Source organism: Marinobacter santoriniensis NKSG1 (assembly GCF_000347775.1).
GTDB classification, from domain to species: domain Bacteria; phylum Pseudomonadota; class Gammaproteobacteria; order Pseudomonadales; family Oleiphilaceae; genus Marinobacter; species Marinobacter santoriniensis.
Genome location: NZ_APAT01000017.1, coordinates 1 through 56,296 on the forward strand (window position 1 = coordinate 1; position 56,296 = coordinate 56,296).

At 60.2% G+C, this 56,296-nt stretch carries 55 protein-coding genes and 1 other RNA gene (1 of these 56 cut by a window edge); 34 read left to right on the plus strand and 22 right to left on the minus strand.

What is annotated here, in order from left to right:
- Nucleotides 1-91 precede the first annotated feature (91 nt).
- The 4 genes from exaC to pedF all read right to left on the minus strand — a co-directional run bounded on the left by exaC (nt 92) and on the right by pedF (nt 5,277).
- A complete protein-coding gene (gene exaC, locus MSNKSG1_RS11915; RefSeq protein ID WP_008939527.1) occupies nt 92-1,612 on the minus strand; it encodes an acetaldehyde dehydrogenase ExaC in 1,521 nt (506 codons plus the stop codon).
- 204 nt (nt 1,613-1,816) lie between these two features.
- A complete protein-coding gene (locus MSNKSG1_RS11920; protein WP_008939528.1) occupies nt 1,817-3,595 on the minus strand; it encodes a PQQ-dependent methanol/ethanol family dehydrogenase in 1,779 nt (592 codons plus the stop codon).
- A 201-nt stretch (nt 3,596-3,796) separates the two neighbouring features.
- Nucleotides 3,797-4,768 carry a substrate-binding periplasmic protein gene (locus MSNKSG1_RS11925; RefSeq protein ID WP_008939529.1) on the minus strand — a complete coding sequence of 324 codons (972 nt, stop codon included), beginning with the start codon at nt 4,766-4,768 and terminating at the stop codon, nt 3,797-3,799.
- 80 nt (nt 4,769-4,848) lie between these two features.
- A complete protein-coding gene (gene pedF / locus MSNKSG1_RS11930; protein WP_008939530.1) occupies nt 4,849-5,277 on the minus strand; it encodes a cytochrome c-550 PedF in 429 nt (142 codons plus the stop codon).
- A 266-nt stretch (nt 5,278-5,543) separates the two neighbouring features.
- On the opposite strand from pedF, the gene MSNKSG1_RS11935 reads away from it, so the two are divergent.
- From MSNKSG1_RS11935 to MSNKSG1_RS11950, 4 genes are read left to right on the plus strand one after another with little or no spacing between them, the layout of a single operon-like run.
- Entirely contained in the window at nt 5,544-6,719 is a 1,176-nt protein-coding gene (locus tag MSNKSG1_RS11935) for an ABC transporter substrate-binding protein (RefSeq protein ID WP_008939531.1), read from the plus strand.
- A 33-nt stretch (nt 6,720-6,752) separates the two neighbouring features.
- Nucleotides 6,753-7,727, plus strand: a complete 975-nt coding sequence (locus MSNKSG1_RS11940) for a YVTN family beta-propeller repeat protein (protein WP_008939532.1) — start codon at nt 6,753-6,755, stop codon at nt 7,725-7,727.
- Entirely contained in the window at nt 7,724-8,446 is a 723-nt protein-coding gene (locus tag MSNKSG1_RS11945; RefSeq protein WP_008939533.1) for an ATP-binding cassette domain-containing protein, read from the plus strand. The genes MSNKSG1_RS11940 and MSNKSG1_RS11945 overlap by 4 nt, the downstream gene beginning before the upstream one ends.
- 1 nt (nt 8,447) lies before the next feature.
- Nucleotides 8,448-9,251: an ABC transporter permease gene (locus MSNKSG1_RS11950; RefSeq protein WP_008939534.1), complete on the plus strand. Its 804-nt coding sequence runs from the start codon at nt 8,448-8,450 to the stop codon at nt 9,249-9,251.
- 3 nt (nt 9,252-9,254) lie between these two features.
- Here MSNKSG1_RS11950 and MSNKSG1_RS11955 read toward each other — a convergent pair whose 3' ends face one another.
- Genes MSNKSG1_RS11955 through MSNKSG1_RS11965 form a run of 3 tightly spaced genes read right to left on the minus strand, consistent with a single transcriptional unit; the run spans nt 9,255 to nt 11,675 of the window.
- Nucleotides 9,255-9,917: an ATP-binding cassette domain-containing protein gene (locus tag MSNKSG1_RS11955; protein WP_008939535.1), complete on the minus strand. Its 663-nt coding sequence runs from the start codon at nt 9,915-9,917 to the stop codon at nt 9,255-9,257.
- Complete coding sequence (locus MSNKSG1_RS11960; RefSeq protein ID WP_008939536.1) at nt 9,910-10,683, minus strand: ABC transporter permease; 774 nt, start codon at nt 10,681-10,683, stop codon at nt 9,910-9,912. Before MSNKSG1_RS11960 ends, MSNKSG1_RS11955 begins: the two co-directional genes overlap by 8 nt.
- Nucleotides 10,680-11,675: an ABC transporter substrate-binding protein gene (locus MSNKSG1_RS11965; RefSeq protein ID WP_008939537.1), complete on the minus strand. Its 996-nt coding sequence runs from the start codon at nt 11,673-11,675 to the stop codon at nt 10,680-10,682. The genes MSNKSG1_RS11960 and MSNKSG1_RS11965 overlap by 4 nt, the downstream gene beginning before the upstream one ends.
- Before the next feature lie 260 nt (nt 11,676-11,935).
- Here MSNKSG1_RS11965 and MSNKSG1_RS11970 point away from each other — a divergent pair, with 260 nt between their 5' ends.
- A complete protein-coding gene (locus MSNKSG1_RS11970) occupies nt 11,936-12,613 on the plus strand; it encodes a response regulator (RefSeq protein WP_040886898.1) in 678 nt (225 codons plus the stop codon).
- 2 nt (nt 12,614-12,615) lie between these two features.
- On the opposite strand, the gene MSNKSG1_RS11975 is transcribed toward MSNKSG1_RS11970, so the two are convergent.
- From MSNKSG1_RS11975 to MSNKSG1_RS11990, 4 genes are all read right to left on the minus strand, one after another.
- On the minus strand, nt 12,616-14,847 hold the full coding sequence (locus MSNKSG1_RS11975; RefSeq protein ID WP_051067787.1) for a hybrid sensor histidine kinase/response regulator: 2,232 nt from the start codon (nt 14,845-14,847) through the stop codon (nt 12,616-12,618).
- Nucleotides 14,825-15,994 (minus strand): nitric oxide-sensing protein NosP, encoded by a 1,170-nt coding sequence (gene nosP / locus MSNKSG1_RS11980; protein ID WP_008939540.1) that lies wholly within the window; start codon nt 15,992-15,994, stop codon nt 14,825-14,827. The genes MSNKSG1_RS11975 and nosP overlap by 23 nt, the downstream gene beginning before the upstream one ends.
- A gap of 241 nt (nt 15,995-16,235) precedes the next feature.
- Nucleotides 16,236-17,336, minus strand: a complete 1,101-nt coding sequence (locus MSNKSG1_RS11985) for a porin (RefSeq protein ID WP_008939541.1) — start codon at nt 17,334-17,336, stop codon at nt 16,236-16,238.
- A 168-nt stretch (nt 17,337-17,504) separates the two neighbouring features.
- Entirely contained in the window at nt 17,505-18,914 is a 1,410-nt protein-coding gene (locus MSNKSG1_RS11990) for a WS/DGAT domain-containing protein (RefSeq protein ID WP_008939542.1), read from the minus strand.
- 320 nt (nt 18,915-19,234) lie between these two features.
- Here MSNKSG1_RS11990 and MSNKSG1_RS11995 point away from each other — a divergent pair, with 320 nt between their 5' ends.
- Together MSNKSG1_RS11995 and MSNKSG1_RS12000 are read left to right on the plus strand one after the other, a co-directional pair.
- Nucleotides 19,235-20,158: a hypothetical protein gene (locus MSNKSG1_RS11995; RefSeq protein ID WP_008939543.1), complete on the plus strand. Its 924-nt coding sequence runs from the start codon at nt 19,235-19,237 to the stop codon at nt 20,156-20,158.
- Between the two features lie 68 nt (nt 20,159-20,226).
- Entirely contained in the window at nt 20,227-20,976 is a 750-nt protein-coding gene (locus MSNKSG1_RS12000) for an FFLEELY motif protein (protein WP_008939544.1), read from the plus strand.
- 9 nt (nt 20,977-20,985) lie between these two features.
- On the opposite strand, the gene MSNKSG1_RS12005 is transcribed toward MSNKSG1_RS12000, so the two are convergent.
- The gene (locus tag MSNKSG1_RS12005; RefSeq protein ID WP_008939545.1) at nt 20,986-21,270 is read right to left on the minus strand and encodes a polyhydroxyalkanoic acid system family protein; all 285 of its coding nucleotides are present in this window, start codon (nt 21,268-21,270) and stop codon (nt 20,986-20,988) included.
- Between the two features lie 115 nt (nt 21,271-21,385).
- Here MSNKSG1_RS12005 and ubiE point away from each other — a divergent pair, with 115 nt between their 5' ends.
- The 9 genes from ubiE (at nt 21,386) to MSNKSG1_RS12050 (ending at nt 27,483) form a co-directional block, all read left to right on the plus strand.
- Nucleotides 21,386-22,162: a bifunctional demethylmenaquinone methyltransferase/2-methoxy-6-polyprenyl-1,4-benzoquinol methylase UbiE gene (ubiE, locus tag MSNKSG1_RS12010; RefSeq protein ID WP_008939546.1), complete on the plus strand. Its 777-nt coding sequence runs from the start codon at nt 21,386-21,388 to the stop codon at nt 22,160-22,162.
- Entirely contained in the window at nt 22,162-22,800 is a 639-nt protein-coding gene (locus MSNKSG1_RS12015; RefSeq protein ID WP_008939547.1) for a ubiquinone biosynthesis accessory factor UbiJ, read from the plus strand. The genes ubiE and MSNKSG1_RS12015 overlap by 1 nt, the downstream gene beginning before the upstream one ends.
- Complete coding sequence (gene ubiB / locus MSNKSG1_RS12020) at nt 22,797-24,440, plus strand: ubiquinone biosynthesis regulatory protein kinase UbiB (RefSeq protein ID WP_008939548.1); 1,644 nt, start codon at nt 22,797-22,799, stop codon at nt 24,438-24,440. Before MSNKSG1_RS12015 ends, ubiB begins: the two co-directional genes overlap by 4 nt.
- A gap of 28 nt (nt 24,441-24,468) precedes the next feature.
- A complete protein-coding gene (gene hisI, locus MSNKSG1_RS12025; protein ID WP_008939549.1) occupies nt 24,469-24,876 on the plus strand; it encodes a phosphoribosyl-AMP cyclohydrolase in 408 nt (135 codons plus the stop codon).
- 10 nt (nt 24,877-24,886) lie between these two features.
- A complete protein-coding gene (locus tag MSNKSG1_RS12030; protein ID WP_008939550.1) occupies nt 24,887-25,216 on the plus strand; it encodes a phosphoribosyl-ATP diphosphatase in 330 nt (109 codons plus the stop codon).
- Between the two features lie 89 nt (nt 25,217-25,305).
- The gene (gene tatA / locus MSNKSG1_RS12035; protein WP_008939551.1) at nt 25,306-25,536 is read left to right on the plus strand and encodes a Sec-independent protein translocase subunit TatA; all 231 of its coding nucleotides are present in this window, start codon (nt 25,306-25,308) and stop codon (nt 25,534-25,536) included.
- 11 nt (nt 25,537-25,547) lie between these two features.
- Complete coding sequence (gene tatB / locus MSNKSG1_RS12040) at nt 25,548-25,985, plus strand: Sec-independent protein translocase protein TatB (protein WP_008939552.1); 438 nt, start codon at nt 25,548-25,550, stop codon at nt 25,983-25,985.
- Complete coding sequence (tatC, locus tag MSNKSG1_RS12045) at nt 25,982-26,767, plus strand: twin-arginine translocase subunit TatC (RefSeq protein ID WP_008939553.1); 786 nt, start codon at nt 25,982-25,984, stop codon at nt 26,765-26,767. The genes tatB and tatC overlap by 4 nt, the downstream gene beginning before the upstream one ends.
- On the plus strand, nt 26,764-27,483 hold the full coding sequence (locus MSNKSG1_RS12050) for a 16S rRNA (uracil(1498)-N(3))-methyltransferase (protein ID WP_008939554.1): 720 nt from the start codon (nt 26,764-26,766) through the stop codon (nt 27,481-27,483). The genes tatC and MSNKSG1_RS12050 overlap by 4 nt, the downstream gene beginning before the upstream one ends.
- A gap of 12 nt (nt 27,484-27,495) precedes the next feature.
- Here the strand turns inward: MSNKSG1_RS12050 and MSNKSG1_RS12055 are convergent, their stop codons facing one another.
- Genes MSNKSG1_RS12055 through MSNKSG1_RS12075 form a run of 5 tightly spaced genes read right to left on the minus strand, consistent with a single transcriptional unit; the run spans nt 27,496 to nt 32,910 of the window.
- Complete coding sequence (locus MSNKSG1_RS12055; RefSeq protein WP_008939555.1) at nt 27,496-28,428, minus strand: DUF808 domain-containing protein; 933 nt, start codon at nt 28,426-28,428, stop codon at nt 27,496-27,498.
- A gap of 33 nt (nt 28,429-28,461) precedes the next feature.
- Nucleotides 28,462-29,685 (minus strand): FAD-dependent monooxygenase, encoded by a 1,224-nt coding sequence (locus tag MSNKSG1_RS12060; RefSeq protein ID WP_008939556.1) that lies wholly within the window; start codon nt 29,683-29,685, stop codon nt 28,462-28,464.
- Complete coding sequence (gene ubiH / locus MSNKSG1_RS12065; protein WP_008939557.1) at nt 29,666-30,958, minus strand: 2-octaprenyl-6-methoxyphenyl hydroxylase; 1,293 nt, start codon at nt 30,956-30,958, stop codon at nt 29,666-29,668. The genes MSNKSG1_RS12060 and ubiH overlap by 20 nt, the downstream gene beginning before the upstream one ends.
- A gap of 4 nt (nt 30,959-30,962) precedes the next feature.
- Entirely contained in the window at nt 30,963-32,282 is a 1,320-nt protein-coding gene (pepP, locus tag MSNKSG1_RS12070; protein ID WP_008939558.1) for a Xaa-Pro aminopeptidase, read from the minus strand.
- A 25-nt stretch (nt 32,283-32,307) separates the two neighbouring features.
- Nucleotides 32,308-32,910, minus strand: coding sequence for a UPF0149 family protein (locus MSNKSG1_RS12075; RefSeq protein WP_008939559.1), 603 nt, complete (start codon nt 32,908-32,910; stop codon nt 32,308-32,310).
- A 214-nt stretch (nt 32,911-33,124) separates the two neighbouring features.
- Between MSNKSG1_RS12075 and MSNKSG1_RS12080 the strand changes: the two genes are divergently transcribed.
- From MSNKSG1_RS12080 to MSNKSG1_RS12090, 4 genes are all read left to right on the plus strand, one after another.
- Nucleotides 33,125-33,331, plus strand: coding sequence for a TIGR02449 family protein (locus MSNKSG1_RS12080; RefSeq protein ID WP_008939560.1), 207 nt, complete (start codon nt 33,125-33,127; stop codon nt 33,329-33,331).
- Nucleotides 33,331-33,627 carry a cell division protein ZapA gene (locus MSNKSG1_RS12085; protein ID WP_008939561.1) on the plus strand — a complete coding sequence of 99 codons (297 nt, stop codon included), beginning with the start codon at nt 33,331-33,333 and terminating at the stop codon, nt 33,625-33,627. Before MSNKSG1_RS12080 ends, MSNKSG1_RS12085 begins: the two co-directional genes overlap by 1 nt.
- Before the next feature lie 51 nt (nt 33,628-33,678).
- Nucleotides 33,679-33,860: non-coding RNA, 6S RNA (ssrS, locus tag MSNKSG1_RS18945), on the plus strand.
- Nucleotides 33,861-33,864: 4 nt separating this feature from the next.
- Nucleotides 33,865-34,500 carry a 5-formyltetrahydrofolate cyclo-ligase gene (locus tag MSNKSG1_RS12090; RefSeq protein WP_008939562.1) on the plus strand — a complete coding sequence of 212 codons (636 nt, stop codon included), beginning with the start codon at nt 33,865-33,867 and terminating at the stop codon, nt 34,498-34,500.
- On the opposite strand, the gene MSNKSG1_RS19290 is transcribed toward MSNKSG1_RS12090, so the two are convergent.
- Both MSNKSG1_RS19290 and ilvA read right to left on the minus strand, forming a co-directional pair.
- Nucleotides 34,482-34,646, minus strand: a complete 165-nt coding sequence (locus tag MSNKSG1_RS19290) for a hypothetical protein (RefSeq protein WP_008939563.1) — start codon at nt 34,644-34,646, stop codon at nt 34,482-34,484. The two genes, MSNKSG1_RS12090 and MSNKSG1_RS19290, sit on opposite strands and share 19 nt — an antisense overlap.
- Nucleotides 34,647-34,915: 269 nt before the next feature.
- Nucleotides 34,916-36,580 (minus strand): threonine ammonia-lyase, biosynthetic, encoded by a 1,665-nt coding sequence (ilvA, locus tag MSNKSG1_RS12095; protein WP_083871058.1) that lies wholly within the window; start codon nt 36,578-36,580, stop codon nt 34,916-34,918.
- Between ilvA and rpiA the strand changes: the two genes are divergently transcribed.
- From rpiA to ppa, 3 genes are all read left to right on the plus strand, one after another.
- Nucleotides 36,579-37,259, plus strand: coding sequence for a ribose-5-phosphate isomerase RpiA (rpiA, locus tag MSNKSG1_RS12100; protein ID WP_008939565.1), 681 nt, complete (start codon nt 36,579-36,581; stop codon nt 37,257-37,259). The genes ilvA and rpiA overlap by 2 nt on opposite strands.
- Before the next feature lie 142 nt (nt 37,260-37,401).
- A complete protein-coding gene (locus MSNKSG1_RS12105) occupies nt 37,402-38,541 on the plus strand; it encodes an acyl-CoA dehydrogenase family protein (protein WP_008939566.1) in 1,140 nt (379 codons plus the stop codon).
- Nucleotides 38,542-38,981: 440 nt separating this feature from the next.
- On the plus strand, nt 38,982-39,509 hold the full coding sequence (gene ppa / locus MSNKSG1_RS12110; RefSeq protein WP_008939567.1) for an inorganic diphosphatase: 528 nt from the start codon (nt 38,982-38,984) through the stop codon (nt 39,507-39,509).
- Between the two features lie 94 nt (nt 39,510-39,603).
- On the opposite strand, the gene MSNKSG1_RS12115 is transcribed toward ppa, so the two are convergent.
- Together MSNKSG1_RS12115 and MSNKSG1_RS12120 are read right to left on the minus strand one after the other, a co-directional pair.
- Nucleotides 39,604-40,656 (minus strand): DUF2333 family protein, encoded by a 1,053-nt coding sequence (locus tag MSNKSG1_RS12115; protein ID WP_008939568.1) that lies wholly within the window; start codon nt 40,654-40,656, stop codon nt 39,604-39,606.
- 22 nt (nt 40,657-40,678) lie between these two features.
- Nucleotides 40,679-42,667: an EAL domain-containing protein gene (locus MSNKSG1_RS12120; RefSeq protein WP_008939569.1), complete on the minus strand. Its 1,989-nt coding sequence runs from the start codon at nt 42,665-42,667 to the stop codon at nt 40,679-40,681.
- 196 nt (nt 42,668-42,863) lie between these two features.
- Between MSNKSG1_RS12120 and MSNKSG1_RS12125 the strand changes: the two genes are divergently transcribed.
- The 11 genes from MSNKSG1_RS12125 (at nt 42,864) to MSNKSG1_RS12175 (ending at nt 55,419) form a co-directional block, all read left to right on the plus strand.
- Complete coding sequence (locus tag MSNKSG1_RS12125) at nt 42,864-44,480, plus strand: diguanylate cyclase (protein WP_008939570.1); 1,617 nt, start codon at nt 42,864-42,866, stop codon at nt 44,478-44,480.
- Between the two features lie 264 nt (nt 44,481-44,744).
- Complete coding sequence (gene aroQ / locus MSNKSG1_RS12130; protein WP_008939571.1) at nt 44,745-45,185, plus strand: type II 3-dehydroquinate dehydratase; 441 nt, start codon at nt 44,745-44,747, stop codon at nt 45,183-45,185.
- A 27-nt stretch (nt 45,186-45,212) separates the two neighbouring features.
- Complete coding sequence (accB, locus tag MSNKSG1_RS12135; RefSeq protein WP_008939572.1) at nt 45,213-45,674, plus strand: acetyl-CoA carboxylase biotin carboxyl carrier protein; 462 nt, start codon at nt 45,213-45,215, stop codon at nt 45,672-45,674.
- 18 nt (nt 45,675-45,692) lie between these two features.
- On the plus strand, nt 45,693-47,039 hold the full coding sequence (accC, locus tag MSNKSG1_RS12140) for an acetyl-CoA carboxylase biotin carboxylase subunit (RefSeq protein WP_040886892.1): 1,347 nt from the start codon (nt 45,693-45,695) through the stop codon (nt 47,037-47,039).
- Between the two features lie 2 nt (nt 47,040-47,041).
- Complete coding sequence (gene prmA, locus MSNKSG1_RS12145; RefSeq protein ID WP_008939574.1) at nt 47,042-47,938, plus strand: 50S ribosomal protein L11 methyltransferase; 897 nt, start codon at nt 47,042-47,044, stop codon at nt 47,936-47,938.
- Nucleotides 47,939-48,001: 63 nt separating this feature from the next.
- Nucleotides 48,002-49,171, plus strand: a complete 1,170-nt coding sequence (locus tag MSNKSG1_RS12150; RefSeq protein WP_008939575.1) for a DUF3426 domain-containing protein — start codon at nt 48,002-48,004, stop codon at nt 49,169-49,171.
- A 224-nt stretch (nt 49,172-49,395) separates the two neighbouring features.
- Entirely contained in the window at nt 49,396-50,391 is a 996-nt protein-coding gene (gene dusB, locus MSNKSG1_RS12155; protein ID WP_227498017.1) for a tRNA dihydrouridine synthase DusB, read from the plus strand.
- Nucleotides 50,388-50,705, plus strand: coding sequence for a DNA-binding transcriptional regulator Fis (gene fis / locus MSNKSG1_RS12160; RefSeq protein ID WP_008939577.1), 318 nt, complete (start codon nt 50,388-50,390; stop codon nt 50,703-50,705). The genes dusB and fis overlap by 4 nt, the downstream gene beginning before the upstream one ends.
- A gap of 116 nt (nt 50,706-50,821) precedes the next feature.
- Entirely contained in the window at nt 50,822-52,402 is a 1,581-nt protein-coding gene (purH, locus tag MSNKSG1_RS12165) for a bifunctional phosphoribosylaminoimidazolecarboxamide formyltransferase/IMP cyclohydrolase (RefSeq protein ID WP_008939578.1), read from the plus strand.
- A 12-nt stretch (nt 52,403-52,414) separates the two neighbouring features.
- Nucleotides 52,415-53,701 carry a phosphoribosylamine--glycine ligase gene (gene purD / locus MSNKSG1_RS12170; RefSeq protein WP_008939579.1) on the plus strand — a complete coding sequence of 429 codons (1,287 nt, stop codon included), beginning with the start codon at nt 52,415-52,417 and terminating at the stop codon, nt 53,699-53,701.
- A gap of 143 nt (nt 53,702-53,844) precedes the next feature.
- On the plus strand, nt 53,845-55,419 hold the full coding sequence (locus tag MSNKSG1_RS12175) for a cation:proton antiporter family protein (protein ID WP_008939580.1): 1,575 nt from the start codon (nt 53,845-53,847) through the stop codon (nt 55,417-55,419).
- On the opposite strand, the gene senA is transcribed toward MSNKSG1_RS12175, so the two are convergent.
- Nucleotides 55,416-56,296: the 3' portion of a selenoneine synthase SenA gene (gene senA / locus MSNKSG1_RS12180; protein ID WP_008939581.1), read on the minus strand. The gene runs 469 nt beyond the window's last position; 881 of the gene's 1,350 nt are visible here — the last part of the coding sequence; the start codon falls outside the window, past its right edge; the stop codon is at nt 55,416-55,418. The two genes, MSNKSG1_RS12175 and senA, sit on opposite strands and share 4 nt — an antisense overlap.

Genomic DNA, 56,296 nt, shown 5'->3' on the forward strand with positions numbered 1-56,296 from the left:
GGCCCCGGGGAGGGGCCAAAGAGACATAAAACACGTCCATGTGGGGACACGAAAAAAAGGGCCCCGCGGGGCCCTTACCGCTTCTTGCAGATCAGAAGAATCCGAGTGGATTGGTGTCGTAGCTGACCAGCATATTCTTGGTCTGCTGATAGTGCTCAAGGGCCATTTTGTGGGTCTCGCGGCCAACGCCAGACTTCTTGTAACCCCCAAAGGCCGCGTGCGCCGGATACGCGTGGTAGCAGTTCATCCAGACCCGGCCGGCCTGAATGTTCCGACCCATCCGGTAAGCCAGGTTGGTATCACGGGTCCAGACGCCGGCACCCAGGCCGAACTCGGTGTCGTTGGCAATCGCCAGGGCTTCCTCTTCGGTCTTGAAGGTAGTTACCCCTACGACCGGACCGAAGATTTCCTCCTGGAATACCCGCATCTTGTTGTCGCCCTTGAACAGGGTCGGCTGGATGTAGAAGCCGTCGTTGAATTCCACGCCCAGGTCTTCCCGGTCACCACCGGTCAGCACCACAGCGCCTTCCTGCTTGCCGATTTCCAGATAGGACATGATCTTGTCGAACTGCTCTTTGGACGCCTGCGCACCGACCTGCACGTCGGTATCCAGCGGGTTGCCACGCTTGATGGCCTTGGTGCGCTGAATGACCTTCTGCATGAACTCCTCGAACATGTCTTCCTGCACCAGAGCCCGTGACGGACAGGTACAGACCTCGCCCTGGTTGAAGAACGCCAGCACCAGGCCTTCCACGCACTTGTCGATGAATTCCGGCTCGGCCTTCATGACGTCGGAGAAGTAGATGTTCGGCGACTTGCCGCCGAGTTCCACGGTGGAGGGAATGATGTTCTCTGCCGCGCACTTGAGGATATGGGAACCTACAGGGGTGGAACCGGTGAACGCGATCTTTGCAATGCGCTTGCTGGTGGCCAGAGCCTGGCCGGCCTCAATGCCGTAACCATTCACGATGTTAAGGACGCCCGGCGGCAGCAGGTCACCAATGATTTCCATCAGCACCAGGATACTGGCCGGCGTCTGCTCGGCCGGCTTGAGCACGGTACAGTTGCCGGCAGCCAGACAGGGGCCCAGTTTCCAGGCCGCCATCAGTATCGGGAAGTTCCAGGGAATGATCTGGCCGACAACGCCCAGCGGCTCGTGGAAATGATACGCCACGGTGTTGTGGTCAATCTCGCCCATGTGGCCTTCCTGGGCGCGGATACAGCCCGCGAAATAGCGGAAGTGATCCGCTGCCAGCGGAATATCCGCATTCAGGGTTTCACGAACCGCCTTACCGTTGTCCCAGGTTTCGGCGACCGCCAGCTTTTCCAGGTTGGCCTCGATGCGGTCTGCGATCTTGAGCAGGATGTTCGAACGCTCCGTTGGCGACGTCTTGCCCCAGGCAGGTGCGGCTTTGTGGGCTGCATCCAGGGCCAGATCGATGTCTTCGGCGGAAGAGCGTGGAATTTCGCAGATCACTTCGCCGGTCACCGGGGTGATGTTCTCGAAGTACTGGCCCTTTACAGGTTCCACCCACTCGCCGCCAATATAGTTCTGGTAGCGGGATTTGAACGAAACGACGGAGCCGTCTTTTCCGGGTTGTGCGTAGATCATGGTGTCGACCTCTTGTTGTGTTTATCGCAGGGCAACGCGGCCTTTCGCGTTTACTCATTCAATGTAGTCGGCCCTCAGGAATTCGTGAATGATTCGATGGGGCTGAAAAACTCATCCCTTGGTAGTAGAAACATCGCGCCATGCTCCCCGACCCACAAAAAAGGGCTGCCCGAAGGCAGCCCTGAAAGGACCCGAGAATTCGGATCAGTTTGCGGCAACACGATCGCCCGGCAGTTTGAACGTCCAGACCATACCGCCCTGGTTGAAGTCTTTGACGACTTTGGCCACTTCGCCGCCCCAGAGTGGTACGGCACCACCCCATCCGGACAGAACCGATACGTACTGCTCGCCATCCATCTCCCAGGTAATCGGCGTACCGACAACCCCGGAACCGGTGTTGAAGCGGTAAAGCTCTTTCCCGGTCTGGGCGTCGAAAGCCTTGAGGTAGCCCTCCGGAGTACCGGTAAACACCAGGTTGCCGGCGGTGGTCATGACACCACCCCACAGCGGCGCGGTGTTTTCATAACGCCAGACTTCCTTCCCGGTCTTGGGGTCCATCGCACGCAGCACACCGATGAAATCGTCATGGGCTGGCTTGATGGTGAATCCAGCCCCGAGGAACGCCGCGCCTTTCTTATAGGAGACGGGCTCATTCCAGATTTCCATGGCCCACTCGTTCGAGGGCACGTAAAACAGACCGGTCTTTTTGCTGTAGGACACGGGCATCCAGTTCTTGCCGCCCAGGAACGCCGGCTGCGCCATGACTTTCTTACCCTTGTTCCCCTCAGAGTTGGCAGGGTCTCCGGGACGGTGCGCATCACTGTAAATGGGACGGCCGGTCTTCGGATCCAGGCCCGTGGCCCAGGTGATCTTGTCGACGAACGGGAAACCGCGGATGAAGTCACCGTTCTCACGGTTCAGGACGTACATGAATCCGTTTCGGTCCGCGGTGGCAGCGGCCTTGATGGTTTTGCCGTTCTCCTTGTAGTCAAACGACACCAGCTCGTTCACCCCGTCGTAATCCCAGCCATCGTGCGGAGTCGTCTGGAAATGCCACTTGATGCTGCCGTCGTCCGGATCGATCGCCAGTCGGGAAGATGAAAACAGGTTGTCGCCCGGACGCAGGTGAGAGTTCCACGGTGCCGGGTTACCGGTACCGAAGAAAATGGAATCGGTGTCGGCATCGTAGGTGCCACCCAGCCAGGTCGCGGCGCCGCCGTTTTTCCACATATCACCCGGCCAGGTCTTACCGGCCTTGCCGCCGGAAATGCCATTCTCGATGGCCTTGCCATCCTTGTAGACGTAGCCCATGTGGCCTTCCACCGTCGGGCGCATCCACACCTTCTCACCGGTGTTGGCGTCATAGGCAATCACCTTGCCCACAATACCGAACTCACCACCGGAAACACCGGTAATCACCTTGCCCTTGACGATCATGGGCGCCGCAGTGATGGCGTAACCGGCCTGGTAGTCGGCGACCTTCTTGATCCACATCGGCTTGCCGGTGTCCTTGTTCAGGGCGACCAGCTTGGCGTCCAGGGTGCCGAAAATCACCTTATCGTCGTACAGTGCAACGCCCCGGTTGACCACGTCGCAACAGGGCATGATGCCGTCCGGAAGGCGGGCGTCATACTGCCAGATCTCCTCGCCGGTCTTGATATCGATGGCATAGACCCGCGAGTATGAGGCCGACACGTACATCACGCCGTCCTTGACCATGGGCTGGGCTTCCTGTCCGCGCATCTTTTCGTTGCCGAATGAAAATGCCCACACCGGCTGAAGGTACTTCACGTTGTCCGTGTTGAGCTTTTCCAGGCCACTGTATCTCTGTCCCTTGAGCCCCATGCCATAGGTAACCACGTCACCCGGGGTGTTCTCGTCGTTCATGATGTCCTGATCGGTAACCGCCGCCTGGGCGCCGTAGGATACCGCCAGGGCCAGTGCACTGGCCGCAATGCGAATCCCGAACTTGTTCGATCTCATGGTTGCGCTCTCCCATTCTCTTGTTTTCAGTTTCTAGGCGAACCGGGAACGTTTCCCGCCTCTGAGTTGATTCTTCGCGTTCGGGCAAGGTGCAACAATTAATCCGCCGAACAGGTTTTCTCATCACTTGGTAGTACGACCCCGCTCCCAAACCAAAAAGGCCCGCCGTTGCAGGCGGGCCTCCCGGGGCAGGTTTCCGGATCAGTCGGAGCCCGACGCCCGGGCCAGGGCTTCGGGCTTGAGGAACTCCCGATAGTAATCGGGTACACCGTAACGAAGACCAAGGCCGGCGAAGAGCCGATCCATGTCACCGCTCTTCACCAGCTTGTCGACAATGCCCTCAAGGGCATAGCCAAGCTGGCGATGATTGTTCCTGACCGCCATACCAACATCCCAGAACTGCTTTCCAATGCCGGGAAAGCCGGTCTCTGCCAGCCGAAAGGCCCTGTTTTCCGGCCGGCCAAGCTCAAAGTCGATCTCGGAACGCATCGCCATCACCGCGCTGACGTCGCCCTCGCGCATGGCTTTGAAGGCTTCCTCCACATCCCGATAATGCCGGACCTGATCACGCATTCGACCTCGAAGTCCGGATGTGAGGTAGAAATCCGGCAGGGTATCGATCTCGACGCCAATCGGGTGATACTGGAATACGGCCACAGTCTGCACGCTGTCCAGTTGTGAGGGATCGTAGGCAATCTGCCAGGTTTCCCGCTGGTACGGCCCGAACATATGAACCTGTTCGTTGACGTATTCACCGGTGGAGTCCTGCTTGTAGGCGTAGGCCTTGTCGTAGGGAACCCGCATCATCACGTCGGCCAGCCTCTGCTTGTCCAGGTAATGCCCCTTCCAGACGTTGTTCCGAAGATCGTCACTGAGCGCCTCATCCGGCACGATCCAGTGCACCCGAAAGTCCACCCCCAGCTCCCGGGCGATGCGTTTTCCCAGCTCAACATCAATACCCCGGGGCTCACCGTCCTGCTCAAAGGAATACGGCGGAAAGTCCTTGTAAACGCCCACTTTCAGATAGCCGGACTCGATGATCCGGTCGTAGGTCCGGTCGGTAGGCCGGTTCAGGAGATCGTCGCCGTCCCGAACCTCGCCGGCGGAAACACCAGCACTGCACAGGACAAGACCAAGGGCCAGCAGGCCGCCAATAAGAAACCTGGTATTCATGTCCGCTCCCTCCAACGACAAAGGGCCGACATCAGGTCGGCCCGGCGTTCTTCACCCGAAAAACAACGTCTTCGGTACCATCATTCAGGCTTGGGCAGTGACTCGACATAAGTCCGGATAGCCCACATGGCGTTCTGGTCCAAAGTCTTCTTCCAGGACGGCATGCCGCGATCGGTACCGTTGCGTACCCGATGAATGAAGTATTCGTCGTCCCACTGGGTCAACTCCCGAAGATCGGGGGTCAATCCGCCTGACATGGCCCGGATGCCGTGACATCCGGCGCAATTTCCGGCATAGGCGCTTTCGCCAATCTCAACCGCCTCGGCGTTGTATTTGCCGAATTCGTTGCCTTCCCGGAAAGGGTTTTCGGTCCGCACTTCGTCACCCAGCTTTGGAAGATCACCTGTGTCGACTGGCTGAGGGGTGACGTTGCCGTGGGCGATTGCGAAGCTGGCGACACCAGCCAGAGTGAAGGCCAGGACCGCCTTCATTGATGTGCGAGTTGCCATGATTGCTACCTCTTGTTGTTTCCCCGTGCGTTGGCGATTGGAATTGTGTTTGCCAACTTGCTGACAACCAGTCTAGGGAGGAGCCACACGCTTCCGAATGCCACTTTGGGGTTTTTGCCCTAGTTCCTTGGTAGTAAGTAGCCGGTAGTCAGGCTCAAAACTCGTTCTTAAGTAGTGCCCCTTTCCTACTTTGTGAATATTCCCGACGCTGCACGGTCTCTCTATCCTCGGATGTAGCGATACAACAAAAAACGGGAGTCTGTTTCATGCCCGGCCACCGCCTTATTCGCAAGCTGTTCTTCGGAGCCCTGGTTGTGGCCAGTACGGCTCTGCATGCCGAGCCCCTGGTCGTCCCGATGGGCTACATACAGTGGGTGCCAGACCAGGGCCCGGTGCTGTCCAACGTCATTCCGAAGCCTGCGGATTCCGGTCTGAGGGGGGCAGAGCTGGCGACCGCCGACAACAACACGACGGGCCGGTTTCTGGACCAGAATTACCGGATGGCTACCTCGGTGGCCGACTCAGAGGAAGGCGTCCTGGCGTCGTTCGACCGAATGATTGCCGATGGCGTGCATCTGTTTGTATTTCGAGTGCCGGCAGAAACCCTCATGGCCCTTTCAAAGCGTGCCGGCCCGGATGTCCTGATGTTCAATGCCGGCGCGCGAGAAGATGGCCTCCGGCAACGGGATTGCGTCCCCTCGTTACTGCACACCATTCCCAGCTACGCGATGCTCACCGACGCCCTGGGACAATGGCTGAATCAACGACGGTGGAATGAGGTGTTCCTGATCTCCGGCCCGACGGCGGAAGACAAGGAATGGGCCACGGCATTTCGTCGATCTGCCAGGCGCTTCGGTCTGGACATCGTGGAAGACAAACCCTGGACGTTTGATGCGGATCTCCGCCGGAGCGCCTCCCGGGAATTACCGCTGTTCACTCAGGCGGATGACTACGATGTCGTGGTCGTTGCCGACGTACGCGGTGACTTCGGGGAGTACGTGCCATTCCATACCTGGCTGCCGCGCCCGGTTGTGGGTACTCAGGGCATGACACCCGTAGCCTGGCATCGGGTTGTGGAAAGCTGGGGCGCCACCCAGCTACAGAACCGGTTCCGGGAACTCGCCCAACGCAACATGAACAGTGAAGACTACGCCGCCTGGGCCGCGATCCGGGCCATCGGAACGGCTGTAACCGAAACCGGCTCCGCCGAGGTGAAAACCCTGCGACCCTTCCTGTTCAGCGACCAGTTCCAGCTGGCCGGATTCAAGGGCCGCAAACTGACCTTCCGCGCCTGGAACGGACAACTCCGCCAGCCTATTCCGCTGGTTCATCCCCGAGGCCTGGTGGACCGGGCGCCATTCGAAGGATTCCTGCACCCCAGAAGCCGGATGGACACGCTCGGATTCGACAGGCCGGAAAGCGAATGCCGAATCAATGGATGAGCCCTCTGCAGGCCAAGCAATAAGGAACAGACGATGAAACACCTGATAAAACCCGCGGCATTGTTCTCCCTGATAAGCCTGTCCCTGCCGGCGACCGCCAGCCTGGCTTATGTCTCCAACGAGAAAGACAACACCATCTCTGTGATCGACACCGATGCCATGTCCGTGGTGGATACCATTCCGGTCGGTGCCCGGCCACGAGGCATCCTGCTATCCCATGACGGAACCCGGCTGTTCATCTGTGCCAGTGACGACGACACCGTCCAGGTAATGGACCTGGCCACGCGAAAAATCGTGGACACCCTGCCCTCCGGAGAAGATCCGGAACAGTTCGCGCTGGCGCCGGACGACCGTCACCTCTATATCTCCAACGAAAACGACGCCATCGTCACCGTCGTGGATGTGAAAACCAAGCAGGTGCTGTCACAGATCGACGTCGGACTGGAACCCGAGGGTATGGCCGTCAGCCCGGACGGTAAATGGGCGGTCAATACCTCGGAAACCAGCAGTATGTTGCACTGGATCGATACGGACACCTTCACAATCAAAAAGAATATTGTCGTCGGCCAGCGCCCCCGGCATGTGGAGTTCAGTCGGGACAGCAAGATTGCCTGGGCATCCACAGAGGTGGGAGGCACGGTTCATGTGATTGACGTGGAGAACCTCGAACAGATCCGGGAACTCACGTTCGATGTACCCGGCGTCAATCCGGACCGGGTACAGCCCGTTGGCATCGAACTGACCTCCGACGGTCGCTACGCTTTCATTGCCCTCGGCCCATCCAACCACGTGGCGGTGGTGGACGCAAAAACCTACGAAGTGCTGGATTATCTGTTGGTGGGCAGTCGGGTCTGGCAACTGGACCTGGGCAAAGACGAGAAATACCTGTACACCACAAACGGCGTATCGGGCGATGTGTCGGTGATCGACGTGGATCGCCTTAAAGTCATCAAATCGATCAAGGTCGGCCGCTATCCCTGGGGTGTGGTCGTCGACCCGGCATCATGAGCATCGACGTCCGGCACCTCAGCTTTGACTACGGGACAACACCGGTTCTCAAGGATCTGAATTTCTCCCTGAAGCCTGGTCGATTCCACGCCCTGCTCGGCCCCAATGGTGCCGGCAAGTCGACGCTGTTCGGGCTGTTGACCCGGCTTCTGGCCATTCAGCGCGGGGAGTTGCTGTTCGAAGGCGAGTCCATGGCACGGTTCCCGGCGCGAGCCATGCGCCGTATCGGAGTCGTGTTCCAGCAAAATGCCCTGGATCTCGACCTGACCGTTCGACAGAACCTCCTGTACCACGCCGCACTGCACGGCCTTTCGAGAAAGGAGGCACGGACACGTGGCGACCGGGAACTGGAGCGATTCGGCCTGCTGGAGCGGGCGAACGAGCCGGTCCGACTGCTCAACGGTGGACACCGACGGCGGGTGGAAATTGCCCGGGCCCTGCTACACCACCCTTCGTTACTGCTCCTTGATGAGGCCACGGTTGGCCTGGACGTCGCTAGCCGGAAAGCCCTGAACGAGCACGTACGGGCGCTGTGTCGGGAAGAGAGTCTTACCGTGCTCTGGGCGACCCACCTGATTGAGGAAGTCCGCCGCGACGATCAGGTACTGATCCTGCACCAGGGCCAGCTTCTTGCGAATGGCACCGGGCAGGCCATCTGTGAGGAGACGGGTTCACGGGACCTGTCGGAAACATTCCATGTCCTGACCGGAGCCGGATAATATGAAGCTGTCTCAATACTGGCATTGCTTTCTCGGCATACAGACCCGCGAGTGGCTGCGTTTCTGGCAGCAAAGGACACGGTTTGCCAGCGCGCTCGTGCGTCCGCTGCTGTGGCTGGTGGTGTTTGCCGCCGGCTTCCGGGCGGTACTGGGGATTTCGATCATTCCCCCCTACGATACCTACATCACCTATGAGACCTACATTGCCCCCGGCCTGTGCGGCATGATCATTCTGTTCAACAGTATGCAGGGCGCCCTGTCGATGGTGTATGACCGGGAGCTTGGCAGTATGCGGGTTCTGTTGATGAGCCCGCTGCCCCGCCCATTCCTGCTCGTCACCAAGTTACTGGCAATGGGGGTGGTCTCGGTAGGACAGGTTTATGTATTCCTGCTGTTGGCGTTGCTGGTCGATGTGGAACCACCACTCTGGGGCTATGTAGCGGTGCTGCCGGCGCTCGTTCTTACCAGCCTGATGCTGGGAGCCCTGGGCCTGCTGATTGCGACCTGGATCAAGCAACTCGAGAACTTCGCCGGGGTCATGAACTTCGTGATTTTCCCGATGTTTTTCATGTCGTCGGCGCTTTACCCGCTGTGGCGAATGCAGGAGGCCAGCCCCTGGCTTTACTGGGTGTGCCAGTTCAACCCGTTCACCCATGCCGTGGAAGCGATCCGGTTTGCCCTGTATCTGCAGTGGAATGGCCAGGCGTTCGGGATTACGGCGGGCGTGACGGTCGTACTGGCCCTGCTGGCTACCGCCGGGTTTCGGCCCCAGCGGACCCGGATCCCGGGAACGCGTACCGGCTAGCCCTCACAGCAAGGGCATACTGGTGCGCAGGCTCTGAACAATGGTCTCCACATCCGACGCCACCGGCGCATCCCATTGCAGGTGGGCAGGGTGACCATCAAGGTACCAGAGACGATTGGCCAACGCCGTCGCATCGGAAGCATCGTGGGTCACACAGAGCATGCCCATGTGGGGATGGGCGTCCAGCAGCCCGGAAATCAACGTTCGGAGCTCGCCGGCGCGTACCGGATCAAGAGAAGCAAACGGCTCGTCCAGGAGAAGAAGATCCGGTTTCACAGCAAGGCATCGGGCCAGCGCCGCCCGCCTTGCCATGCCCAGCGACAGCTGATCGGGAAAATGGTGCTTGTAACCGGTCAGACTCACACTCTCAAGCAATCGGTCGATGTCTTTGGGCGCTGCTCCGACAATGGCGAGATTCTGACCCAGCGTCCGCCAGGGTAGCAATCGATGCTCCTGGAACAGGTAACCGAGGCGAAGAGATTCCCGTCCGCGGAACGCGGTCGCCGGAGTATGACGATCCAGCCCCGCAATCGCATTCAGCAACGTGGTCTTGCCAATGCCGGAAGGGCCGAGAAGACAGATTCGATCCCCGCGCCTTATCTGCGTGAAGATATCTCCCAGTACCGGCCTCTCGAAGTCGCGGCCCTTGATTCTCAGCTCAAGCATGAGCCAACTCCGGTCGCCGCCAGCGACTGGCACGACGTTCGAGGGGTTGCAGGAGAACCAGTTCAATGACCTGCACGACAGCAACGAACGCCAGGCTGTAGGCCAGGATGGTGGCGACATCGAATACCTGGAACGCCAAATTCAGCTTGAACCCCACCCCGTTCGACCGCCCCAGAAGTTCCACGACCAGAACAATCTTCCAGATCAACGCCAGGCCCCCTCGCATGGCTGCCATCAGGTACGGGAACAGCTGTGGCAACCACACCTCGCGGGTTCGCTGCCAACGATTGAGCCGGTAGGCCGTCGCCATCGCTTCCAGCTTGGGATCCAGGCTGCGGGCCCCCTCCCTGAGGGTTACGGCCACGTTGGGAACCTTGTTGATGACCACGGCCAGCACCGCGGCGGATTCAATCAGGCCGAACCAGACGTACATCAGGATAATCGTCACCAGCGCCGGCAGGTTCAGCATCAGTAACAACAGGGGATCAAGCAGTGCGTTGGTCGTCTCTGACCGCCCCATGACAACCCCGATCGTGACGCCAAGACCCATGGCAATCACGAAGGCGACCGCCACCCTTGCCAGGGTGGCGCCGAGATTCAGCCAGAGCTCGCCATTGGCGGCCTCGGCGTACAGCGTCCGTCCGACAGCCAGCGGCGTAGGCAACAGGCTGCTGTCCAGTGCCATGGCGACCAGGAACCAGAGCACCACCAAGCCGGGTAACACCACCCAGTAACACCAGACGGGCGCATACCCCCGGCCGGTCATTCCCGTGGATCCCGGAAAAACAGGTGCGCCGGTAGCGGTTCCCCGATGCCGCCACCAGTGAGCCCGATCAGCGTTTGCAAATCGGCGATACGACGGTCCGTCAGCGGTCTTGGCGTTCCGGCGAGGAACCCGTCGTGCAGGGCCTGCAACACCGCCGGAGATGAGGCCCGCATCAGGGGGTGTAGCCGTTGCCACTGGTCGGGGTTGGCGGCCAGTCCGGTACGGGCCTGTCGGATGGAACGGGCAAAGCTCGCCACCAACTGCGTGTGCGTTTCGGCCCAGCGTTCAGGAAACACATACCCCAGTACCGGCAGGTCCGGATCCAGGTGGAAGCTTTCGAGCAGGTCAGACATCCTGAACGCCGTGCGCCAACCACCCTGGCCCTGCAGCCTGGCGGCAAAATGCCAGTAGGTCACAATAGCGTCCACCTGGCCGCGCTTGAGTGCCTGATTCAGAAGCGGTGGTGAACCGTACTGCACCTGATCGCGGCCTCCCAGCTTGACCCCCTGACGCTCGGCGACGGCTTTCAGCAAAACCCAGCCTTTGCTGTCCGGACCGCCGGCCACGCCGATCCGCCGGCCGGAGAGATCGGCCACGCCGTGGATATCCGAGTTCTCCGGCACCACCACCTGTCCGATTTGAGAGGAAAAAGGCACGTAGAGGTAGGATTGCCCATCCCGGTACCTGTGTTGAACCCAGAGCAGGTCGGCCACCGCGCCGTCGACCGAACCACTGGCGACAGCAAGCCGGGATGCTGACAGGTTGGCAACGGCATGAACCACCAACCGGTAGCCATTGGCCGTGTCCAGCCCGCGATGCTGAACCTGATCCAGTTCCCAGTGTGCAGTACCGAATTGCAGAACACTGAGTGACAGCTCGGGTAGCGGCCCATCATTCGCCAGGGCCGGACTGGTGTTCGCAAACAGGAGCAGCGCCAGAGCCAGCGGCAACCGGACAACTGCCAGGAATGTGTTCCATATCATGGTCGTCATGAGCCCACGATACGAACCCTGAGGGACGTCCAGAATAGTACTTTGGTGCCTGTTTTTTGGTGCGATGGTCGCATTCAACCGACGACGGATCTGGCGTGTAATGGTGCAATGACAACAATAAACCAGCGGGTCGGACCCGACCGCCCCTGCGAAAGGAGGACGCCATGCTGAACGAGCTTGATGCCGCACTTTCACCGGAAAACCGCTATCATGATTCCGGATCCACTCCCGATACCGATAATAAACAGGCTGAACTATCCATGGAGCCCGCTTACAAAATCCTGATCGCTGACGACCACCCACTGTTTCGTGAGGCGATCAGCAGCGTGATTTCATCGGGGTTCGAAGGCAGTGAAATCCTGGAAACGGACGATCTCGACAGCGCACTGGACATTACCCGCGCCAACGATGACCTGGACCTGATCCTTCTCGACCTGAACATGCCCGGCATGCATGGTCTCAACGGCCTGATCACCCTTCGCAACGAGGCGCCCACCATTCCGGTGGTCATCGTCTCCGCGGAGGAAGACAAACAGGTGGTGCTCCAGGCGATCACCTACGGAGCAGTCGGCTTTATCACCAAATCGTCGCCCAGGGCGCAGATGACCGAGGCCATCCAGCAGATCCTCAACGGCAATGTCTACCTGCCGTCGGACATCATCCGGACCGGAAAGGAAGGCAACACCCGACGCAGTCGACAGGATGACAATCCGATTTCCCCGGAACTTCTGAATTCGCTGACCCGCCGACAGCTGCTGGTGCTTGAACGGATGTCGAAGGGAGAGTCCAACAAGCAGATTGCCTACAACCTGAATATTGCCGAAACCACCGTCAAGGCCCACGTTTCGGCCATTCTTCGGAAGCTCGGGGTACACAACCGGGTCCAGGCCATTCTCTCCGCCAGCGATGTGGACTTCAGCCAGTACCTCAAGCGCTGATCTCAGGATCGCTGCTTGAGAACCAGGTGGGAGAGCACACTCCGCAGCTTGAGGGGTTTCACCGGCTTATTCATCAGAAGGTAACCCAGCTTCCGGATGTGCTGTTTCAGTTCGTTGGTGTAGTTGGCCGTGATCATCAGCACAGGCGCCGCTGTCGCGCGTCTGCGGTTTATCTCGGCAACCACATCCACGCCGTTGACGTCATTGTCCAGGTGGTAGTCCGCCAGGATCAGATCAACGGGCTGACCGGCGGTGTCCAACTGCCGCTCAAGATCTGCGAGGGAGACGGCCACCGTCACCTGACATCCCCACCCTTCCAGAAGCGTTTTCATACCCTCACAAATGGCCCGGTCGTTATCGATCACCCAGACCCGAGCGCCACCAAACCCTTCATCCAGCAACGGTGTACTGGAGCCGCCGGCAGGAACCACCTTGGGCCGGAGTTTGCCCATGGGCACCCGCACGCTGAACACCGACCCCTTGCCTTCCTCGGATGACACGGTCACCTCGTGACCAAGCATGCCGGATATCTTGTCGACAATGGCCAGACCAAGGCCCAGCCCCTTGTCCATCCGGCATCCCTCCGAATGGATACGTTTGAATTCCTGGAAGATCTCGGAGAGCTTGTCCGCCGGGATGCCTGGCCCCGTATCCCAGACCTGCAGGAGGATATGCCCAGCCTGCCGGCGGCAACCCAACAGGATCCTCCCGGACGGTGTGTAGCGGATGGCGTTGGTCAGGAAGTTGCGCAGGATGCGGGCAAGCAACTGGGAATCCGACTCTACCACTGCAGAGCACGGGACGAACGCGAGGGTCAGGCCCTCGGCCAGCGCAACCTGTCGGAACTCCCGGGCGATGTTGTTCAGGAGATCCCGGAGGTCAAACGCCGTGACATCCGGCTTGATCACACCGGCATCCAGTTTCGAGATATCCACCAGTGTGCCCAGCAGATTCTCGACGTCGTCCAGGGAAGTGCTGACGGAACGGACCAGTCCTTCGGCCTTTGGACCAAAACTCTGCTCGAGCAGTGCGCTGGTAAAAAGCCTCGCAGCATTCAACGGCTGCAGAAGATCGTGACTGACGGCCGCCAGGAACTTGGTTTTGGACAGATTGGCTCGTTCGGCATCAAGCTTGGCATCCCGCAAGCGCGCTTCAACGGCCGCCCGTTCGGTGATTTCCTGGCGAAGCTGATTGTTCAGCCCGGTCAATGCCGCGGTACGCTCCTTCACTCTGCGTTCCAGGTTATCGTAGGCCTGCTCCAGCGCCAGGGCGGTTTTGCGGCGGTCCGTAATGTCCCGGATCAGCACGAAAAAACCAATGATGTTGCCGAATTCGTCGAAATTCGGCACGTAGGAACGGAGCATGTAACGCTGGTCACCCTGCTCGCCGGTCTCCTCCAGTTCGAAGGTGACGTTGTGGCCTTCCATCACTTCCAGAATCTGCGGCAGCAGCCGGTGGTAGAAATCCGGGGCATGAATCTGATCCAGACGCTTGCCGAGCGGGGGTTCGCCGCCACGGGCATACCAGGCCTCGTAGACCTTGTTGCAGAACTGAACCGTCATGTCGGCCCCGACATACGCGATCAGTGCCGGCACATGATCGGTGACCACCCGAATCCAGCGTTCACTTTCCTCCAGCGCCTTGATGCGCCTGGCCATTTCGCTGTTTTTGACGTCGGTGATATCCGTGTAAAGGACGACCAGCCCCCCTTCCCGGGTGGGTCGTTCGGTCATCTGGACCCAACGATCGTTGGAGAGCAGAAACACGGCTCCCTCGGCATCCTCACGCCCGTATTCTTCCCGGACGAGGCCGGAGAGGGTTGCAAGCCGTTTGACCTCATCAATCGTCGTGCCGGAGTCGGGTGCCTCCACTCCGGCGTGCCGCCAATAGCTTCGGAACCGGCTATTGCTCAGAATCAGCCGACGCTCATCATCAAACAGGACAAAGCCGTCCGCGATACTCTCAATGGCATCAATAAGCCGTTGCCGGGTGGTTTCGGCCTCCTCCCGGGCACGGTTGAGGGCATCCGTACGCTCACGCACCTGTTCGGCAAGAATCACGGAATGCTCGAAAGCGGCGTAGGGTTCCGGTTTGTGAGACGTGCCCGACTCCACACGAACGATCAGCGCATCCCGGATACGACGCAGCCGGAGATTCTCCGCTTCCAGTTCGGCAATGCGGCGATCCTTCTCGGCATGATCGGCGACGGCGTCAGACGAAGTCCGTGCAGGCATCAGGTTGGCCAATCACCACCCCCGTAAACGTCTGGTTGATGTGCATGCCGTCAAACTGCTCGCCGTAGGTATTGAACCCGATCACCCGGTGATGACGGAGAAACTCGGAAACCCCTTCGACCTCGCCGGTGAGTTCGGCTTCAAGACGGCGCAGAAAGCAGTCGCAGCCAATGGTAATCAGAGGAGGCCCGACCGACTGTTCGGCCCTTTCAATCTGCTCACGGACACTGTCGAGCAGACCCTCGGGTTCCATGGACGTCATGACAATGCCCGTCTCAATGGCGCAATAGAACGTCAGACTGCCGTCCGGATTGACCCGCTGGATCGACCGGACAAAGTAGTGTCCTCCAATCTTCACGCCCAGAGGCCGAAGGGCAAAGGTCTTGCGATCCAGCGTGTCCACCGGCACGCCCACAGCTCGCGCGTATGCCTCCGCCGCAGGCTCCGCGTTGAGTTCATACACTGTTCGGCTCGAGGGACAGGCGTCGGTCACAACCAGTTTTTCCTGTCGCTCCACCATGTGATGGGTCGAGAAGACCCGGAAATCCAGAGGCGTATTCACCAGCATGACCGTCGCCGCACCGGTATGGAACTCGCCGTCGAAAAACACGTGGGTGTTCGCCAGACGCTCATCGTCACCGGCGGAGCCACCGAACTGCGGGATGGTTCCCAGGGCGGAATTCAGGGTAGCCAGAACCAGCTCCTCCCGGCTGGACAGCCCATCGAGGAGGGTAATCGCAAAGGTATTGCCTTTGACCGGCGCCAGGCCAGCGTCCCGGCAGGTATTAAGGAGCCCGTCGATGACCGCCTGGGCATCCTGAAGCGTGAAACTGTCCAGCGCCTGGATCAGCGCACAATCGATGGCAAAGTATCGGCGATCGAATCCGATGGCTGTAATGCATCCGCGACCATAGCCTTCAGGGGTAATTTCACCCGCCGACGTACAGCCACAGACACGAACGCCGTCGAAGGCCTGTTGAAGGGCCGGGCCCAGTCGTTGAAGGTCGAACTCCGCCGAACAGAAAAACAGGACGCACCCGAGATGTTCATGCGAGAGCTCGTTGGCAAGGTGCGTCGCAGCAAGATCTGCCTCTCTGGCACCGGAACTCGCCACGCGAATGGCTGGAAGGGTCGTAACTGGCCTCATGCTTCCAGGCTCCAAAACCCTGGGAATTTCCGTTAATTCTACGGACTCCCCTGCGCCAGCCAATGCGACTTCCGTGCTTTTTATGGGCGCGCCGAAATGGTCATAAGCCATTGATCTTAAAGCCTCCTGAATCAATGCCCGATGGCGCCACCAGTTTCCTTCCCGGGAAACCGGCACTTTAGTGCTAGATTCGTGTCTGGGGAAAGCTCCCGGTGTCGCACACCGAGAGCGATCGCCATGCTCAGAAGGTTACGATGGCACCGAGCGCCAGGGTATCGGCGTCCACCGTTTTGGCATCGGTGGATTTGGTGGTCTGTTCAAACATGTTGTACTCGGCAACCACTTTGAAGTACTCATTGATGTCGTGGAAGAGCGCGACCGAGCTGTTCTCTGTCTGGAAATCACCCTGATCCGAATCGGTCTCGCCGTAGGAAATCACGAAACGATTCGCGCCCAACGTATAGCCTCCCTGAACCAGATAGCCGTCGGCATCCTCCTCCGAGGCCAGTGCCTGATCCGTAATCAGCACTGGAACATCCCCCTTCGAGGTGAACCCGGAGGCCGTCAGGGACAGTCCGGCCATGGCCGCACGAACGCCGTACCCAAGCCCCGTGGAATCGATCGAGGTGGTGGCATTTTCAGAGCTCTGGTAGCGACCGTTCAGCCAGCCGGTCAATGAAACACCGCCAAGATCGGCGCCGTAGGTAATCTCCGCCTCAAACCGGGGCGCCGACTGCTCGGATTGTGCACCTGGAGTGGTGTTCGCCGGCTCCAGGATACCCGCCGCCACCTTGAGCCCTCCCAGGTCCGGTGACCGATAGGTAATCTGTGCCGAGGGATTGGGATAGGGGTAGCCGGCCCGGATATTGCCGAACGATACCCCGGTTGGGGCACCGGGCGAGCCAAAGCCCATCAGGATTTCATCCAGAAAGATGTTGGAGCGGGCGTAAAGCCCGAAATCCTTACCGATGAGGATCTGGCCAAAGCTGCCATCGACCGTCGCATACAACTGACGGACATCGATAGCTGTATCGGTGGGTGACTGCAGACTGTCGTTGATGGTAGACCAGAAGGAAGAACGCCCGCCGAGAGTCAGGTCACCGACCTCGCGACTGAAATTGAAACCAATGGTGTTGGGCAGAAAGCCCATTTTGACATCGGAATTGCGAACGTCGTTGATCTTGTCATCCCGATTCACGTAAAAGGCATTGAAATAACCGTCTACCGAGAAAGACGTCCCGTCCTGATTGTAGACCTCCACCGCCGCGCTGGCACCGGTGCTAAGCCCCATGGCCGTGCCGACGGCCAAAGCCAGTCCCGCTTTTTTCAGATGGTTGCGCATAACTCCCCCTGTTCTTGTTTGATGATCGGGTTCGGAGCATGGGTCGTCCCAGGCTCCAGGCGCGTTGATCGCCCGGAATCATCTTCGACGAGGGAAGAAAGGTGTGAAATGCAACAAGGGAGCCGGTTTTCTGCTTATTTGGGAGGCAGTGAAAACGCCACTTTGGAATTACGACCCCGCGGGAAACCGGTCCAGTTCGAGCAGGCAATCGTCAAGGAACGCCGACGGATCCGCCATCACCGACTCGTCGGCCACCACCCCGAACTGGACCTGGCCGGCGTAACTGACGATGCTGACTCCCAGTCCGATGCTTCCGGCCTGGGGCACCCAGAACATCTGTTCGGTAATCGGACAGCCGGCGAGATAGCGGGCCTCCCGGGTACCGGGGACATTCGAGACCACTGCCGAGGCTTTCCGGTAAAAGGTGTCTGCGACCGGATGGCGCAGGGGTTCCGGGATCACCGACGCACTGGCCGTCAGCCCCCATGACAGGCCCGGCTGCCAGCTCTTCTTGAGCCGCCGGGTTTCCTGCTTGATCCGGTACAGTCGCTCCAGTGGGCTTTCACCGTCCACGGGAAGCGGCACGAACACCGTGCCAAAATAGTTGCCCAGCTCGCCCGGCTCAGGCACCAGTTCCTCGGGCAGGCGATGACGAATGTCCACCGGCACGGCGGCATGCAGGACCGCATCCTCCAGGTCCTCGGAGCCCAGGCCGAGTCTCGGACGCACGGCGGCGGCGACACAACCGAGCAGGACATCGTTAATCGTGACGTTGGTGGCTTCGGCAATGTTCCGGAACCGCTCGAGTGGCACCGGCCCCGACCAACGGCAGTGCCGGCGGCCAAGCAGGGGGCGCCTCAGGTCCGACGGGGAATCCTCGGGTTCAACCAGGAAATCGGTGACTTCATTGACCAGTTTCAGGCCCCGCTGCGCAAACTGCTCCAGCCACTGTCCCGCCTGTTCAACGGATGAGGCAGCCTGAGAAGCCGGGGCTTTGTCGTCAACCGGTTCGGACTGGCCGCTGGACGTCGGTACCAGACGCTCCAGCCAGGCCTGGGCTGCGCCGGTCCAACGGGCGAAGTCACCGTTTTCGGGTGCGCCATAAAGGGCCGGGGGCTGACGGGGGGATGGCGGGCACAGCCGATCGAAGATCGACATCAGTGAAAGACCGTCGGCGTAGCAATGGTGCATCCTGAGCAGTACGGCGGCACCGCCCTCTGCATTGGGTGCCAGCCAGAATTTCCACATCGGCCGGAACAGTGGCAGCGGCTGGTTCAGGCGGGCCGAAACCCAGTCCTGGAGCTCATCCCGGGTAAAACGATCAATCGCCACATCCAGATGGTGACGAACATCAAACCCGGGATCCCGCTCCCACCACCAACCCGGCATCCGCTCCACGGGTCGATGGAGGAACCGCTCCCACGCCACCCAGTAATCCTTGAGGAACGCCCGTAGGCGAGGGGCGGTGAGCCCCTCGACCCGCAGCATGACGGTAATGGTCATCGGGTTGTCCGGGCGCTCCAGGGCCAGCCAGGCCGAATCCGCAGGCAGCAGGAGATGCGATTGCTCTTGACTCAAACCTGTTAGTCCCCGGATCGATGACGTGACGAAGGTACGTAAAAACCGAACTCCGCATTGTGCCAGACAACCCGAAACGGCTCCACATGACGACCAGCGCACCCTGTTACAAAAAATTACATGTGAGTAACTGTTCAGTCCTATACTGGTTATAAGCCTTGATGCGATGGTTATTAAAGACCATTTCGGTAGCCATTGGCTCCAGATTCGCGAAAACCTCGCACGGAGCGCCAATACACCGCTACCGCCATCGCGGTACAACAGGGTGACCAGCACGAACTTCAATAACAGACCAACGCGGTGCTGGGAGGAGAAGAGTCATGAAAGCGAGTCACGTTCGCAAATTGATCAAACCCATCGAAAACGCCTACTCGGAAATGTTTTCCGGGCGGGTATATCGCGTTGGTAAAGGCGCTGTCTCGGTTCGCAACCACAGTGGCGTTGCGGAACAGACCGTCGTCGGGGTCCACGGGTTCCTGGAGAATCACTGTTACTTCACCCAGGCGTATGAAGGCCCGACAACCGAGCTGATCCTGCTCACCTGCAGCAACTATCACATCCCGGTCAACGGCGTTACGCCCGAGACTCCCGACTGGGAAGTGCCGATCAAACATCTGGAAGGCACCATCGAATATGATGCGTGCATCCTCAACCAGGCACTGGCAAACCTGCCGACCACGCGTAATATCCGGATCCATGGCCACTCTCGCGGTGGCGCGGTAATCCTGGAAGCGGCGAAGCAGTGGCCGGAACTCTACGAGGATGTGGAAATCGTCTTTGAAGCGCCCGTGCTGCCACAGGGGCGCCTGCACGCTCTGGTCACCATGCTACTGGAACCGGTCAGCCATGGTATGTGGCCCTGGTTGATCCGCCTGATCAACAGCGCCCCCCAGTCGGCCTATGGCCAGACCTTCTTCGGCAAGATGAATCCGCGGAAAAAGCAGCTGCTCAGCAAGCTGTTCTCGGCCACCAAGGATCACCTCACCATCGTCCGGAACATCGAGAACATCATGGACTGGATGGCCCGGACGGACACGTCGATCTACCAGAATGTCCGCCAGGGCACCTTCCTGATTCCGGCCGTGGACCGCATTCTCGACCGTTCCGCCATGCTCGCCAGTGCCCGACAGAGCCCGACGACCATGCGCATCATCGAAACCGAGGCGCCAAGCCACTTCATCACCCTGGACAGCAAGGAATGGGTTCCGGGTTTTGAGACTTTGCCGGCCGCTGCACAGGGATAACCCTGCTGCATCCCTGCCCATGCTCCGCTAAACTTGCGTCCCCAACCCAAGGTTAAGCGGAGTGCCTCATGTACCGTGACCGTCTGGTCGCCACCCCCGTTGAAACCGAGCAAGCGCGCCGGCTTCAGCGCCTGCTGCTGGCCTATCACGATTTCCGGCAATACAAGGCGTCGCATCGGCTTTCCGAATCCACCCGGATTATCGCTGACTGGCAGGCGCAACGCCTCAAGCAGACCCATCGGGATCTGTACGACCACCCCGGTTACCATTCCGGTCTCGAGTTTCTGCTGACCGATCTCTATGCCCCTGCAGGGATGACCCGGCGGGACGACAACATCGATCGTGTCTTTCCCAAAATGGTGAAATGGCTACCCGACCACCTGCTGGGAACGCTGTCCGGGCTGGTAGAACTGAATCTGCTGACCCAGGAACTGGACCTGGAGCTGGCCGAGCGCGTTCAACAGGAAGGACTGAACATCAGGGAACTGGATGCAGACGGCTACTGCCGGGCCTATCGCAACAGTATCCGGCTGCCAGACCGGACAAGGCAGATTCGGCTGGTGGCAGATGTGGGACAGCAACTGGACCGGTATGTGCGAAACCGGACACTGGGATGGTTGCTGACCATGGCAAAGACGCCCGCAGAGATGGCGAACCTGACCGACCTGCACAGCTTCCTGCATCGGGGCTACAGCGCCTTCCGTAGGATGGAGGATGTGGATGGCCTGATTGACCGGCTGGTCGTCCGGGAATCCCGGGTTATGGACAACATTCTGGCCGGCCACCCGGCGCCATTCGACCTGCCGAGCGACCTGTAGACCGACCGGTCACCCCTTCGGATTGATAATCTGATCCAGCTGGTTGTGAATTTCCTGCTCGATCCGGTGCTTGAAGGGGCGCAACATCAGCCCCAGCTCGAGTCGGATGTGCAGGTCATCCGGGGTGATGTTCAGCTGCCCCTTCACACCACTGCGCTTGAACCTCATGACATCGCCTTCCCACTGGTAGTGAACGTCGAACTGACGGGACAGATCACGGGCCAGCGTTTCCGCGGCCTGGCGGGCGTGTTCCTTGTCCAGCGAGTGGGCGCGATGAACATCAATGACAGACATGGATCAGTTTTCTCTTCCAAATTGAATCGGTTTTACAGTGTATGTCGGTATTAAACTTGTAGCCACCCCGGCAACCGTTAGAATACGGGGTTCAGATACTGACAGGACACCTTCCATGAGCGAGCAGCAAACGCCAGCCGACAACGGCCAGGACGACGTCACCCACTTTGGCTTCCGCAATGTGCCAAGAAGCCAGAAAGCCGGCCAGGTGGCCCAGGTTTTTCATAACGTGGCAGGCAAGTACGACCTGATGAACGACCTGATGTCGATGGGGATTCACCGGCTCTGGAAGCGCTTCACCATCGAACTGTCCGGAGTACGTCCCGGGCACCGGGTACTGGACATCGCCGGGGGCACCGGTGACCTCACGATGAAGTTTTCCGATCTGGTGGGGCCATCGGGCAGCGTGGTGCTTGCCGACATCAACGCCTCCATGCTCAAGGTGGGCCGTGGCCGACTGGAGGATCGGGGTTATGCCGGCAACATCGAATACGTCCAGGCAGATGCCGAACACCTGCCGTTCCCGGACAACAGCTTCAACGCGGTGTCGATTGCCTTCGGCCTGCGCAACGTCACCGACAAGGATCAGGCCCTGCGGGACATGGCCCGGGTGCTCAAGCCGGGCGGCAAACTGATGGTGCTGGAATTCTCCAAGCCGACCAATCCTCTGCTGAGCAAGGCCTATGACGCCTATTCCTTCAATGCATTACCCCTGATGGGTCAGCTGGTGGCAGGCGACAGCGAGAGTTACAAATACCTGGCCGAGTCCATTCGCATGCATCCGGACCAGGAGACGCTCAAAGGCATGATGGAGCAGGCCGGCCTGGCGAATTGCCGTTACTACAACATGACCGGCGGCATCGTCGCCCTGCACGTGGGTATCAAGCCCTGATGGGTCCGGGTCCTACCCTGCTCGCCGCAGGCAGCGCGATCGTGGAAAGCGCCCTGAACCGGGCGCTCGAGCTCGACCCGGCTGGTCGCCGGGCCCTGCTGGAGGCATTGCCGGGGCCGGTCCAGTTTACCTTGACCGCTCCCACAACCGCGCAATATACCCTCGATCGGACCGGCGACCGCATCCGGGTGAGCAGCCAGCCTCCCGAACAGCCCCGGGTGTCACTCGTGGGACGCCCCGTCGCGTTTGCGGCCCTGGCGCTGGGCGACGATCAGGTGCTCACCGATGGCCGCCTGAAGGTGGGGGGGGATACGGATCTTGCACACCAACTCCAGCATGCCCTGAGTACACTCGATCCGGACTGGGAAGCGGCCATGGCCAGGCACATCGGTGATGTGCCCGCCCACTTCCTTGGCAAACGCATTCGCGATGCGGTGAAGTGGAGCCGACAGGCAATTGGCTCGATGAACGCCAACCTGGAGGAATACCTCCACGAGGAAACCCGAAGCCTCCCCGGTCGCCACGAAGTGAACGCAGCGCTCGACGACATCGAGGCCCTGGATCAACGGGCAGGTGAGCTGGAGGCCCGGATCGACGCACTGGAAAGCCGCGACACTGACAAACCGGAGAACCCGTGACCCGCTTGAGACGCCTGATCCGTATCGCCTGGGTATTCTGCCGTTACCGGCTGGACACGTTTCTGCCCCTCGCCGAATTGCCCGCGCCCTTGAAGATCTTTTTCCTGCTCGCGCCCTGGCACCTGTTTCCAAAGCCCAGGTTGAACCGGGGGGACCGACTCCGGCTGGCGCTGGAAGAGCTCGGACCGGTATTCGTGAAATTCGGCCAGATACTGTCCACCCGCCGGGATCTGCTGCCGGATGACATGGCCGAATCCCTGAAACATTTGCAGGATCGGGTACCACCATTCCCGAGCGATACCGCACGCCAAATCATCGAGACCTCGCTGGGCCGTCCGGTCTCTGAGCTGTTCTCCGAATTCACCGCAGACCCGATGGCTTCAGCCTCTGTCGCCCAGGTTCACGCGGCAACGCTGCCGGACGGGCAGAAGGTCGTGGTCAAGGTGCTGCGCCCGGGTATCGAACGAGTGATTCACCAGGATCTGGCCCTGATGTATTTCATGGCCCGACTGCTGGAGCGTTACTGGTCCGAGGGCAAACGGCTGCACCCGGTCGAGGTAGTGGCTGACTACGACTCCACCATTCACGACGAGCTCGATCTGCAGCGCGAAGCAGCCAACGCCAGTCAGCTGCGCCGCAACTTCGAGAATTCCTCGCTCATCTATATCCCGTTCATCGACTGGACCTACACCCGCAAAACCGTGCTGGTCATGGAGCGCATCCAGGGCATTCCCATTGCCGACGTACCGGCACTGAAGGCGGCGGGCGTGAACATGAAAGTCCTGGCAGAAAAAGGGGTGGAGATCTTTTTCACCCAGGTTTTCCGGGACAGTTTCTTCCACGCCGACATGCATCCGGGCAACATTTTCGTGGACGTTTCCAATCCGGCCGACCCCCGTTACATTGCCATCGATTTCGGGATCGTCGGGACGCTCGCACCCGACGACCAGAGCTACCTGGCCCGCAACCTCCTCGCGTTTTTCCGCCGGGACTACCGGCAGGTTGCGCAGCTCCATATCCAGTCCGGCTGGGTGCCGCCCGATACCCGGGTGAATGAATTCGAAGCCGCCATCCGGACAGTCTGCGAGCCGATCTTCGAGCGTCCGCTCAAGGACATCTCTTTCGGCCACTTCCTGTTGCGCCTGTTCCAGACCGCACGCCGCTTCAACATGGAAGTCCAGCCCCAGCTCGTGCTGCTCCAGAAGACCCTCCTTAACGTGGAGGGGCTTGGCCGCCAGCTCTACCCGGAGCTGGATCTCTGGAGCACCGCCCAGCCATTCCTGGAGGACTGGATGCGCAAGCGTATTGGCCCCTCGGGACTGATCAAGTCGCTCCAGTCCCATCTGCCCTCCTGGCTGGAGCAATCACCGGAAATGCCACAACTGGTTCATGATGCGCTGTTGCAGCTGCGCCATGCCGGACCCACGGAACAGCAGAACCGCGCTACACTGGAGCTGCTGAAACAGCAGCAGGAACGCACGGAACGTCGTTGGCGCCGCGGCATTGCTGCCCTGGTGCTGGTTGCGGTGGCAGTCGCGGGCACCCGTCCCGAAGCCCGGGCCTGGCTTGAGACCACCCCATCCTGGAGCTGGGCGCTGTTGGCCGTGGCCGGTGCCCTCGTACTCCGTGGCGGCCGATAACCCACACCTTCACTCAGGACTGAACACCATGCAAGACTCCGCCTCCCCCGACAACTGGCTTGATATCGTTCGCTGGAACAGCGACGGCCTCGTGCCCGCCATCGCCCAGGATGCGGAGACCGGGGAAATTCTGATGATGGCCTGGATGAACCGGGAATCCCTGAAACTGACGGCAGAAGAAGGCCAGGCGGTTTATTGGTCGCGGTCCAGAGGCAAACTCTGGCGCAAGGGTGAGACCTCCGGACATCAGCAGGTGGTTCGCGACCTCCGTCTGGACTGCGATGAGGATGTGATCCTTCTGAAAGTCGAGCAGAAAGGCGGCATTGCCTGTCATACCGGTCGTCGCAGTTGCTTCTACCGCGCGTTGGAGGACGGCCAGTGGGTGCCGGTGGAGCCGGTACTCAAGAACCCCGATTCGATTTACGGCAACCAATGAGGAGACACCCGTGAGTGACGTACTGGAACGCCTGGCCCAGGTTCTGGAAGCCAGGAAGGAAGCAGATCCGGAGACATCCTATGTTGCCAGCCTGCATGCCAAGGGTCTGAACAAGATACTTGAGAAGGTGGGCGAGGAATGCACCGAAACACTCCTGGCAGCCAAGGACGCGGAACTCAGCGGCGAGACCCGGGATGTCATTTATGAAACCGCCGATCTGTGGTTTCACAGCATGGTAATGCTGTCCCGCCTGGGCCTGGGGCCGAACGATGTCATTGAGGAACTGGGTCGGCGTTTCGATCTTTCCGGACTCGAAGAGAAGGCCTCCCGCGAGCAGTAAACAGGGGTTACCTCTTTCGGGGGTTTCCGCGAAGCCGCTTAGTTAACGTACAATAGCGCTACAAGACACAATTGAACGAGGATCCCCGAATGGGTATCAGTATCTGGCAACTTCTCATCGTACTCGGCATTGTCATTCTGTTGTTCGGGACCAAAAAACTGCGCAACATCGGCAGCGACCTTGGCGGTGCCATCCGAGGCTTCAAGAAGTCCATGAACGAGGAAGAAAAACCCTCTTCAGAACCGGAGTCTCTGGAGGACAAATCCAACGCTCAGCCCGAAGGCTCAGACGAAAAGTCCCGGGACAAGACCCAGAGCTGAGAGCTGACTGAATGTTCGACATCGGCTTTCTTGAACTGCTGATCTGTGCCGTCATTGCCCTGCTGGTACTCGGTCCGGAACGACTCCCGACGGCGGCGCGGGCCGCCGGCCGCTGGGTGGGCGCGGCCCGGCGCATGGTCAGCCAGTTCAGCTCTGAACTCGACCGGCAGCTGAAAGCCGAGGAACTCCGCGAAGAACTCCGTAAAGCAGGCGATGTCGGCCTGGACGACGTTCAGAAAACCGTGCGCGGTGCACTGGATGAGGCCAAGAAATACGAGCACATGATCCTGCCGGATGGCAAAGGCCATCAGCAGACTCCCATGTCCAAAGGTACGGCCGCCGACGCCGCCCCGTCGGAGACCTCCGGCGATCAGGACGACAGCCCGACACCGGATAATTCGTCCGCGCCCAAACAGGTTCCACCAGGCTCCCCGGATAAGCGTTCATGACCCAACAACCAGACGGGCAGCAGTCTCCCCCTGAACAACAGGAAATGCCGCTGGTCGAGCACCTGCTCGAGCTGCGCAATCGCCTGCTGAAAATGGTACTGGCCGTCATCGTCTGCTTTGCCGCGATCTACCCTTTCGCCAACGACCTGTATCTGTGGTTGAGCGAGCCGCTCAGGGCGCTGCTGCCCGAGGGCCAGACCATGATCGCCACCGACGTGACCTCGCCCTTCTTCGCGCCCCTGAAACTCGCCCTGGTGGTGTCCCTGTTTGCCGCCATCCCGGTCGTTCTCTACCAGCTGTGGAGCTTTATCGCCCCGGGGCTGTACGCCCATGAGAAGCGACTGGCGTTTCCGCTCCTGTTCACCTCGGTGATCCTCTTCTATGCCGGCGCTGCGTTTGCCTATTTCGTGGTGTTCCCGCTGGTGTTCGGCTTCTTCACCGCCATCGGCCCCGAGGGCATCCTGGAGCTGCCGGACATCAGCAGCTACCTGGATTTTGTGCTGAAGATGTTCTTCGCCTTTGGCGTTGCCTTTGAAATCCCCATCGCGACCGTGCTTCTGATCCTCACCGGCATCACCACGCCCCAGGATCTCGCCGCCAAACGCCCCTATGTGGTGGTGGCCTGCTTCGTGATCGGCATGTTGCTGACCCCGCCCGACATCATTTCCCAGACCATGCTGGCCGTGCCCATGTGGATTCTGTTTGAATTCGGCATCATTTTCGGCCGGCTTGCGCGCCGGGAGGTTGCCGACGCCGGTCCCGACGAGCCCACAGACGAATGAACCTGGCCCTCCTGCACGACGAAGACCTGGTTGCGGCGGATCGGGCGCTGATCCGGGGCAGGCGCCTGCAGCACCTGCAATCCGTCCTCAAGTCGGCGATCGGTGACCGGGTGCCCGTCGGCCGCATCAATGGGCCCATGGGCACCGGAGAAATCGTCCGACTGGACGACGACGAAGCCGAACTGCAACTGACTCTGGACCAACCCGCGCCCCCGCCGCTTCCGCTGACGCTGGTGCTTGCCATGCCCAGACCGAAGATGTTCCGGCGGATCATCCAGACCTGCGCCGCACTGGGCGTCAAAGACATCTGGTTGATCAACAGCTACAAGGTGGAGAAAAGTTTCTGGCAGACGCCCTGGCTTTCCGAACCCCACTTGCGGGAAAACCTGACACTGGGGCTGGAGCAAGCCAGAGACACCGCCATGCCGCAGGTTCATGTTCGAAAGCTGTTCAAGCCGTTCGTCGAGGACGAGTTACCGGGACTGCTGGAAGGAAAACAGGGCCTGGTCGCGCACCCCGGTACCGCGACACCCTGCCCGACTCACCTGCCCGGGCCTGCGCTGCTGTGCGTGGGACCGGAGGGGGGCTTCACCCCCTATGAAGTCGGAAAACTGGAAGAAGCCGGCTGCCAGGGCGTTCACCTGGGGCCCAGGATCCTGCGGGTAGAGACGGCGGTACCGGTGCTGATCAGCCGGCTGTTCGATCTCTGCACCTAGCCGGCCCGCGGCTCACTCACCCTCGGCGGGCGAACCCTTGCGATTCTGCCAGGCATTGATCACCGGCGTCAGCACCGCCACCAGCAGCGCACCCGCCAGAACACCAAACACCCCATCGGCGAGGAACGGCGTAACGGTCGCCAAGGGCTCGGCCAGTCCCTCCGCGAAATGATGCAGGGCGTCGTATGCCGGCGGCACGCCATGGATGAGAATGCCTCCGCCCACCAGAAACATGGCGATGGTACCCAGGACCGACAGCGTCTTCATCATCCAGGGCGCGAGCCAGAGAATGCCGCGGCCTGCCCGCTGGGCCAGCTCACTGTCCTGGCGGGTGAGGTACAAACCGCCATCATCCAGCCTGACGATACCCGCCACCAGACCATAAACCCCCAGCGTAATCATCACCGCCACCAGGCTCAGAACAAGGAACTGAATGCCGATACTGTGACCGGTCACGGTTCCGAGGGTGATGGTAATGATCTCTGCCGACAGAACGAAGTCTGTCCGTATCGCGCCCCGGATCTTGTCCTTCTCGATCGCCCTCAGGTCCGTGTCGGGCTTTTCCAGGGCCTTCTGGAGTTCCTCCCGGCGCCCCTGGTCTTCCTTGCCGTGAAGGAACCGGTGCGCCACCTTTTCAAAGCCTTCGAAACACAGGAAAGCGCCCCCGATCATCAATAGCGGCGTCACCAGCCAGGGCACGAAATAACTGATCGCTACGGCCGCGGGCACCAGAATCGCCTTGTTGACCAGTGACCCTTTGCAGACTGCCCAGACTACCGGCAGTTCCCGGGCCGCCCGGACACCGGTCACCTGCTCGGCGTTCAGCGCCAGGTCGTCGCCCAGAACGCCCGCGGTCTTCTTGGTCGCGGCTTTGGTCATGAGGGAGACATCGTCCAGGATGGTGGCGATGTCATCGATCAGCGCGAGCAGACTGCTTGCGGCCATAGTAATATCCCTTGTAATCCGGTGGCAGATGAATCAGTCGGCCAGACCCATGGCCTCGACAGCAATGCGGTTCTTGATAAACGGCATCCGGTCGAACCAGCGCATCCCGGTGTTCCTCAACCAGCGCAGGGGAAGTTCATCACGGGCAAACAACTGCTTGAAGCCTTCCATCGCGGCCATCATGGTCAGGTTCTCGCCTTTGCGCCGGCGTTGATAACGTGCCAGGACATCAGGGTCGGCCGGAGACAATCCGGCTGCACGGGCGCGTCGCAGTTCGTCCAGCAGGACCCGCACATCCCCATATCCCAGATTCGCCCCCTGGCCAGCCAGCGGATGGATGGTGTGGGCCGCATCGCCCACCAGCGCCACCCCCTCGGCAACGTAATCCTTGGCGTGACGCTGGCGCAATGGAAATGCGTAGCGCCGGGAAACCGACTGCACATCGCCCAGCGTCTGTTCGATAGCCCTCTCCAGCGCCTGCCGGAACGCCTCGTCACCAAGACCCATCAACCGCTGGGCTTCCAGGGTATCCTGGGACCAGACGATGGAACAGAAATGGTCGTCTCCCGCTTCGTTCAGTAACGGCAGGAACGCCAAAGGCCCGGTGATCGCGAATTTCTGCCAGGCCGTGAACCGGTGCGGTTTCGCCGTTCGGACCGTACAGACAATGGCCTGCTGGTCGTAGTCCCACTCCCGGGTAGGCAACCCGGCCCACTGGCGCATTCTTGAATGGGCGCCATCGGCGCCGATCACCAGGGCGGCATCCAGGCGACGACCGTCCGCCAGCTCCACACCATGGCCGGCCCGCCAGTGCCGTACCTGCTGCCCTTCTTCAAGGACCACGTCGCTGTCCTGCAGGGCACGGTAAAGCGCGCGCACGACGTTCCGATTTTCTACAATGGTGCCAAGGGACCCGACGTGCAGATCCGCGGCATCGAAATGGATGCGTCCGGTTCCGTCACCATCCCAGACGGTCATTTCCCGGTACCGGCAGTGCCTGAGGGACGTCACGCCCTGCCACACGCCGAGCTCCTCCAGCAAACGCTGACTTGCCGTGGAAATGGCGCTGACCCGCGGTTCGAAATCCTCCACGTCCCGCGCCGGTTCTGGCTCCGCCAGCACCGATGCCTGTGTCGCACCGTCCACGAGGGCGACCCGCCAGCCCTGACGACCCAGTCCCAGCGCAACGGCCGAGCCGATCAGGCCACCACCCACAACAACGACGTCGAACTGCGAACTATCCACTGTGCTGTCCATTCGGTACTGTCTTCCTTCCGGATCGATTCGGGGACGAGAGGACCGGCTTTCGCCCGCCGGTTCCCATGGCCTGCCGGGCAAACCAGCGCTTGGCACCCGGGATCATGTCCAGCCCGACCAGCCCCGCGTCCCTCGCCGCCGCAACCACAGGCAGCGACTGGCCGAATACCCGTATCAGGGAATCCGAAAAACGTACGGTCTGTTGCCAGTCCTGGCGATGATGCTGCTCATATCCACCGAGCACCGACAGTTCCCCAAGCGAGCGCCCCTGCTCATGGGCGTTCCGGAACTGCTCCACCAGCGTCATCAATCCACGCAGAGCGAGGTTGAAGCCCTGTCCGGCCACCGGATGCAGGGCATGGGCGGCGTTGCCCACCAGCGCCACACCGGAACGAACAGGAGCATCCACCGTGGTCAACGCCAGTGGATAGTGATGACACTCGCCAATCCGGATGAAACGCCCGAGGCGCCAGCCAAACCGCTCCTGCAAACGCTGACAACGGCCTTCATCCGATAACGCCAGAACCTCCTCCAGCGCCTCGTCGCTCAGTGTCCATACCAGCGCGGACTGATGCCCCGGCTCGCCCGGGGAATCATGGGGCAACAGGGCCATGGGCCCGGAATCGGTAAAGCGCTCATACGCCGTAAAACGGTGAGACTCGCTGGTGGTCACGTTGGCGATCAGGGCGTTCTGACCGTAGTGTTCGGTATGGGTGACAAAGCCGAGCTTTTCCCGCAAGCCGGAGCGTCCGCCGTCGGCCACGACCAGACACTGACCGGTCAGTGTCTGCTGCTCGCCCTGCTCCCGGATGGTGACCTCCACACCGGACTCCGTGGGCATCATGTCCAGTACTTCCGCCGGCGCACGCCACCGGACCGATGTATCCTGAAGCGCCCGCATCAGGCAAAGCCCCATCCAGCGATTGTCCGCGACGTAGCCGAGGGCATCCTGGTGATGATCCCGGGCGTGCAGCCGGGTTGCGCCGAACCGGCCACGATCCGATACGTGAATATGACGAATGGGTGTGGCATGGCGGGACAGCTCCGGCCAGAGCCCGAGCGCATCAAAAATCAGCCGGGAGCCCCAGGCAAGTGCGGTGGAACGCGCGTCGTAACTGGGCTGGTAATCGGCCGGCAAGGCCTCCGGCGACAGGGGAAAGGTTTCCACCACCGTTACCCGCAATGTCGGGACCTCACGAGCCAGTGCCAGCGCCAGCGTGGCACCGGCCAGTCCGCCGCCGGCAATGATGAGATCGGTATCGGTTCGGTCCACGGTGTCAGCCCGCCATCAGCGCTTCGATATCGGCAATGGCCTTGGGAGCGTCGTCGGTCAGCACACGACAGCCCTCCTTCGTGACCACCACGTCGTCTTCGATCCGGATACCGATGCCACGCCACTTCTCATCCACGCTGGTGTTGTCCGGTGCCACGTACAGCCCCGGCTCCACGGTCAGAGCCATACCCGGCTCCAGCTGGCGCCAGGCATCTCCGATGCGGTAATCGCCCACATCGTGCACATCCAGCCCGAGCCAGTGCCCGGTTCGGTGCATGAAAAACGGTTTGTAGGCTTCGTCGGCAATGGCGTCGTCAACGGTGCCGGACAGCAGGCCCAGATCGATCAGCCCCTGGGTCAGCACCCGGAGCGCGGCCTCGTGTGGATGGTTCCAGTGGTTACCGGGACGAACCGCTTCGATCGCCTCGTACTGGGCCGCCAGTACCACTTCATAGAGTGCTCGCTGCTCCGGACTGAAGCGGCCACTGACCGGAAACGTGCGGGTAATATCCGATGCATAGCACTCGAATTCACAGCCGGCATCGATCAGAACCAGGTCGCCCTCTTTTAGAGGCGCGCTGTTCTCGATGTAATGCAGGATGCAGCCGTTGGCACCACCACCGACAATCGATGGATAGGCAGTGGAACGAGCCCCATGCTCCATGAACGTGTGGATCAGCGTGGCTTCCAGGTTGTATTCGTAACCGCCCTGACGGGCCCGCCGCATGGCGTTGCAGTGGGCCTCGGCGCTGATCTTGCCAGCCTTGGCCATGACCCGTATCTCGCCGGCACTCTTGTACAGCCGCAGGTCATGCAACAGGTGCTCGAGCGCGACAAATTCACCCGGCGGGTGGGCTCCGGTGCGTACTTTACTGCGAATGGTCTTCACCCATTCCATGACCCGGTGATCCAGTCCCTGGTCCTTGCCCAGCGGGTAGTAGACGCGGCTTCGTCCTTCGATCATACCCGGCAGGATGTCATCGATATCCGAGATCGGGAACGCGTCGTCCAGGCCGTATTGCTCGATGGCGCCTTCCGGTCCGCACAGGAGGCCGTCCCAGAGCTCTTTCTCGGGATGACGTTCCTTGCAGAACAGTACGGCTTCACCGTGCTCCCGGCCCGGAATCAGGGCCAGTACCGCCTCCGGCTCTCCAAAACCGGTCAGGTACTGAAAATCGCTGTCCTGGCGGAACGGGTGCAGGACATCGCGGTTTCGGACCCGTTCGGGCGCGGAGGGAAGAATGGCAATGCTGTCCGGCGCCATCCGCTCCATCAGCTTCCGGCGACGCTCGGCAAACTCCTTAACGGCTATCATGGACGACATGGGCTCTCCCGTGGTCAGACCCGGCTCAATGCAGGGTCGGTGAATCAGTGGCGGGCTTCTGCGGGGCGTTGAATTCGGTAAACACCGCCAGGGCCCCCAACCGGATGTATTCGGTAATTTCAAGCAACTGCTGCTCGCTCTCTTCGTCCGCTTCCTCGTCGTCGGACAACTGGCTGATGGCGACCATGTCCTCGATCAGCTCACGGATTTCATCGGGCGCCTGGCCAAGGGATTCCCCTGCCGCCAGAGCCATGCCTTCAAGAAACCCGCGGACCCACGCCACCAGTGCCTCCAGCCGCTGCTCGATGGCGTAGTCATCATCCGGCAACAGGGGATGGAAACTCATGTCCGCAGACTGAAGAAGCGCCAGTGTCTGTTCATAGGCCCGATTCATGAACGGAGCCAGATCCTCCGAGTCCTCGGCGGTCTGCTCGGGCAATCCCATGTGTTCGCAGACCATGGCCAGCCAGTCGTTCTCCTCAATACGGGCGCCGGCCGCCAGGCGACCACAAAGAACGCCATGAAGCTCGGACGGATGACTGAATGCCTGATGGGCCGTAAAGACATTGGCCCACCGTTCGAATTCCGCGGCCCGTGCGGCCCCGGATGAGACGTCGGATTCTGACATTGAGCACAAAAATCCTGTATCGCTGAGTGAAGGCCCTATCCTAGCATTCGGGGCGCCACAAGGCACTCGGGGCGTGGCCCGGCCTCCTCATTCGCAACCCTGCCAACGGTGATCCCTGTCACGCCCGCGAGGCCATGACAAGCCTGTAAATTGACCGACTTACCATCCACACTTATAGTTGTTTGGATTCATAACAAACGATGCTGGGCACGCCATGGAACAGTCCGAAGTACAGGCCTTAGCGGACAAGTTGGACAAGCTGATTGAACGCTGCCAGAAGCTGGAGCGTGATAATGCCATGCTGCGGGATCTGCAGGACGACTGGAACCGAGAACGCGCCCAGTTAATGCACAAGAACGATCTTGCCAAAAACAAGATTGAAGCCATGATCGGCCGCCTTCGAGCGCTGGAGCACCACTGATGTCACAGCAACCCGCCACCGTTGAGGTGAAGATTCTCGACAAGGAATACCTGGTTGCCTGCCCGGATGAAGAGCGGGACGCACTCTTGCGCGCCGCCCGGCACCTCGATCAGAAAATGCGTGAGATCCGGTCCAGTGGCAAGGTGTTCGGCGTTGAACGCATCGCCGTGATGGCGGCGCTGAACATCACCCATGAACTCCTCGAACAGGATTCCATGTCCGACGCCACGAGCTCCATCCTGAAAGCGATGGACGGCAAGCTTGACCAGGCCCTTGGGGACAATTCCGGACACTGATCCGGAATCAGGTGTTGCAATCCGCCCCGGAGCTACCCGTATAATGGGATCAACTTCCTGGGCTGTTCGCGATGGTCGGATACGTCCTCGAGCCGATGCGCACTACCCAGGTGGCTACTTCAGGGCATTGTGAGCACGTCCCCTTACGGGGAAAGCCTAATATGTCACAGCGGCCACCGACCTTGAACTTTGGGTTCAAGGGCCACATCCGATAACGGCAGCCCGGGAAGCTTTATTTTGACCAGGTTTATCGCCCCACAACCGTTCGAATCCCATCCCGACACACTGAACCGAAGCCAGCTTCGCAAGCACCTGCGGGCCCAACGACAGGCGCTGACGTTTGAGCAGCAGATGCAGGCATCGGAATATCTCGCACTGAATCTTCTGAAGAATCCGGATCTCCACCGGGCAAAGCATATTGCAATCTATCTGCCCAATGACGGGGAGATCGATCCTCATCTGTTCATGGATATTGCCAGGCGTAAAGGGGCACATTTCTACCTGCCGGTGCTGCATCCGATTCATAACGGAAAACTGGTATTCAGCCCGTATCGGGACGGCGTCATGCTCCACGCGAATCGCTTTGGCATCCCGGAACCGGACTTCAGCAAAGGGTTGAAGCGGCCGCCATGGGCGCTGGACGCAGTGCTGTTCCCGCTGGTGGGATTCGACGAAAATGGTGGACGTCTGGGAATGGGAGGCGGATTCTACGATCGGACATTCGCCTTCAGCCGTTCAAGGCCGAGACTGGCCCCGAAACTGATCGGGCTGGCGCATGATTTTCAGAGGGTAAAGAAGCTTCCGACGGAACCCTGGGATGTCCCGCTGCACAGTGTGGTCACCGACCGGCGTTGTTACCGGTTCAGACCGTGAGCCTCGCCTTGCACGGAGCCAATGGTCACAGTGTTCTCAACCTGGGGCTTGTCTTCTGAGGCGTGGATGGAAGTAAATCCGGTAATCACAAGGCCGACAGCAAAAATCAGCACAATGGCTTTCAGGATGTCAGGCTTGCCGCCCATGGTTGGTGTTCCTTCAGACTCAGGTGGTAATTAATTGGAAAATCAGTCAGCTATTCTTGATTTCAAGAATTAGACGAAAGACTAACACGCAATCACCATTTTACAATTTTTGACGGATTAAACTTAGTTAAGAATTGAGGTCGCGCCCGGAGCATGGCGGGGCAAGGCTTCCGACACACGCTCAAGCACGTCCCTGTGGCGCTTGAGCTCCGCCATCCATGGCTCCGCACAGTATCGGAAGCCTTGCCCCGCCATGCGCCTGCCTCGGGTTATTTCGCGCTTCCGTTGCCGGCTCCGAGAAACAGACGATAGGCTTCATTTTCCGTCATGTCTTCGTACCGGAAGCCAACCTTATCGAGCATCTTCTCGAAATCCTGCTCTTCGCCGTCGCTGACCTGAGCCCCCAACAGCACCCGACTGTAGGCAGCGCCGTGGTTCCGATAATGGAACATGGAAATGTTCCACCGGGTGCCCAGTGACATCAGGAACTTGAGCAACGCACCTGGACGCTCCGGAAACTCGAACTGGTAGACCTTTTCATTGCTGATGCTCGGTGCGTGACCGCCCACCATGTGTCGAATGTGCTGTTTCGCCAGATCGCTGTCGGTCAGGTCGACCACGGAATAACCGGTCTCACGGAGTTCCTGGACCAGCTCGTCCCGACCATAGCCACCGGCCTGGATCTGGATTCCAACAAAGATGACTGCATTTTGCGCGTCCGAGTATCGGTAGTTGAACTCGGTGATACTGCGCTTGTGCAGGGCATTGATGAAGGTTTTGAACGCGCCCGGCTTCTCCGGAATCGTCACCGCGAGGATGGCCTCACGCTGTTCACCAATCTCGGTACGCTCGGAGATGTAGCGCAGGCGGTCAAAATTCATATTGGCGCCACTGAGAACCGCTGCGAGATTCTCCCCTTCCAGCTGTTCCCGCTGGACGTATTTCTTCAGGCCGGCCACCGAGAGGGCACCGGCCGGCTCGGCGATCGAGCGGGTATCCTCGAAGACATCCTTGATCGCGGCACAGATCTCATCGGTAGAGACGGTGATCACCTCATCCACATTGTCCTTGCAAATTTTCCAGGGTTCCTCACCAATCTGGCGGACGGCCACGCCGTCGGCAAAGATGCCGACTTCATCCAGAATGACCCGCTCGCCCGCCTTCATCGCGGCCTGCAGGCAGTTCGAATCCTCCGGCTCCACACCAATGACCTTGATCTCTGGCCGAAGGTATTTGATGTAGGCCGCCATACCGGCAACCAGACCACCGCCGCCTACCGGAATGAACACCGCATGCAGCGGGTGGGAAAACTGCCACATCATCTCCATGGCCACCGTACCCTGCCCGGCAATCACATCCGGATCATCAAAGGGCGGAATGTAGGTGTACCCGTGTTTGCGGATCAGCTCCTGGGCATGGGCTGCGGCTTCGTCAAACGCATCACCCTTGAGCACCACTTTTGCGCCACGGTCACGGACCGATTTTACCTTGATGTCCGGAGTGGTCTGGGGCATCACGATCACGGCCTTGATGCCCAGCTCTTTGGCCGACATGGCCACGCCCTGTGCGTGGTTGCCGGCGGAGGCACAAATGACACCCTTGGCTTTCTGTTCCTCGGAAAGCTGGGCAATCCGGTTATACGCACCACGAATCTTGAAGGAGAACACCGGCTGAAGGTCTTCGCGCTTGAGCAGAATGTTGTTTTCAAAACGCTTGGACAGGCTACGGGCTTCAGTCAGGGGTGTTTCGATCGCCACGTCATAGACGCGCGCATCGAGTATCTTCTTGATATAGCGTTGCGGCATTGTGGTTCCGGTCAGTTGATGAGTGTGCGAAGAAAACCCACAGTGTAGAAAGTTTGCACGGCAGCCGTCTATAAGCACACCGCCCAGACGGCTATAATGTCTGAAATTTCCCAATCCGGAGCCAGACATGAATCAGGACGAACTCAAACAGGCCGTGGCCAAAGCCGCCGTGGAGTACATTGCCCCGCGCCTGAACCGCGACAGCATTGTCGGCGTCGGCACCGGCAGCACCGCCAACTTCTTTATCGACCTGCTGGCCGAGCACAAGGCGGAATTCGATGGCGCGGTTGCCAGCTCCGAAGCGACGGCTGAGCGGCTCAAGGGCCACGGCATTCCGGTGTACGATCTCAACAGCGCCAACACCCTGGAGTTTTACGTAGACGGCGCCGATGAAACCAACGAACGCCTGGAGTTGATCAAGGGTGGCGGTGGCGCACTGACTCGGGAAAAAATTGTCGCGGCCGTGGCCAAGACCTTTATCTGTATTGCCGACGAGTCCAAACAGGTCGGCGTACTGGGCGACTTCCCCCTGCCGGTTGAGGTGATTCCCATGGCGCGCAGTTACGTTGCACGGCAAATCGTGAAACTCGGCGGCGATCCGGTGTACCGTGAAGGCTTCACCACCGACAACGGCAACGTGATCCTGGACATCCACAATCTGGATATCACCCGCCCGATCCACGTGGAGGAGCAACTCAACAACATTGTTGGCGTGGTCACCAACGGCCTGTTCGCTCGTCGGCCGGCCGACCTTCTGCTGCTGGGCACCGCCGAGGGCGTCAAGAGCATTCCCCGAAAAGGCATCTGATCCGCGCCCAGGCCGGAATAAGGGTTGGCATTTGAGGCCAGCCCTTTTTTTGTGCCTGCACAACAGCAAACCAAGCGCTTGCTTGGTGCCGGTTTCTGAGGGACACTGCACTCATCCGTGTTGACTGGCTGGGAGCCCGACTGTGTCCGATTACTTCAACGATACCCACGAACAGGCACGCCTGAGTGCCCGCAAGTTTGTTCAAACCCACGTACTGCCTCACATCGACGACTGGGAAGAAGCCGGGGAATTTCCCCGGGATCTGTACCGAAAGGCGGGCGACGCAGGTCTGCTGGGCGTCGGCTTTCCGGAAGAACTTGGCGGAACAGGGGAAGGCGATATTTTCCTTAAAGTGGCGATCTCCGAGGAGCTCATGCGTTCCACGTCCGGCGGACTGGTCGCGGGGCTTGGCTCCCTGGACATCGGCCTGCCACCGGTGGCGAAATGGGCCAGAAAGGAGATTCGCGAGCAGATCGTCCCCCCTGTCCTGCGGGGCGATAAGATTTCCGCCCTGGCCATTACCGAACCCGGCGGCGGCTCCGACGTCGCCAACCTCAAAACCCATGCCGTCCGGGACGGTGACCACTACATCGTCAATGGCAGCAAGACTTTCATCACCAGCGGCATGCGTGCCGACCACTATACCGTGGCTGTCCGCACCGGTGGCGAAGGCCACGGCGGAATCAGTCTGTTACTCATCGACCGGGACATGCCGGGATTCTCCACCGGCCGCAAGCTCCGCAAGATGGGTTGGTGGGCCAGCGACACGGCCGAACTCTTCTTCGAGGACTGCCGCGTGCCGGCAGACCGGCTGATCGGTGCCGAAAACGCGGGTTTTATTGCCATCATGAGCAACTTCCTGGCAGAACGGCTGATGCTGTCCATCATGGCCTACATGACCGCCCAGCTCGCCTATGAGGCCGCCCTGGAATACGCGCAGCAGCGACAGGCGTTCGGCCGGAACATCGCCGGCTTCCAGGTGACCCGCCACAAGCTGGTGGACATGGCGACCCAGATCGACATTGCCCGGGAATACACCTACCGCTGCGCGGCCCTGATGCAGGCCGGCAAGAACCCCATCAAACAGGTCGCCATGGCCAAGAATTTCTCCGTCGACGTCTGCGAGAAAGTCACCCGCGAGGCGGTGCAGCTGTTCGGTGGCATGGGCTACATGCGGGAATCCGTAGTGGAGCGCCTGTACCGGGATGCCAAAATCCTGTCCATCGGCGGCGGCACTACGGAGATCATGAAAGAGCTGATTGCCAAGCAATTGAGGCTCTGATCCTCGGGGAGGGGCGTATCAGGGGCCTATTCCAAAACACGCTCCTTACGGCACGTCCCTGTGACGCTTGAGCTCCGCCATCCATGGCTTCGCACAGTTTTGGAACAGGCCCCTGATACGCCCCCAGAGCTGTGTGCAGGCCCGGAAAAGCTCAAGTCTTGTATTCGAAGTATATCTGAGAGACCCGGGCGGCAATCTGACAAGGCCTCCCGAAAACGTGGAGCGCCATGGATGGCGCGACCGAGCCCTACAGGGACGTATTAACGGGCGCTTTTCGGGAGGCCTTGTCAGATTGCCGCTTACTCCCAAGCCAGAACGAATCCAGCACCAACAATCACGCCGACCAAGGTTTAGTTTCGAACTGCAGGAGACTCCCGTATAATTGCGCCCACTTTTTAACCGCAGTCAAACGCACTTCAACGTACCAGGAAGGATCGCACATGCAATTCGACAACATCCCCGCAGGCAAGAACCCGCCTGAAGACATCTACGTTGCCATCGAGATTCCGGCGAACAGCTCCCCGGTCAAGTACGAACTGGATAAAGACATGGGCGCCCTGCTGGTAGACCGCTTCATGGCGACTCCGATGTTCTACCCGGCCAACTACGGCTTCATCCCCCACACCCTGGCTGACGACGGCGACCCCCTCGACGTGCTGGTCGTCACGCCTTACGCGGTGCAGGCCGGTTCCGTCATCCGGTGCCGTCCGATTGGCGTTCTGAACATGGAAGACGAAGCCGGTGGCGACGCCAAACTGGTCGCAGTGCCTCACGACAAGCTGACCCAGTCTTACCACAACGTACGGGAAATCGAAGACCTGCCGGAACTGCTGCGCGACCAGATCCAGCACTTCTTCGAGAACTACAAGACGCTGGAGCCGGGCAAGTGGGTCAAGGTGCAGGGGTGGGACAACGCCGCCGCTGCCAAGAAGGCCATCGAAGATTCGATCAAGGCCTACAAAGGCTGATTCACGCCAACGTGAGACAAAAAAGCCGCGACTCTGGTCGCGGCTTTTTTATGCCCTGTGTCCCGTCCTGCCGGATCTGCAGCAGGCGGTCCGATTATCCCCGGGAGAGCAGATCCCGCATGTCACTGATCGCAGAGTTGGCGCGGGACAGGTAGGCCGCCATGGTCAGCGAGTGGTTGGCCAGAATCCCGAAGCCGCTGCCATTGAGAATGACCGGGCTCCACATGGGGTCCTGGGTGGCTTCCAGCTCGATGATGATCTGCTTGACGCTGGCCATCGCATTCTTGTCCTGGAGCACCTTCCGGAAATCCACTTCAATAGCCCGGAAGATGTGAAGCAGCGCCCAGGCACTGCCACGGGCTTCGTAGAAGACATTGTCCACTTGTGTCCAGGGTGTCTTAACTTCCTCGCCATCCGGGATTTCCTTGAGGCCCTGATCGGCATCGACATCCACCACGGCATCGGAAATCGATGCTTTCCCCACACTCTCACCCAGGTTACGGGACAGGCTACCCAACCGGGTTTCCAGATCTGCCAGCCAGTTACTCAGGTTATCGGCACGAGCAAAAAACTGGGCGCTGTCCTGGCCGTTGGAGGACAGCCGATCGAGGTAGCGCTTCAGCGCGGCAATGCCGCGACGGTATTCGGATTCGGTGGAGGGAATCGCCCAGCTGTTGCTGTCAAAGTTGAACTGCGGCTCAGCCACAACCAGATCGGGATCTTCCGCAGACTGACTCTGGGACCGCGCGATGTCGCGACGCATGGCCCGTGCGAGGTCACGTACCTGCACCAGGGCGCCGTATTCCCAGCTTGGAATATTGTCGAGCCAGAGCCCCGGAGGAAAGATGTCGTTGGTCAGGTAGCCTCCCGGCTTGTCCAGCAGCGTTTCGGCGATGCGAATAAGGGTACTGGTGGTGGCGAAACCCGTCACCGGTTCACGTCCCATCGCGTTGGCCACTGCCCGGGTATTCTCGCGCACCGAGAAGGTTTCCGGCTCGTCACTCCAGTAGAACCCGAGAACCACGGCCACCAGCAGGTAAACCACCAGGACAGCAAGCACGAATTTGCCGATGATACCGGACCCGCCGGTGTAATCCTGAACGTCCTCTTTACGATCCCTGAAGAACCGTCTGATTCTGCCTGACATAAGACTCCTAGTCCCTTTCCGGTTATTGGTTCGCCGCGAACGGTCGACCCAAATGGTACCCCATGGCGCCATCGATACCCAGTTTACAGATCACGCCATATTCCGACGCGGTTTCAACACCGCTGGCAAACACCTGAACACCCCGACTATGGGCGATCGACACCACAGATTCCAGGTAAAACCGGTTCTCTTCGTGGCTGTCGATGTTATGAATAAAGCTGTTGTCGATACGCAGCGCCTGAAATCTCAGATTCCTTAAATAGCTGAATGGCACCCCGCCAACGCCGAAGCGATCCACCACAACCGGAACGCCCAGGCGGCCCAGAGCTCTTACCAGAAGCCCCACCGCGGTACGATGATGATGAATGGTCTGTTCAGAAATACCGACCCAGAGATGCCGGGATGCGTCGCCTGCTTCTTCAAGCCAGATCAGAAGATCCCGCCGGAATGGCTCACTGGCAACGGAGGCACCGGCCACGGAAACCGCAAAGGATTGGTCGGGGCGGCTTTCCAGCCAGTCCAGCACCCGGCGGATCTGCAATCGGTCGATATCCTCGATCAGACCAAAACGCTCGGCCATCGGCACGAACACCCCCGCTTTCAGCTCGCCCTCGGGTGCCTGTAACCTGGAAAAAACCTGATGGTATAGCGGCGTCTCGGAGTGGTCCTCGAACATCGGTTGAAGCCAGAAGGAGAACCGTTCTCTCAAAATGGCCTCGCTGATGATCGCTCGCCAGGTGTCATTATTGTGGTGGTGCTCCTGTTCACCATTGGCGAAATGACATTCCGATTCTTCGTGGGACTGCGCGTTTCTGAGCGCCTCGTCGGCGGCAGACATCAATTCCCGGGCCTTGACGCCAGCGGCGGTCTTCGCAACCCCGCCGTGCACCGCCACTTCCGCGGGGGCGGCCTGATCCGCATAGACACCATCCAGCTCGGCCAGCAGATCCCGACACCAGATACCAGCGTCGGCCGGCACCGCACCAGGCAGGTATACGGCAAACTCGGCGCCCGTCCGGCGCCCCGCAAAGCTCCCGGTGTGCCTGGACAGAAACTCCCGAATGACACCCGCGATCCGGATCAGCAGGCGATCGCCCTCAAGACGGCCATATGAATCATTGAAGCCGGCAAAGTCCCGTAACTGGATCAACATCAGCGCGCCTGGCGCGAATCGCTCCTCGGATTCGACCTCCGCTTTGAGTCGCTGGTCGAAGGCACTGCGACTGGCCAGACCGGTAACCGAGTCTTCGTTGTTTACACGGCGAAAATGCTGGATCAGCTTGGCCTGGCCCTCGAACAGATGGCCGAGGTCGTCGGCCATCTGGTTCATGGCCGTTGTCACCTGATTGAGTTCACGGGTGGAACGAATCGTGACGTGACGCCGGAACTCCCGTCGACCAAGCGCTCGCGCCTGTTCCTCAAGGGCGTGGAGTGGCCTCAGGACTCTCGCCAGCACCAGGAACAGAGCGAACAGGCCGATCCCGCCAATCACCAGAATCGCCACCACCAGGCCGGAGGTAATGCGCCAGAGGTCCCGATAGGCCCGACCCGGATCGCTCACCACCTGCACGGTTCCCAGACGACTCCAGCCCCGTACGACCTCGGCACGAGCCACCGGCAGGGGCAGGTTAGCAAGAGAGCGGAACCAACCGGGTACACCGATATCCTCAAGGGTCCGGCTGCGTCCAACGACGACCTGGCCCTGGTTATCCAGGTACACGACACTGAGATAACGGCCACTGTCGAATACCGAATCGATCAGCGAGGCCGCCGCAACCCGGTCACGACCATCAATGGCATTGGACAGCGACAACCCCACCGCCGTTGCACCATCACGGGCCTGGCCCGCCAGCTGCTCCGACACATACCCCCGGAAGTGGCTGTAACTGGTAAAAAAGCCGGACAACAACACCAGAACGAGCAAACCGCCGGTGAAGATCAGCAGGAGGGTTCGCAGAGTGATCACCCCCCGCTGGTGCCTGACAGATTGTGGGTCACGCTTCCGTGCCATCCAGTGCGCTCCGGAGGGGCCGTGCGCCAGACCGCGAACGGACTGTGATCTGCACCCCAGAGTTGACAAACATTTACATAGCGCTACCTACGCCGACAACTTTAAACACTATAGACTCTGCAAAAGCACTAAGGTTAAAAAATCGTCCGCACCGGGCAGGACGACCGATAATGAGAAAAGGACGGACCGGAGCACAATGAACGACGAAAGCCAGAAAGAGAAACTCAGGCAACACTTCGCGCGTCGCGTCACCACCCAGGCTCGGGTGGTCCTGGATACCTGGCAGAAGATTCATTCCGATCACTCACTCGCCGCCGCTCATCGTGACGAACTGGCGAGTGCCGCAGAAAAACTGGTTCGTTATGCCCAGCGCTTTGAAATGGTTTCCCACGCCGAGGCCGGCCAGAAGGTTCTGACATTGATGGAACAATGGCCCACCGGTGGAGCCCCCGCCGACGATCTCTGGCCACCGCTGCAGGATGCCATGGAGATTCTCTGTCGCAGCACGCTTCGGCGCACCGATCAGAACAGCGATGAAGCCCCGCATCAATACCGCCGCACCCCGATTTACATCGCCCTGGAAAACGATGAGATGGCCAACCGGCTGATCCGGCAACTGGAATTCTTCGGCTTCCGTGCCTCGGCATTTTCCAGGGCAGACGATCTGATTGAAGCCTGCGCCCTGCACAAACCCGAAACCATCCTGATGGACATCAAATTCGGGGGTGACGCGCCGGACGCCGGCATTGCCGCAATCGAACGCCTGCAGGAACGCCATGAAACCCCCATTCCCATCATTTTCATGAGCGACGAGGACGGCACCATCGAGACGCGTCTGCGGGCGTCCCGGTGTGGCGGAGAGGAATTCTTCTATCCGGCCGTCGATCCTGGCCAGCTGATCGAAAAGATCGAGACCTACACCCATGGCAACACCGTCGAACCCTATCGGGTGTTGGTGCTGGACGATTCCAGGGCCCAGGCCAAGTATATGGAAACGGTGCTGCGAAAGGCGGGGATGACCGCACACATCATCACCGACCCCATGCAGATCATCCATGCACTGGAAGAGTTCTCACCGGAAATCATCATTCTGGACATGTACATGCCCGGCTGCACCGGCATGGAGATCGCCCGGGTCATTCGGCAGCAAGACCGTTTTCACAGTGTCCCGATCATCTACCTTTCCGCGGAAGAAGACGTTTCCAAACAGCTGCACGCCATGAGCCTCGGCGGCGACGACTTCCTGACCAAGCCCATTGATCCCAAGCACCTGATCGCCACCATTCACAACCGCGGGCGCCGGGCCCGCTCACTGCTCGCGCTGATGATCCGCGATAGCCTGACCGGCCTGTACAATCACACCCATACCCTCCACCTCCTGGACCAGGAGATCGTGCGCGCCCGTCAGAAAGATCAGCCACTGTGCTTTGCCATGATCGACATCGATTTTTTCAAGAAGGTGAACGACACCTTCGGCCACCCCATCGGGGATCGGGTCCTGCGCAGTCTGTCCATGTTTCTCAAGCAGCGACTGCGAAAAACCGACCACATCGGCCGGTACGGCGGCGAAGAGTTCGCCATCATCCTGCCCAACACCCGTATCAGTGATGCCCGAAACGTGCTCAACGAAATCCGGGAGCGTTTTTCGGAACTGCAGCAGCCCGCCGGCGACCGGGAGTTCAATGTCACCTTCAGTTGCGGTGTCGCCGCCTGGCAGGGCGACAGCTCCCAGGCCCTCTGTGAGCGGGCTGACCGGGCGCTATACAGCTCCAAGGAACACGGCCGCAACTGCGTGACCGCGGCCGATGCCTGACCCCTCGGCGGGGCAGCACCCTGCTGCCCCGCGACCTTCCGCTATGAAACCAACGTCGAATGGAAGTTGCCACGGTCGTTGACGACAATGATTGTCATCAACGAAGGTTCAATTTCGATGATCGCGCTGTCTTTTTACGACCAATGGCCAACACGAAAGATTGTCAAAAAGTGTTGATCTGAGGAAAACAAGCACGCACCATTGTGGGAAAATGCCTCGATTTTCGGCGATCCTGTAAAAAAAGACAGCAAGACGGAAGCAATCATGTCCACCATTCTCGTGCTCCACGGTCCAAACCTGAACATGCTCGGCACCCGGGAACCCGAGGTGTACGGCTACGAGACCCTGAGCGACATTGATGACCGGCTGAAGGATACGGCGGCGGCCCATGGCCATCACCTGCTCCATCTGCAGTCGAACGCCGAATACGAACTGATTGACCGGGTGCACGAAGCGCGGGCGGAAGGCGTCGATTTCATCATCATCAATCCCGCCGCCTTCACCCACACCAGCGTGGCCCTGCGGGACGCCATTCTGGCGGCAGGTATTCCGTTTATCGAGGTGCACCTGTCCAACGTGCATGCGCGCGAACCGTTCCGCCATCATTCCTACTTCTCCGATATCGCCGAGGGCGTTATCTGCGGATTGGGCAGCCACGGGTACGATCTGGCCCTGCAGGCCGCCCTGCAACGAATTCACCGATAGACCAGACACAACGGGACTGGATTAGCTATGGATATTCGCAAAATCAAGAAGCTCATCGAACTGCTCGAGGAGTCCGACGTCGAAGAACTCGAAATCCAGGAGGGCGACGACTCGGTCCGGATCTCCCGCCGCCGCGAGCAACCGGCTGCGACTCACTACGTAAGCCACGCTCCGGCGCAGGCACCTCAGGCCGCCGCACCGGCGGAGGCGCCGGCACCTGCCCCCGAGCAGCCCGCCGCACCCGACGTTCCTGCCGGACATACGGTGAAATCGCCGATGGTAGGCACGTTCTACCGGGCACCGTCGCCGACCGCCCAGTCGTTTGTGGAAGTAGGCCAGACCGTCAACAAGGGCGACGTCATCTGCATTGTTGAAGCGATGAAGATGATGAACCAGATCGAAGCCGACAAGGCCGGTACCGTCACGGATATCCTGGTCGAAAATGGCCAGCCGGTGGAGTTTGACCAGCCGCTGGTCGTCATTTCCTGAACTGGGTGATAGCTACTCATGGCCATGTTAGAAAAAGTTCTGATCGCAAACCGCGGTGAAATCGCGTTGCGTATCCTGCGCGCCTGCAAGGAACTGGGCATAAAGACCGTCGCCGTGCATTCCCAGGTCGACCGGGATCTCATGCACGTTCGACTGGCAGACGAATCCGTCTGCATTGGCCCGAACAGCGCAACCGACAGCTACCTGAACATTCCCGCCATCATCAGCGCCGCCGAAGTGACCGACTCCGTCGGGATTCACCCGGGTTATGGTTTCCTGGCCGAGAATGCCGACTTCGCCGAACAGGTTGAGAAGAGCGGCTTCAGGTTCATCGGCCCAAAGGCCGAAACCATTCGCCTGATGGGCAACAAGGTGTCTGCCATCGAGGCCATGAAAAAGGCCGGGGTACCCACGGTTCCGGGTTCTGACGGGCCACTCACCGACGATGACGAGCGAACACTGACAATCGCCCGCCAGATCGGTTATCCGGTGATGATCAAGGCCGCCTCCGGCGGTGGGGGTCGTGGCATGCAGGTCGTGCACTCCGAGGCCTCCCTGCTCAAGGCGATCCAGATCACCCAGAGCGAAGCCAAGAACGCCTTCGGTGATCCCACCGTATACCTCGAGAAGTTCCTGGAAGCGCCCCGCCATGTGGAAGTGCAGGTCCTCGCCGACATGCACGGGAACGTTATCCACCTGGGCGACCGCGACTGTTCCATGCAGCGCCGCAACCAGAAGGTCATCGAAGAGGCACCGGCACCGAACATCAACCCGGAATCCCGGGCCAAGACCCTGAAAGCCTGTGTCGATGCCTGCAAGGAAATCGGCTATGTCGGTGCCGGCACGTTCGAGTTCCTGTACCAGGACGGTGAGTTCTACTTCATCGAGATGAACACCCGGGTACAGGTGGAGCATCCGGTATCAGAGATGGTTACCGGTGTGGATATCGTGCGCGAACAACTGCGGATCGCCAGCGGACTGCCACTGCAGTATAATCAGGACGAAATCCGCATTTCCGGTCACGCACTGGAATGCCGCATCAATGCCGAAGACCCGCAAACCTTTGTTCCCAGCCCAGGCAAGATCAAGCATTATCATGCGCCCGGAGGCTACGGGGTTCGCGTCGACTCCCATCTCTACAGTGGCTACACAGTGCCGCCCTATTACGACTCGCTGGTGGCAAAGCTGATCACCTGGGGCGATGACCGGGAGATTGCCCGGCGCCGCATGAAGACAGCACTGGACGAGATGGTGGTCGAGGGCATCAAGACCAACCAACCCCTGCATCGAAGATTGGTACGCGATGGTGGCTTTAAACAGGTAGACTTCACCATCCATTACCTGGAAAAACTGATGCGGGAATAACCATGCCCTGGATACAACTCCAGATCCCGGCTGATCCGGACAACGCGGATCAGCTGGAGGATCTGCTCATGGAGCTCGGCGCCGACGCCGTCTCCATGGAAGACGCCGCCGACCAGCCCCTGTACGAGCCCGATCCGGGCACCACCCCTCTCTGGAGCCAGACCACGGTCACCGGCCTGTTCCAGTCCGACCGCGACATCGAACAATTGTGCGCCGCCGTTCAGGACGCCTGGCACCAGCAGACCCAGCAGTCACTGTCAGACATCGAGGTCACGCTGGTTGAGGACAAGGACTGGGAGCGGGCCTGGATGGATGACTTCCAGCCCCTGAAATTCGGCGAGCGGCTCTGGATCGTACCCAGCTGGCACGACGCGCCGGATCCGGATGCGGCCAATCTTATGCTGGATCCCGGACTGGCCTTCGGCACCGGCACCCATCCCACCACTGCCCTGTGCCTGGAATGGCTGGACGGGCAGGACGTTCAAAACAAGGACGTCATCGACTACGGCTGTGGCTCCGGCATTCTGGGCCTCGCCGCCCTGCTCCTTGGAGCGCGCCACGTTACCGGGGTCGACACGGACCAGCAGGCACTGGAAGCGAGCCGGGAAAATGCCCGTCGCAATGGGGTCCAGGACGACCTGCTCGACCTCTACCTGCCGGAACATGAACCCGAGGACACCTGCGATGTCATGCTGGCCAACATACTGGCCCAGCCACTGATCGGACTTGCCCCGCACCTGGCGACGCTGACGCGCCCGGGTGGCCACCTCGTCTTGTCCGGCATTCTGTCCAACCAGGCCCGTGAGGTCATGGAAGCCTACGATCCCTGGTTCATCATGGACGAACCGGAACAACGCGAAGAGTGGATACGCCTCACAGGACGACGCAGGGACAGATGACGGGCCCGGCATTACCGACTAAACTCCGACATTTGTAGTACAAGCCGCTTTCAGGAACGAAGCATGACCCAGAGCAGCCTGCAGACCCAGTGCCCCAAATGTCAGACCCGCTTCCGGGTCACCGATCAGCAACTCGGCGTCGCCGGGGGTAAAGTGCGCTGCGGGAACTGCATGGAAGTGTTCAACGCCATCGACCACCAGATCCGGCCGGGGGCCAAGTCTTCTGCTACCGCCCAGACCAGTCCTGCGACATCGACGACGTCCGAAGAGGACTTCGTGTTTGCCGACAACCCGGAGGAGGATGCGGAGGAAGGTCGCTATGCGGGTTCGAAACTGACCTTCTCCGAAGACGAATTGAGCGACAGCTTCCGTTCCATCGACGAGCAGTCCACGGCCGATTTCAAGGACGCGGACGAACCGTCCGAACACGAGGAGGTCGATGAGAGCTGGGCTGAAGCCATGCTGGATGAGCCTGAAGTCCCGGCTCGCCGCCAGACAGCCCCCAACCCGGAACCCTCGCCCCGTCCAGAGGAACCGCCCCGGCAGGCACCGCCTCAAGAGTCCTTCGAGCCAGAGCCGGAACCAGCATCATCGGAACCGACAACCGAGGCTCCGTCCTCTCCCGAACCCCGGGAACCGGAATTTCACGTCGACCGGGATCAGGATCGCGTCGGTGAACCCGTGCGCTCGGGTGTGCCATTCGGTGATCTCAGAACCGAGCCGGTGGCGGTGGATACGCGATCCGGCTCGGGCCTCCGAAAGATCCTGTGGAGCCTGGTGGTCCTGGCGCTTATCGGGGTTCTCGTGGCCCAGGTGACCTGGTTCCAGTTTGATCGCCTATCCGCCATCCCGGAGCTCCGCCCCTTCTATGAGAAGGGCTGCGAGCTGGCCGGCTGTACCCTGAAGCCTCTGGTCAACGTCGACGCCATCCAGAGCCGGAAGCTGGTGGTGCGCACGGATCCCGAGAACCGCACCCAGTTGCTGGTGGATGCCGTCATCATCAATCGCGCCAGCTTCGAGCAACCGTTCCCGGCCATCGCCCTGACCTTCTCCAATCTGAACGGGGACGTGGTGGCCCAAAGCGTGTTCACACCGGAAGAATACATCGCCGGAGATGCCAAAGAGCTCGATACCATGCCGGTCAACACGCCGGTCCGGATTGCCATCCGCATCCGGGATCCGGGGCGCGATGCCGTTAACTACAACCTCAGTTTCCGCCCCTACTCGCCGTAAACATGGCTATCACCCCGGGTTGACCGGATACCCGGGGCCACTGAAGCGAACAAAAGTCAACCAGAAAGAACGAAAAATAATCAGCTTTTTTCGCTGTCAAGCCCCTTCAATCCGGCCAACGGCAACGGTATCATTACCGCCCTCCGGAAAAGATCGGTCATTAATTAACCAGCCGACTCTATCCGACTCTTGCTAAACCCGCTGTGACACGGACTCAGATCATGCTGCCAACGGCAAAAATCGGGCCGTACACCTTGCCCAATCCGCTGATTGTTGCACCCATGGCGGGTGTAACGGATCGCCCCTTCCGGCTGCTCTGCCGCAGACTCGGGGCGGGGCTTGCGGTATCGGAAATGGTGATCGCGGATAGCAAGCTCTGGCATACGCGCAAATCACGCACACGCCTGAACCACGACGGAGAGCCGGAACCCCGCTCGGTCCAGATTGCCGGCGGCGATCCGGAGATGCTCGCCGACGCAGCGAGGCAGAATGCCGAGTTCGGCGCCCAGATTATCGACATCAACATGGGATGCCCCGCCAAGAAGGTCTGCAACAAAGCGGCCGGCTCGGCGCTCATGAAAGACGAGGCTCTGGTGCGCGACATCCTCGAAGCGGTGGTCAATGCGGTTGATGTCCCGGTGACCCTGAAAATGCGGACCGGCTGGGACGCGGACAACCGCAACGCGGCGGTCATCGCCAGAATGGCCGAAGACGCCGGCATCCAGGCCCTGGCCATTCATGGTCGCACGCGGGCAGACAAGTACAACGGCGATGCCGAGTACGACACCATCGCCGACGTCAAGTCGCGGGTCAGCATTCCGGTTTTCGCCAACGGCGACATTACCTCGCCGGAGAAGGCGCGGCAGGTTCTGACGCACACTGGTGCCGACGGACTCCTGATCGGCCGGGGTGCACAGGGGCGGCCCTGGATCTTCCGGGAAATACTGCATTACCTGGAAACCGGAAAGCATCTGCCGGAGCCGGATCTGGACGAAGTGGAAGCCCTGCTGACCGAACACCTGACAGAACTCCACCGGTTTTATGGTGAGCTGATGGGCGTGCGTATCGCCAGGAAACACGTGGGCTGGTATCTGCAGTCCCACGATCGCAGCAAACAGTTTCGCAAACGCTTCAATGCCATCGAAGACGCGTTGGAGCAGAAAGACAGTATTGAACAGTACTTTGCAGGCTTACGAAATGGAGAGGTATTCGCAGCATGACCGCTGAGACTTTGGCAAATGAAAACCTGAGCACCCCGGCAAACGATGATCTTCATCAGTTGCAGACAGTGAATAGCAGTGGCAACACCGTCACCCTGCGTGACAGCGTGGAAGTGGCCCTGAAAAACTACTTCTCGCAACTCGATGGTGCTCCGGTGAGCGACGTCTACCAACTGGTTCTGTCGGAGGTCGAAGCGCCTTTGCTGGAGCAGGTGATGAAATACACCCGCAACAACCAGACCAAGGCGTCGACCATGCTGGGGCTGAATCGCGGCACCCTGCGCAAGAAGCTGAAGCAGTACGGTCTGCTATAATCTGACCCGCCCCAAGGGCCTCCCGGATCACGTTCGCGAGGCCCTTGTTCGTTACAGCGAGGCCATCGTCGCCCCGCCATGTTATCCGGCTTATCTGACCAGCGAAGAAAGTGACCATGTCAAACCAGGCAAACACCCCCGTCCGCCGCGCCCTTATCAGTGTTAGTGATAAAACCGGCATTGTCGATTTTGGCCGCGACCTGACCGAGCGCGGCGTAGAGCTTCTTTCCACCGGCGGCACGTTCCGCCTGCTCAGGGAAAACGGCGTACCCGTCACCGAAGTCTCCGACTACACCGGCTTTCCGGAAATGATGGACGGACGGGTCAAAACCCTGCATCCGAAAATCCACGGCGGCATACTCGGTCGCCGGGGAACGGACGACGACGTCATGGCCGAGCACGGCATCGATCCGATCGATATGGTGGTGGTGAACCTCTACCCATTCGAGGAAACCGTTGCCAACCCCGACTGCGACCTGGCCACGGCCATCGAGAACATTGATATTGGTGGCCCCACCATGGTTCGTGCCGCTGCCAAGAACCACAACGACGTTGCCATTGTGGTCAACGCCACGGATTACGGCCGCGTGCTGAAAGAACTGGACAACAACGACGGGCAGCTTACCCACGCCACCCGTTTCGACCTCGCCGTCAAAGCCTTCGAGCACACTGCAGGTTACGATGGCGCCATCGCCAACTACCTTGGCGGACGCACGCCCGATAACGACAACGCCGACTTCCCACGCACCTTCAACGCCCAGTTCGTGAAGGTTCAGGACATGCGCTATGGCGAGAACCCGCATCAGCGGGCCGCGTTCTATGCCGAGCGCACCCCGAAGGAAGCCTCTGTCGCCACCGCCCGCCAGCTCCAGGGCAAGGAATTGTCGTTCAACAACGTGGCCGATACCGATGCCGCCCTTGAATGCGTGAAACCCTTTGCGGATCCGGCCTGCGTGATCGTCAAGCACGCCAACCCCTGTGGCGTGGCCATTGGCGCGGACATTCGCCAGGCTTACGATCTTGCCTTTGCCACCGACCCCACCTCGGCCTTTGGCGGCATCATCGCCTTCAACCGTGAGCTGGATGCCGACACCGCCAGGGCCATCATCGACCGGCAGTTCGTGGAGGTGATCATCGCGCCCACCGTTGCACCGGAAGCGGTTGAGATCGTGGCGGCCAAGAAGAACGTACGTCTGCTGGCCTGCGGCGAGTTCGACGCAGAGCGGGCCAAGGCGCTGGATTTCAAACGGGTGACCGGCGGTTTGCTGGTTCAGGACCGGGACCTTGGCATGGTGTCCATGGACGATGTAAAAGTCGTGACCGAGCGCCAGCCCAGCGAAGAGGAACTGAACGACCTGCTGTTCGCCTGGGAAGTCGCCAAGTACGTCAAGTCGAATGCCATTGTCTACGCCAAGGCAGGCCGGACCATCGGTATTGGCGCCGGTCAGATGAGCCGGGTATACAGTGCCCGGATCGCCGGCATCAAGGCCGCCGACGAGAACCTGGAAGTGAAAGGATCGGTGATGTCTTCCGACGCTTTCTTCCCGTTCCGCGACGGCATCGACGCCGCCGCCGAAGCCGGCATTACCGCGGTGATCCAGCCGGGCGGTTCCATGCGCGATCAGGAAGTCATCGACGCCGCCAACGAACACGGCATTGCCATGGTCTTCACCGGCATGCGCCATTTCCGTCACTGAGGAGCTCACTGAATGAACATTCTGGTTATCGGAAGCGGCGGTCGTGAACATGCCCTGGCCTGGAAGGCTGCCCAGTCTCCGCTGGCAGAGACGGTTTTCGTGGCGCCCGGCAATGCCGGTACAGCGCGCGAACCGGGCCTCGAAAACGTCAACATCGACGTCATGGACCTGGAGGCTCTGGCCGATTTCGCAAGCGACAACAATGTCGGCCTGACCATCGTCGGTCCCGAAGCTCCCCTCGTCGCCGGCGTGGTCGATCGTTTTGAAGAGCGCGGTCTGCGCATCTTCGGCCCCAGTGCGGGCGCCGCCCAGCTGGAAGGCTCAAAGGCGTTCACCAAGGATTTCCTGGCCCGCCAGAAGATTCCGACGGCGGCCTACGGGAATTTCACAGATGTGGATGAAGCCCTGGCATATGTCCGTGAGCAGGGTGCGCCCATCGTGGTCAAGGCCGATGGCCTGGCTGCCGGCAAGGGTGTGATCGTGGCCATGACTCTGGAAGAAGCGGAATCGGCCATCCGGGATATGCTGGCGGGCAATGCATTCGGCGACGCCGGAAGCCGCGTCGTGATCGAGGAGTTCCTCGAAGGCGAGGAAGCCTCCTTCATCGTGATGGTCGACGGCGAGCACGTGCTGCCGATGGCCACCTCACAGGACCACAAACGGGTGGGTGACGGCGACACCGGCCCAAACACCGGTGGCATGGGCGCCTACTCGCCGGCCCCGGTCGTGACCCCGGAGGTTCATCAACGCATCATGGACGAGGTAATCTATCCGACCGTCCGGGGCATGGCGGCGGAAGGGCACCCCTACAAGGGTTTCCTGTACGCCGGGCTGATGATTGACGCCAGTGGCGCTCCGAAGGTTATCGAGTACAACTGCCGCTTCGGCGATCCGGAAACCCAGCCCATCATGCTGCGCATGAAGTCCGATCTGGTGGCGCTCTGCCAGGCAGCGGTAGACGGCAAGCTGGACCAGTGCCAGTCCGAGTGGGATGACCGCGCCTCGGTAGGTATCGTACTCGCGGCGGGCGGTTATCCGGGCAGCTATAACAAGGGAGACGCCATTTCTGGCTTGCCGGAATCCGAAGTGGGCGGGGAAAAGGTGTTCCACGCGGGCACGAAACTGGACGGCGATACAGTGGTCACCAGCGGCGGTCGGGTACTCTGTGCCACCGCGCTCGGACAGACCGTGACCGAGGCCCAGAAACGGGCCTACACCCTGGCTGCGAAAATCCATTGGGATGGTGCATTCTATCGCAAGGACATTGCCTACCGGGCAATAGCCCGGGAAGAAGGCTGATCCGGATGGAAAACAGAGCCCGGTCAATGACCGGGCTTTTTTATGCCTGAATCCCTCTTTATCCGGCTGTTTTGACTACAACCACTCGACAAAAAAGGGTAGCCTTGGCAAGCATTTCCTTTTTGTAATGAAACGTCGGTGCCATGCCCGAAGCTCTCTGGATTTCCTTCGCGTTTGTTCTTGGTCTGCTGGTCAAAGGCGTCGGCCTGCCACCCCTCGTGGGCTATCTGACGGCCGGATTCCTGCTGAGCGGACTTTCTTCTGCAACCGGCCTGATCATTGAATCCACCGAAGTTCTCGGCCACATCGCCCATGTCGGCGTCCTGCTGCTGCTGTTTACCGTCGGCCTCAAGCTCAAGTTACGCTCTATCATCAGTCCGGAAGTCATTGGCGGCAGCCTGCTCCACTTCGCCATCACCTGCCTGGTTCTGACCCCGGCCCTGCATCTTCTGCTGGCCCTGGACTGGACAACGGCGCTGATGCTGTCGATTGCCCTGTCATTTTCCTCCACCGTCCTGGCCGCCAAGGTTCTGGAATCCAAACGCGAACTGCGAGCCTTTCACGGACGGGTCGCGATTGGCATCCTGGTCATGCAGGATCTGCTTGCCCTCGCGGTGATGAGCCTTGCAGCGGGACAAACGCCGTCGCAATGGGCCCTGATCGTTTTCGGACTGCCCCTGTTGCGCCCCATTCTGTTCCGACTGCTGGATGCCAGTGGCCACGACGAATTGCTGGTCCTGCTGGGACTGCTACTGGCACTGGTATTGGGAGGCTATGGTTTCGAGTCGGTCGGCCTGAGTTCCGAGCTGGGGGCGCTGGTGTTTGGCGCCATGCTGGCCAATCATCCCCGTTCCCAGGAACTCTCCAAGTCTCTGTGGAGCGTCAAGGAAGTCTTTCTCGTGGGCTTTTTCCTGCAGATCGGCATCGGTGGGCTGCCGGACACCCAGGCCCTGTTATTCGCCGTTGCCGCGGGTTTGCTGCTTCCTCTCAAGGGTGTGCTGTTCTTTTTCCTGCTGCTGGCCTTCCGGCTTCGGGCCCGCAGCGGCTTCCTCAGCGCCCTGGCACTGACCAACTACAGCGAGTTCGGGTTGATCGTCGCGAGTATCGCTCTGCCCCAGTGGCTGGTTCCACTGGCGCTTTCAGTAGCCTTGTCATTCCTGGTGTCTGCCCCACTGAACCGCATCGCCCATTCGCTCTATGAACGTCTGGCCAAACGCCTGGGGCGCTTCGAGTCGGACAAGCACCACCCGGACGAGCAGCCAATCTCCCTGGGCAACACCCGGGTCCTCATTATGGGGATGGGGCGTACCGGCACCGCGGCCTATGACTGGCTCAAGGAAAGCGAGCCGCGCCTGATGGGACTGGATTCGGATCCCGCGAAAGCCCGGAAACACCAGCACGAGGGCCGGAACGTGGTATTCGCCGATGCAGAGGACACCTCCTTCTGGAACGGCCTGCACATGCCCTCGGTACAGTCGGTGATCCTGGCACTCGGTGACATCGAGGGGAAACTGATCGCCGCGCGCAGCCTGCGAAAAATGGGTTTTCGCGGCTACATCGTCGCTCATACCATGTTCGAGGATGAAGCGCATCAGATCCGAGAGGCCGGCGCCAACGACGCTTACCTCACGATGAACGAGACCGGCGTCGCTCTGGCCAGTCATATCCGGAACCTTGCCCACCCTGCTCCAACGACGCAGCCCCGACAAGCGGACTAGACGGCACAGGTCCGGAAACCGGTGAAGACGTCGTTTCGCGAAGGCAGGTAAGCCTGCCGGTAGGTGCCGCGGATCAGGCAGGAGGAGGTGGCACAACTGCCACCCCGGGTCACCTTGTGGTCGCCGAACTGCAGCGTCGACATGAACGGATACATATCGACCCGGAATCCGTCGTAGGGCAGGAACTGACTGCTGGTCCACTCCCACACGGACCCGATCATCTGTCGGCAACCAAAGGGGCTTTCGCCATCCGCGTAATCCCAGACCGGATTCTGCGCCTGACTGCGGGCATCGAGATCGGCTCTGGCCGGACCGGGCGACTCATTACCCCAGGGATAGCGGCAAAACGGCTGCCCCGGCCGGTTGGCCAGCGCCGCCGCCTCCCACTCAAACTCCGAGGGCAGACGCCGGCCCGCCCAATTACACCACGCTTCCGCTTCCCAGTAGCTCACATGGGTGACCGGCGCATCGGAATTCAATGGCTGCCAGCGATCGAAGAGACGTTCTTCCCACCGATTGTCGTGCCAGCGCCAGTACAGCGGATGGCGGGGCTGACGCATCAAGGGCTCGGCGTAACCGTGCACGAGCGCCATATCCTGTTCCGTTTGCAGCCACGTTCGACCACCAAACGACCACAGCTCCGGACGCTGATAACCGCCATCCTCAACAAACGCCAGGAAGTCTCGATTGGATACCGGCGTACGCCCGATGCGGAAGGCCTCCAGTTCCAGCTCAAACCCCGGCTTCTCGTTGTCGAAAGCAAAATTCGATGTCGCGTAATCCGCAGCGTCCCCGGGCATGCCTATGAGCCAGCGACCGGCCGGGATGTCGACATCGCCGGACAGCGGTTCCGACGGCGCAGGGCGATCCGCTTTGA

What these genes read in the sequence shown, in the direction of transcription:
- exaC (WP_008939527.1), bottom strand. Translation starts at nt 1,612, where the DNA reads ATGATCTACGCACAACCCGGAAAAGACGGCTCCGTCGTTTCGTTCAAA.
- MSNKSG1_RS11920 (WP_008939528.1), bottom strand. Translation starts at nt 3,595, where the DNA reads ATGAGATCGAACAAGTTCGGGATTCGCATTGCGGCCAGTGCACTGGCC.
- MSNKSG1_RS11925 (WP_008939529.1), bottom strand. Translation starts at nt 4,768, where the DNA reads ATGAATACCAGGTTTCTTATTGGCGGCCTGCTGGCCCTTGGTCTTGTC.
- pedF (WP_008939530.1), bottom strand. Translation starts at nt 5,277, where the DNA reads ATGGCAACTCGCACATCAATGAAGGCGGTCCTGGCCTTCACTCTGGCT.
- MSNKSG1_RS11935 (WP_008939531.1), top strand. Translation starts at nt 5,544, where the DNA reads ATGCCCGGCCACCGCCTTATTCGCAAGCTGTTCTTCGGAGCCCTGGTT.
- MSNKSG1_RS11940 (WP_008939532.1), top strand. Translation starts at nt 6,753, where the DNA reads ATGAAACACCTGATAAAACCCGCGGCATTGTTCTCCCTGATAAGCCTG.
- MSNKSG1_RS11945 (WP_008939533.1), top strand. Translation starts at nt 7,724, where the DNA reads ATGAGCATCGACGTCCGGCACCTCAGCTTTGACTACGGGACAACACCG.
- MSNKSG1_RS11950 (WP_008939534.1), top strand. Translation starts at nt 8,448, where the DNA reads ATGAAGCTGTCTCAATACTGGCATTGCTTTCTCGGCATACAGACCCGC.
- MSNKSG1_RS11955 (WP_008939535.1), bottom strand. Translation starts at nt 9,917, where the DNA reads ATGCTTGAGCTGAGAATCAAGGGCCGCGACTTCGAGAGGCCGGTACTG.
- MSNKSG1_RS11960 (WP_008939536.1), bottom strand. Translation starts at nt 10,683, where the DNA reads ATGACCGGCCGGGGGTATGCGCCCGTCTGGTGTTACTGGGTGGTGTTA.
- MSNKSG1_RS11965 (WP_008939537.1), bottom strand. Translation starts at nt 11,675, where the DNA reads ATGACGACCATGATATGGAACACATTCCTGGCAGTTGTCCGGTTGCCG.
- MSNKSG1_RS11970 (WP_040886898.1), top strand. Translation starts at nt 11,936, where the DNA reads ATGGAGCCCGCTTACAAAATCCTGATCGCTGACGACCACCCACTGTTT.
- MSNKSG1_RS11975 (WP_051067787.1), bottom strand. Translation starts at nt 14,847, where the DNA reads ATGCCTGCACGGACTTCGTCTGACGCCGTCGCCGATCATGCCGAGAAG.
- nosP (WP_008939540.1), bottom strand. Translation starts at nt 15,994, where the DNA reads ATGAGGCCAGTTACGACCCTTCCAGCCATTCGCGTGGCGAGTTCCGGT.
- MSNKSG1_RS11985 (WP_008939541.1), bottom strand. Translation starts at nt 17,336, where the DNA reads ATGCGCAACCATCTGAAAAAAGCGGGACTGGCTTTGGCCGTCGGCACG.
- MSNKSG1_RS11995 (WP_008939543.1), top strand. Translation starts at nt 19,235, where the DNA reads ATGAAAGCGAGTCACGTTCGCAAATTGATCAAACCCATCGAAAACGCC.
- MSNKSG1_RS12000 (WP_008939544.1), top strand. Translation starts at nt 20,227, where the DNA reads ATGTACCGTGACCGTCTGGTCGCCACCCCCGTTGAAACCGAGCAAGCG.
- MSNKSG1_RS12005 (WP_008939545.1), bottom strand. Translation starts at nt 21,270, where the DNA reads ATGTCTGTCATTGATGTTCATCGCGCCCACTCGCTGGACAAGGAACAC.
- ubiE (WP_008939546.1), top strand. Translation starts at nt 21,386, where the DNA reads ATGAGCGAGCAGCAAACGCCAGCCGACAACGGCCAGGACGACGTCACC.
- MSNKSG1_RS12015 (WP_008939547.1), top strand. Translation starts at nt 22,162, where the DNA reads ATGGGTCCGGGTCCTACCCTGCTCGCCGCAGGCAGCGCGATCGTGGAA.
- hisI (WP_008939549.1), top strand. Translation starts at nt 24,469, where the DNA reads ATGCAAGACTCCGCCTCCCCCGACAACTGGCTTGATATCGTTCGCTGG.
- tatA (WP_008939551.1), top strand. Translation starts at nt 25,306, where the DNA reads ATGGGTATCAGTATCTGGCAACTTCTCATCGTACTCGGCATTGTCATT.
- tatB (WP_008939552.1), top strand. Translation starts at nt 25,548, where the DNA reads ATGTTCGACATCGGCTTTCTTGAACTGCTGATCTGTGCCGTCATTGCC.
- tatC (WP_008939553.1), top strand. Translation starts at nt 25,982, where the DNA reads ATGACCCAACAACCAGACGGGCAGCAGTCTCCCCCTGAACAACAGGAA.
- MSNKSG1_RS12050 (WP_008939554.1), top strand. Translation starts at nt 26,764, where the DNA reads ATGAACCTGGCCCTCCTGCACGACGAAGACCTGGTTGCGGCGGATCGG.
- MSNKSG1_RS12055 (WP_008939555.1), bottom strand. Translation starts at nt 28,428, where the DNA reads ATGGCCGCAAGCAGTCTGCTCGCGCTGATCGATGACATCGCCACCATC.
- MSNKSG1_RS12060 (WP_008939556.1), bottom strand. Translation starts at nt 29,685, where the DNA reads ATGGACAGCACAGTGGATAGTTCGCAGTTCGACGTCGTTGTTGTGGGT.
- pepP (WP_008939558.1), bottom strand. Translation starts at nt 32,282, where the DNA reads ATGTCGTCCATGATAGCCGTTAAGGAGTTTGCCGAGCGTCGCCGGAAG.
- MSNKSG1_RS12075 (WP_008939559.1), bottom strand. Translation starts at nt 32,910, where the DNA reads ATGTCAGAATCCGACGTCTCATCCGGGGCCGCACGGGCCGCGGAATTC.
- MSNKSG1_RS12080 (WP_008939560.1), top strand. Translation starts at nt 33,125, where the DNA reads ATGGAACAGTCCGAAGTACAGGCCTTAGCGGACAAGTTGGACAAGCTG.
- MSNKSG1_RS12085 (WP_008939561.1), top strand. Translation starts at nt 33,331, where the DNA reads ATGTCACAGCAACCCGCCACCGTTGAGGTGAAGATTCTCGACAAGGAA.
- MSNKSG1_RS19290 (WP_008939563.1), bottom strand. Translation starts at nt 34,646, where the DNA reads ATGGGCGGCAAGCCTGACATCCTGAAAGCCATTGTGCTGATTTTTGCT.
- rpiA (WP_008939565.1), top strand. Translation starts at nt 36,579, where the DNA reads ATGAATCAGGACGAACTCAAACAGGCCGTGGCCAAAGCCGCCGTGGAG.
- ilvA (WP_083871058.1), bottom strand. Translation starts at nt 36,580, where the DNA reads ATGTCTGGCTCCGGATTGGGAAATTTCAGACATTATAGCCGTCTGGGC.
- ppa (WP_008939567.1), top strand. Translation starts at nt 38,982, where the DNA reads ATGCAATTCGACAACATCCCCGCAGGCAAGAACCCGCCTGAAGACATC.
- MSNKSG1_RS12115 (WP_008939568.1), bottom strand. Translation starts at nt 40,656, where the DNA reads ATGTCAGGCAGAATCAGACGGTTCTTCAGGGATCGTAAAGAGGACGTT.
- MSNKSG1_RS12120 (WP_008939569.1), bottom strand. Translation starts at nt 42,667, where the DNA reads ATGGCACGGAAGCGTGACCCACAATCTGTCAGGCACCAGCGGGGGGTG.
- MSNKSG1_RS12125 (WP_008939570.1), top strand. Translation starts at nt 42,864, where the DNA reads ATGAACGACGAAAGCCAGAAAGAGAAACTCAGGCAACACTTCGCGCGT.
- aroQ (WP_008939571.1), top strand. Translation starts at nt 44,745, where the DNA reads ATGTCCACCATTCTCGTGCTCCACGGTCCAAACCTGAACATGCTCGGC.
- accB (WP_008939572.1), top strand. Translation starts at nt 45,213, where the DNA reads ATGGATATTCGCAAAATCAAGAAGCTCATCGAACTGCTCGAGGAGTCC.
- accC (WP_040886892.1), top strand. Translation starts at nt 45,693, where the DNA reads ATGGCCATGTTAGAAAAAGTTCTGATCGCAAACCGCGGTGAAATCGCG.
- prmA (WP_008939574.1), top strand. Translation starts at nt 47,042, where the DNA reads ATGCCCTGGATACAACTCCAGATCCCGGCTGATCCGGACAACGCGGAT.
- MSNKSG1_RS12150 (WP_008939575.1), top strand. Translation starts at nt 48,002, where the DNA reads ATGACCCAGAGCAGCCTGCAGACCCAGTGCCCCAAATGTCAGACCCGC.
- fis (WP_008939577.1), top strand. Translation starts at nt 50,388, where the DNA reads ATGACCGCTGAGACTTTGGCAAATGAAAACCTGAGCACCCCGGCAAAC.
- purH (WP_008939578.1), top strand. Translation starts at nt 50,822, where the DNA reads ATGTCAAACCAGGCAAACACCCCCGTCCGCCGCGCCCTTATCAGTGTT.
- purD (WP_008939579.1), top strand. Translation starts at nt 52,415, where the DNA reads ATGAACATTCTGGTTATCGGAAGCGGCGGTCGTGAACATGCCCTGGCC.
- MSNKSG1_RS12175 (WP_008939580.1), top strand. Translation starts at nt 53,845, where the DNA reads ATGCCCGAAGCTCTCTGGATTTCCTTCGCGTTTGTTCTTGGTCTGCTG.